50 protein-coding genes and 1 tRNA gene (1 of these 51 only partly in view) are annotated in these 56652 nt (G+C 66.5%); 29 read left to right on the plus strand and 22 right to left on the minus strand.

Translation table 11 applies throughout. The annotated features are described in order from the left end of the window. The first annotated feature begins 220 nt into the window (after positions 1-220). Positions 221-961 (plus strand): TlyA family RNA methyltransferase, encoded by a 741-nt coding sequence (locus tag ACFOD4_RS00245; RefSeq protein WP_379592386.1) that lies wholly within the window; start codon positions 221-223, stop codon positions 959-961. Between the two features lie 3 nt (positions 962-964). Here the strand turns inward: ACFOD4_RS00245 and ACFOD4_RS00250 are convergent, their stop codons facing one another. The 8 genes from ACFOD4_RS00250 to fabI form a co-directional block, all read right to left on the minus strand. Continuing rightward, positions 965-1111, minus strand: coding sequence for a peptide chain release factor 1 (locus ACFOD4_RS00250; RefSeq protein ID WP_379592388.1), 147 nt, complete (start codon positions 1109-1111; stop codon positions 965-967). Positions 1112-1246: 135 nt separating this feature from the next. Next, positions 1247-2458, minus strand: coding sequence for a hypothetical protein (locus tag ACFOD4_RS00255; protein ID WP_379592390.1), 1212 nt, complete (start codon positions 2456-2458; stop codon positions 1247-1249). 94 nt (positions 2459-2552) lie between these two features. Then, positions 2553-3659, minus strand: coding sequence for a chorismate synthase (aroC, locus tag ACFOD4_RS00260; protein ID WP_379592392.1), 1107 nt, complete (start codon positions 3657-3659; stop codon positions 2553-2555). An 86-nt stretch (positions 3660-3745) separates the two neighbouring features. Continuing rightward, a complete protein-coding gene (locus ACFOD4_RS00265; protein WP_379592394.1) occupies positions 3746-3958 on the minus strand; it encodes a hypothetical protein in 213 nt (70 codons plus the stop codon). A 77-nt stretch (positions 3959-4035) separates the two neighbouring features. Further along, positions 4036-4257, minus strand: coding sequence for a hypothetical protein (locus ACFOD4_RS00270; RefSeq protein WP_379592396.1), 222 nt, complete (start codon positions 4255-4257; stop codon positions 4036-4038). A gap of 46 nt (positions 4258-4303) precedes the next feature. After that, complete coding sequence (locus tag ACFOD4_RS00275; protein WP_379592398.1) at positions 4304-4492, minus strand: hypothetical protein; 189 nt, start codon at positions 4490-4492, stop codon at positions 4304-4306. Between the two features lie 19 nt (positions 4493-4511). Continuing rightward, complete coding sequence (locus ACFOD4_RS00280; protein ID WP_379592400.1) at positions 4512-4739, minus strand: hypothetical protein; 228 nt, start codon at positions 4737-4739, stop codon at positions 4512-4514. 108 nt (positions 4740-4847) lie between these two features. Further along, complete coding sequence (gene fabI / locus ACFOD4_RS00285) at positions 4848-5687, minus strand: enoyl-ACP reductase FabI (RefSeq protein WP_379592402.1); 840 nt, start codon at positions 5685-5687, stop codon at positions 4848-4850. Positions 5688-5834: 147 nt separating this feature from the next. Here fabI and pdxH point away from each other — a divergent pair, with 147 nt between their 5' ends. Together pdxH and ACFOD4_RS00295 are read left to right on the plus strand one after the other, a co-directional pair. Beyond that, positions 5835-6428, plus strand: coding sequence for a pyridoxamine 5'-phosphate oxidase (gene pdxH / locus ACFOD4_RS00290; RefSeq protein WP_379592404.1), 594 nt, complete (start codon positions 5835-5837; stop codon positions 6426-6428). Positions 6429-6590: 162 nt separating this feature from the next. Beyond that, entirely contained in the window at positions 6591-7466 is an 876-nt protein-coding gene (locus tag ACFOD4_RS00295; protein ID WP_379592406.1) for a universal stress protein, read from the plus strand. A 181-nt stretch (positions 7467-7647) separates the two neighbouring features. Here ACFOD4_RS00295 and hpf read toward each other — a convergent pair whose 3' ends face one another. The 7 genes from hpf to ACFOD4_RS00330 form a co-directional block, all read right to left on the minus strand. Continuing rightward, positions 7648-8286, minus strand: coding sequence for a ribosome hibernation-promoting factor, HPF/YfiA family (gene hpf, locus ACFOD4_RS00300; RefSeq protein ID WP_379592408.1), 639 nt, complete (start codon positions 8284-8286; stop codon positions 7648-7650). A 79-nt stretch (positions 8287-8365) separates the two neighbouring features. Further along, complete coding sequence (gene rpoN, locus ACFOD4_RS00305; protein ID WP_379592410.1) at positions 8366-9865, minus strand: RNA polymerase factor sigma-54; 1500 nt, start codon at positions 9863-9865, stop codon at positions 8366-8368. Between the two features lie 50 nt (positions 9866-9915). After that, positions 9916-10668: an LPS export ABC transporter ATP-binding protein gene (gene lptB, locus ACFOD4_RS00310; protein WP_379592413.1), complete on the minus strand. Its 753-nt coding sequence runs from the start codon at positions 10666-10668 to the stop codon at positions 9916-9918. Further along, entirely contained in the window at positions 10665-11606 is a 942-nt protein-coding gene (locus ACFOD4_RS00315) for an LptA/OstA family protein (protein WP_379592415.1), read from the minus strand. The genes lptB and ACFOD4_RS00315 overlap by 4 nt, the downstream gene beginning before the upstream one ends. Further along, a complete protein-coding gene (lptC, locus tag ACFOD4_RS00320; RefSeq protein ID WP_379592417.1) occupies positions 11603-12301 on the minus strand; it encodes an LPS export ABC transporter periplasmic protein LptC in 699 nt (232 codons plus the stop codon). Before lptC ends, ACFOD4_RS00315 begins: the two co-directional genes overlap by 4 nt. Before the next feature lie 162 nt (positions 12302-12463). Next, positions 12464-13117 carry a ribonuclease D gene (locus ACFOD4_RS00325; RefSeq protein ID WP_379592419.1) on the minus strand — a complete coding sequence of 218 codons (654 nt, stop codon included), beginning with the start codon at positions 13115-13117 and terminating at the stop codon, positions 12464-12466. 31 nt (positions 13118-13148) lie between these two features. After that, a tRNA-Leu gene (locus ACFOD4_RS00330) sits at positions 13149-13232 on the minus strand. A 413-nt stretch (positions 13233-13645) separates the two neighbouring features. On the opposite strand from ACFOD4_RS00330, the gene ACFOD4_RS00335 reads away from it, so the two are divergent. From ACFOD4_RS00335 to ACFOD4_RS00370, 8 genes are all read left to right on the plus strand, one after another. Beyond that, entirely contained in the window at positions 13646-14671 is a 1026-nt protein-coding gene (locus ACFOD4_RS00335) for an amino acid ABC transporter substrate-binding protein (protein WP_379592421.1), read from the plus strand. A 274-nt stretch (positions 14672-14945) separates the two neighbouring features. Next, on the plus strand, positions 14946-16085 hold the full coding sequence (locus ACFOD4_RS00340; RefSeq protein ID WP_379592423.1) for an ABC transporter ATP-binding protein: 1140 nt from the start codon (positions 14946-14948) through the stop codon (positions 16083-16085). Further along, complete coding sequence (locus tag ACFOD4_RS00345; protein WP_379592425.1) at positions 16078-16989, plus strand: carbohydrate ABC transporter permease; 912 nt, start codon at positions 16078-16080, stop codon at positions 16987-16989. Before ACFOD4_RS00340 ends, ACFOD4_RS00345 begins: the two co-directional genes overlap by 8 nt. Before the next feature lie 13 nt (positions 16990-17002). Next, the gene (locus tag ACFOD4_RS00350) at positions 17003-17818 is read left to right on the plus strand and encodes a carbohydrate ABC transporter permease (RefSeq protein WP_379592427.1); all 816 of its coding nucleotides are present in this window, start codon (positions 17003-17005) and stop codon (positions 17816-17818) included. A 5-nt stretch (positions 17819-17823) separates the two neighbouring features. Next, positions 17824-19107, plus strand: a complete 1284-nt coding sequence (locus tag ACFOD4_RS00355) for an ABC transporter substrate-binding protein (protein ID WP_379592429.1) — start codon at positions 17824-17826, stop codon at positions 19105-19107. A 3-nt stretch (positions 19108-19110) separates the two neighbouring features. Then, positions 19111-19950, plus strand: coding sequence for a metallophosphoesterase family protein (locus ACFOD4_RS00360; protein ID WP_379592431.1), 840 nt, complete (start codon positions 19111-19113; stop codon positions 19948-19950). A gap of 51 nt (positions 19951-20001) precedes the next feature. Next, on the plus strand, positions 20002-20787 hold the full coding sequence (locus ACFOD4_RS00365; protein WP_379592433.1) for an inositol monophosphatase family protein: 786 nt from the start codon (positions 20002-20004) through the stop codon (positions 20785-20787). Positions 20788-20990: 203 nt separating this feature from the next. After that, positions 20991-22154, plus strand: a complete 1164-nt coding sequence (locus ACFOD4_RS00370) for a mandelate racemase/muconate lactonizing enzyme family protein (RefSeq protein ID WP_379592435.1) — start codon at positions 20991-20993, stop codon at positions 22152-22154. Between the two features lie 2 nt (positions 22155-22156). On the opposite strand, the gene ACFOD4_RS00375 is transcribed toward ACFOD4_RS00370, so the two are convergent. Continuing rightward, a complete protein-coding gene (locus tag ACFOD4_RS00375) occupies positions 22157-23065 on the minus strand; it encodes a diacylglycerol/lipid kinase family protein (protein ID WP_379592437.1) in 909 nt (302 codons plus the stop codon). A 190-nt stretch (positions 23066-23255) separates the two neighbouring features. On the opposite strand from ACFOD4_RS00375, the gene ACFOD4_RS00380 reads away from it, so the two are divergent. The 4 genes from ACFOD4_RS00380 (at position 23256) to ACFOD4_RS00395 (ending at position 28244) form a co-directional block, all read left to right on the plus strand. Then, positions 23256-24080: a UDP-2,3-diacylglucosamine diphosphatase gene (locus ACFOD4_RS00380; RefSeq protein ID WP_379592635.1), complete on the plus strand. Its 825-nt coding sequence runs from the start codon at positions 23256-23258 to the stop codon at positions 24078-24080. A gap of 11 nt (positions 24081-24091) precedes the next feature. Next, positions 24092-25144, plus strand: a complete 1053-nt coding sequence (locus ACFOD4_RS00385) for a glycosyltransferase family 4 protein (RefSeq protein WP_379592439.1) — start codon at positions 24092-24094, stop codon at positions 25142-25144. A 41-nt stretch (positions 25145-25185) separates the two neighbouring features. Further along, positions 25186-25803: a class I SAM-dependent methyltransferase gene (locus ACFOD4_RS00390; protein WP_379592441.1), complete on the plus strand. Its 618-nt coding sequence runs from the start codon at positions 25186-25188 to the stop codon at positions 25801-25803. A gap of 224 nt (positions 25804-26027) precedes the next feature. Further along, positions 26028-28244, plus strand: a complete 2217-nt coding sequence (locus ACFOD4_RS00395) for a response regulator (protein ID WP_379592443.1) — start codon at positions 26028-26030, stop codon at positions 28242-28244. Positions 28245-28247: 3 nt separating this feature from the next. Here ACFOD4_RS00395 and ACFOD4_RS00400 read toward each other — a convergent pair whose 3' ends face one another. After that, complete coding sequence (locus ACFOD4_RS00400; protein ID WP_379592445.1) at positions 28248-30782, minus strand: cation:proton antiporter domain-containing protein; 2535 nt, start codon at positions 30780-30782, stop codon at positions 28248-28250. Here ACFOD4_RS00400 and ACFOD4_RS00405 point away from each other — a divergent pair. After that, positions 30781-31038 (plus strand): hypothetical protein, encoded by a 258-nt coding sequence (locus ACFOD4_RS00405; protein ID WP_379592447.1) that lies wholly within the window; start codon positions 30781-30783, stop codon positions 31036-31038. The genes ACFOD4_RS00400 and ACFOD4_RS00405 overlap by 2 nt on opposite strands. Positions 31039-31381: 343 nt before the next feature. Further along, positions 31382-31636, plus strand: coding sequence for a GlsB/YeaQ/YmgE family stress response membrane protein (locus ACFOD4_RS00410; RefSeq protein WP_379592449.1), 255 nt, complete (start codon positions 31382-31384; stop codon positions 31634-31636). 42 nt (positions 31637-31678) lie between these two features. Here the strand turns inward: ACFOD4_RS00410 and ACFOD4_RS00415 are convergent, their stop codons facing one another. Then, positions 31679-32677, minus strand: a complete 999-nt coding sequence (locus ACFOD4_RS00415) for an NADP-dependent oxidoreductase (protein ID WP_379592451.1) — start codon at positions 32675-32677, stop codon at positions 31679-31681. An 89-nt stretch (positions 32678-32766) separates the two neighbouring features. Between ACFOD4_RS00415 and mobB the strand changes: the two genes are divergently transcribed. The 3 genes from mobB (at position 32767) to ACFOD4_RS00430 (ending at position 34952) form a co-directional block, all read left to right on the plus strand. Further along, positions 32767-33282, plus strand: a complete 516-nt coding sequence (gene mobB, locus ACFOD4_RS00420) for a molybdopterin-guanine dinucleotide biosynthesis protein B (protein WP_379592453.1) — start codon at positions 32767-32769, stop codon at positions 33280-33282. Continuing rightward, on the plus strand, positions 33270-34535 hold the full coding sequence (locus ACFOD4_RS00425; protein ID WP_379592455.1) for a molybdopterin molybdotransferase MoeA: 1266 nt from the start codon (positions 33270-33272) through the stop codon (positions 34533-34535). Before mobB ends, ACFOD4_RS00425 begins: the two co-directional genes overlap by 13 nt. Positions 34536-34601: 66 nt before the next feature. Further along, entirely contained in the window at positions 34602-34952 is a 351-nt protein-coding gene (locus ACFOD4_RS00430; RefSeq protein WP_379592457.1) for an antibiotic biosynthesis monooxygenase family protein, read from the plus strand. A gap of 1006 nt (positions 34953-35958) precedes the next feature. Here ACFOD4_RS00430 and ACFOD4_RS00435 read toward each other — a convergent pair. Next, complete coding sequence (locus ACFOD4_RS00435) at positions 35959-37260, minus strand: MFS transporter (RefSeq protein ID WP_379592459.1); 1302 nt, start codon at positions 37258-37260, stop codon at positions 35959-35961. Positions 37261-37551: 291 nt separating this feature from the next. Then, entirely contained in the window at positions 37552-37827 is a 276-nt protein-coding gene (locus tag ACFOD4_RS00440) for a hypothetical protein (protein ID WP_379592461.1), read from the minus strand. A 526-nt stretch (positions 37828-38353) separates the two neighbouring features. On the opposite strand from ACFOD4_RS00440, the gene ACFOD4_RS00445 reads away from it, so the two are divergent. The 5 genes from ACFOD4_RS00445 (at position 38354) to ACFOD4_RS00465 (ending at position 43075) form a co-directional block, all read left to right on the plus strand. Next, the gene (locus ACFOD4_RS00445) at positions 38354-39427 is read left to right on the plus strand and encodes a tyrosine-type recombinase/integrase (RefSeq protein WP_379592463.1); all 1074 of its coding nucleotides are present in this window, start codon (positions 38354-38356) and stop codon (positions 39425-39427) included. A 2-nt stretch (positions 39428-39429) separates the two neighbouring features. After that, complete coding sequence (locus ACFOD4_RS00450) at positions 39430-39960, plus strand: hypothetical protein (RefSeq protein ID WP_379592465.1); 531 nt, start codon at positions 39430-39432, stop codon at positions 39958-39960. 76 nt (positions 39961-40036) lie between these two features. Beyond that, positions 40037-40399 carry a hypothetical protein gene (locus ACFOD4_RS00455; RefSeq protein WP_379592467.1) on the plus strand — a complete coding sequence of 121 codons (363 nt, stop codon included), beginning with the start codon at positions 40037-40039 and terminating at the stop codon, positions 40397-40399. Next, positions 40396-41115 carry a hypothetical protein gene (locus ACFOD4_RS00460; protein WP_379592469.1) on the plus strand — a complete coding sequence of 240 codons (720 nt, stop codon included), beginning with the start codon at positions 40396-40398 and terminating at the stop codon, positions 41113-41115. The genes ACFOD4_RS00455 and ACFOD4_RS00460 overlap by 4 nt, the downstream gene beginning before the upstream one ends. A gap of 61 nt (positions 41116-41176) precedes the next feature. Continuing rightward, complete coding sequence (locus ACFOD4_RS00465) at positions 41177-43075, plus strand: AAA family ATPase (RefSeq protein WP_379592471.1); 1899 nt, start codon at positions 41177-41179, stop codon at positions 43073-43075. Positions 43076-43858: 783 nt separating this feature from the next. Here ACFOD4_RS00465 and ACFOD4_RS00470 read toward each other — a convergent pair. Both ACFOD4_RS00470 and ACFOD4_RS00475 read right to left on the minus strand, forming a co-directional pair. Beyond that, positions 43859-44293 (minus strand): hypothetical protein, encoded by a 435-nt coding sequence (locus ACFOD4_RS00470; RefSeq protein WP_379592473.1) that lies wholly within the window; start codon positions 44291-44293, stop codon positions 43859-43861. A 269-nt stretch (positions 44294-44562) separates the two neighbouring features. Beyond that, positions 44563-44916, minus strand: coding sequence for a hypothetical protein (locus ACFOD4_RS00475; protein WP_379592475.1), 354 nt, complete (start codon positions 44914-44916; stop codon positions 44563-44565). 1169 nt (positions 44917-46085) lie between these two features. Between ACFOD4_RS00475 and ACFOD4_RS00480 the strand changes: the two genes are divergently transcribed. The 4 genes from ACFOD4_RS00480 to ACFOD4_RS00495 form a co-directional block, all read left to right on the plus strand. Then, positions 46086-46331: a helix-turn-helix domain-containing protein gene (locus ACFOD4_RS00480; protein ID WP_379592477.1), complete on the plus strand. Its 246-nt coding sequence runs from the start codon at positions 46086-46088 to the stop codon at positions 46329-46331. Between the two features lie 540 nt (positions 46332-46871). Then, positions 46872-49904, plus strand: a complete 3033-nt coding sequence (locus tag ACFOD4_RS00485; RefSeq protein ID WP_379592478.1) for a site-specific DNA-methyltransferase — start codon at positions 46872-46874, stop codon at positions 49902-49904. Between the two features lie 4 nt (positions 49905-49908). Next, a complete protein-coding gene (locus ACFOD4_RS00490; RefSeq protein ID WP_379592480.1) occupies positions 49909-53082 on the plus strand; it encodes a DEAD/DEAH box helicase in 3174 nt (1057 codons plus the stop codon). Between the two features lie 78 nt (positions 53083-53160). Continuing rightward, positions 53161-56652 carry the 5' portion of a hypothetical protein gene (locus ACFOD4_RS00495; protein ID WP_379592482.1) on the plus strand. Its footprint extends 300 nt past the window's final position, so 3492 of the gene's 3792 nt are visible here — the first part of the coding sequence; the start codon lies at positions 53161-53163; its stop codon lies off the right edge, out of view.

Here is a 56652-nt window from a genome sequence, read left to right on the forward strand (position 1 = left end):
TGCCCGACAGCTTCATCGACCACGACACCCCCAAGGCCCAGTACGACGCCGCCGGCCTGTCCGCCCGCAGCATCGTCGAAACCGCCCTCAACGCTCTGGGGCAGGGCAGGGGCAGCCTGCCCGCCCTGGCTTGATGGGGACCGGCACGCTGCCGGGGTGACGCTGTCACCCCTGGGGTCGTCCAGGGGTGCCGCCCCTGGCGTGACTTCGGAGTAAGAACATGCCCAAGCAGAGAGCTGATATGGCGCTGGTGGACCGCGGCTTGGTGGAGAGCCGTGCCAAGGCACAGGCCCTGATCATGGCCGGCAAGGTGTTCTCCAACACCAGACGGGTGGAGAAGCCCGGCCAACCGGTTGCCGAGGACACCCCATTGGAGGTCAAGGGCCAGGAGCACCCTTGGGTCAGCCGCGGCGGCATGAAGCTGTCCCATGCGCTGGAGCATTTCTCGCTGCAACCTGCAGGGCGGGTCGCGGTGGATGTTGGTGCATCCACGGGCGGCTTTACCGATGTTCTGCTGCACCACGGCGCGGCCAAGGTGTATGCCGTGGATGTGGGGCATGGGCAGCTTGCCTGGAAGCTGCGCAGCGACGATCGCGTCGTGGTGCTGGAGAAAACCAATGCACGCCGGCTGGACAGCTCGCAGATCCCGGAGCCGCCGGAGGTGGTGGTCTGCGATGCCAGCTTCATCGGCCTGGCCACCGTTCTGCCAGCAGCCCTGAACCTGGCCGCCCCGGGTGCATGGGCCGTGGCGTTGATCAAGCCACAATTCGAGGCCGGGCCGGAACTGGTCGGAAAAGGAGGGGTCGTGCGTGACCCGACGGTTCACCAGGCGGTTTGCGACAGGGTCACGGAATGGTGGAGCGGCCTTTTTGGCTGGTCGGTCCTGGGCGTGGAGCCCAGCCCGATCCTCGGGCCAGAGGGCAACCGGGAATTCCTGATTGCTGCCCGGCGCGAGGAGTAGCCTTCAGGCGGCGCGCGGCACGGCCACCTTGCCAGCCGTGGAGATTTCCTGGAGCAGCGACCACACACGATGCGGGTCCATCTGCACTTCAGGGTCGTTCAGCAGTCGGTCAAGCTCCAGAAGCTTGGCCTCCATGTCGCGCTCGGACATTCCGGATCTCGTCTGTTGCACGGTGTTGCGGAGTTCTTGCAACGCAACATGGTCAGAAAGGTGGCATTAAGGCGACGAAACATTTTTGTGACCCGCGAATGACGTGTGGGTCGATTGGAGCGCTGAAGCCGGCTCCTAAGCCAGCGACTGAACGGCCGGCTGCAGCGCCGCGCGTCCTGCGTCCGGGTGGCCCTGATTGCGGAAGCGGAGCTCGCCATGCTCGGCTGCATCCGGCACAGGCATGTCAAACAATTCCATCCGGGTGGCGCAGGAGGATGCAGTGATCCGGGCCGCGCCGGAGGTGGTGTAGAAGCGCCGCACCGCTCCTTCGAGTTCCAGTGACTCCCGCAGGCCGCGCCACTCGGCGCGATCCACATCTTCCAGAAACACAGCAACGATGCCGGCATGCTGGCCGGACAGCCGGGTTTCCGCGCAATGCTGCAGGCGGCGGGTCACAGCGGCAGCGATTCCATTTTCCCGGCCGGCTCGCGCCGCCATGACGAACACGCTGTCGCCCGCCGCCGTCGCAGTCACAGCCAGATGGGCATCGGGCCCGAACTGGCGCCGCAGCCGCTCGGAGAACCCCTCACCGGCAGCCTGAGCCCCAGCGAGCATCAGCGGATCGAGCTTCAGCACTGCTGCCCCTGAATTGTCCTGCCGCTTCTGATCGGCCAGCATGGTGCTGACCTGGCATTGCAGCGCGGCCAGCTCCTCCGGGCCCTGGATACCGCCGGGCAGGGACATCTTCAGCAGGTAACGGCCGGGATGCGCCGCCAGCCAGCTTTGCAGCTCGGGATTAACGCCATCCACCAGGGTGAACCAGTCGCCGCGGTGCAGATGGCGACCTTCCTCAGCCGACACGGTTTCACACACCAGCTCGGCGGTGATGCCGCCATACTCCAGCAGCAGGTCGTGCGGCGTTCCATCGGTCAGCCCGGTGAAGTGAACGGTGAAGCCCCGCGCCCGTTGCCGCATGGCTTCCCGCAGCATGTGGAACAGGGGGATCAGTGTGGCTTCTCCCACCAGACCTTCCAGCAGGCGCTGGCGCAGCCTTTCACGCGGCGGCTCGGGCAGGGTGTCGGCCAGCGCCACCGCCTCGCGCGCCAGGGCCAGGATGCGGCGTTCCGCTCGGTTGGGGCGCACCCCGTCCTGGGGGCGCGCCAGCCGCGTCAGGATCAGTTCCAGCGCGTGACGGCGCTGGGAGGCGCGGCCCCGCCAGGATGTCGGCGCGGCACGTTGCGCGATCTCGGCCATGCGCAGGCGCCATGGCGTTTCCCCCGCCAGTGCCAGGAATCCGGCGCAGTCGAAGCCCCCCTGACCCGTGGCGTCATTGTCAGCGCGCAACATCCACCTGGCCCTCCTTCAACGCACCGGGCTACCTTCCGGAGGGCGGAACGCTTGGTCAAGCGAAAGGGTCGGACGCGCTGAAGCCTGCTCACGATTAGTTGCGCGGCAGCCGGGCTGTGGCTGGCGCTTCAGGGTTCTGTGCTCGGTGCCGCAGCAGATGGTCTGCGAGCACGCAGGCCAGCATGGCCTCCCCAACGGGAACCGCCCGGATGCCGACACAGGGATCATGGCGCCCCTTGGTCAGCACCTCGACCTCGCCGCCCATCCGGTCGATGGACTGCCGCGGGGTCAGGATGGAGGACGTGGGCTTGACGGCGAAACGCGCAACCACCGGCTGCCCTGTCGAGATGCCACCCAGGATGCCGCCGGCATGGTTGGACAGGAAGCTCACCGTGCCGTCGGGGTTCATGCGCATCTCGTCGGCATTGGCTTCGCCATCCAGTGTGGCCCCGGTGAAGCCCTCTCCGATCTCGACACCCTTCACCGCATTGATGCTCATCAACGCGCCGGCAATGTCCGCATCAAGTTTGCCGTAAAGCGGCGCGCCAAGCCCCGGAGGCAGGCCTTCCGCCATCACTTCGATCACGGCGCCCAGGCTGCTTCCGGCCTTGCGCGTGGCAGCCAGCGTTTCTTCCCAGAGTGGCACGACGTTGGGATCGGGGCAGAAGAAGGGGTTCAGCTCCACCTCCGCCCAATCAAACCGGGTACGGTCAATGCCAAGGGGTCCCATCGCCACCATGGCGCCCCGGATTGTCACCGAGGCGCCGAGCACCTTGCGTGCAATGGCTCCGGCAGCAACCCGCACCGCCGTTTCGCGCGCGGAGGAGCGCCCCCCGCCGCGGTAATCCCTGACACCGTATTTCAGATGATAGGTCAGGTCGGCATGTCCGGGCCGAAATCGGTCCTTGATGTCTCCGTAGTCTCTGGAGCGCTGGTCCTGGTTCTCGATGATGAAGCTGATCGGCGTGCCGGTGGTCAGCCCCTCGAACACACCGGACAGCAGGCGGACCTCGTCCGGCTCCTGCCGCTGCGTGACGAACTTTGATTGTCCGGGGCGACGACGGTCAAGAAAGGGCTGAATGTCGCCCTCACCAAGCGCCAGGCCAGGCGGGCAGCCATCCACAACGCCGCCGATGGCCGGCCCGTGACTTTCGCCCCAACTGGTGACGCGGAACAGATGACCGAAGGAATTATGGGACATGAGGACCGCAATACCACAGGGATCGATCCCGTGGTTATGCGGAAGGTCGCGGCAAAGGCCAAGGGGGCCACTGCCGCCCGGGAATGCTACTCCTCCGACTGCGGTGTCTTGCGACGCCCGCCGGCGGGGAAAACATCGATCGGCCCACCCAGGTTCTGCGCCATTTCCACACCTTCACCAGGCTGGGTCTCGCCGGGCTGGATCGGCTGACGGATGGTCCCAGAGGCCGTCTCCTGCTGCTCCGCTTCCCCGGTATTGGACTTGCGGACTGTGCCGCCGTCTTTCGGTTGTTCAGCCATGTTGGAACCCTTTCTACTGCCGCGTCCCGGCCAAGTGGGCCGGAATGTCCCACCGCCGGAGCGGCGGGGAGGCGTACTTAGTGCTTGGTGTCGGGATCGTGGGTATGGTTGCGATCGCGCTCGCCGCCACCCCCGGAGACGCGGCTGTGATCTGGATTGGTCGAGGAGCCTGCCTCCGGCCCGCTATTGTCGCCGCCGCCCTTGCGGCCCGTGGCGGACGACTTGGACGGGTCCTGCTGATTCTGATGGCTGCTGCCGGGGCCGCCATGGCGGCCGGTATTCGCATTGTCCTGCGGCATGATGGCTTCCTGTTCCCTTTAGCACATCCAAGGGCTGCGGCCCGGCTCACCGGTCGTGCTGCAGGCCCTGATGCGTGGTGTTCTGCTTGATGGTTCCGCTTTGGCCCTGATTGGGCGTTTCATCGACCTGCTTGCCGGAACCCTGAGCTTCCTTCGCGGGCGGCGTGTTGCGATCGGCACCTGGTGTCGCTGCACGGTTGGCAGGCGGAACCGGCGGCATGTGAGCCTTGCTCATGAACTGTCTCCTCGGTTGCTCAGCGCATCTGATGCGCGGCACGGACGGCACGTTCCGTTTCTTCCACCTTTCCGGCGGCGGCATGGGCATCTTCGGGAAGAGCGCCATCCTGCAACGCTTCGGCTGCAGCCTCATCGCCGGCAGCGCCCGCCGAAGGTGCCCCACCGCCGGCGCGGGGATCCGGTGTCATCCCCTTGCCTCCGGGGGACAGGGGTGGCCTTCCGGGCTGCGTGTCGTGCTGGCTCATCTGCGCCTCCCTTCGGCACGGCCAGGATCGGCCGCGCGTAACGGAAGAACGGCATGCGCAGGAGGCGGTTGCGCTGCCGGAAAAGGGCAGCGTCGCCGCGGAAGGACGTCAGACCACCGAGATGTCGGGTGCGTCCACGGCCTTCATGCCGACAACATGGTAGCCGCAATCCACATGGTGCACCTCGCCGGTGACGCCGGCGCCGAGGTCGGACAACAGGTACAGCCCGGCGCCGCCCACATCCTCGATGGTGGAGTTGCGCTTCAACGGCGCGTTGTACTGGTTCCACTTCAGGATGTAGCGGAAATCGCCGATGCCGCTGGCCGCCAGGGTGCGGATCGGCCCGGCGGAAATGGCGTTCACCCGGATGCCCTGCCCACCGACATCGACCGCCATGTACCGGACGCTGGCCTCCAGCGCGGCTTTGGCCACGCCCATGACGTTGTAATGCGGCGTGACCCGCTCAGCGCCCAGATAGCTCAGCGTCAGCAGCGAGCCGCCATGGGGCATCAGCGCCGCCGCCCGGCGCGAAACCGAGACAAAGGAGAAGCAGGAGATGTCCAGCGCCTGGAGGAAGGCCTCACGCGGCGTGTCCATGTAGCGGCCGCGCAGGTATTCCTTGTTGGCGAAGCCGATGGCGTGAACCAGGAAATCGATCCTGCCCCAGCGTTTCTCCAGCGTCTCGAACACCGCGTCGATGCTGGCCTCGTCGGTCACGTCGCAGGGCAGCAGAATGTCGCTGCCGACGCTCTGCACCAGAGGCCGCACACGCTTCTCCAGCGCATCGCCCTGGTAGGTGAAGGCGATTTCGGCGCCGTGGGCGGCGAGCGCCTTGGCAATGCCCCAGGCAATGGAACGGTCATTCGCCACGCCCATGATCAGGCCGCGCTTGCCGTTCATCAGCGTGCCAGTAGGGACGGCGGCGGAATGGGGGGCGTCAGCTTCCATGGGTGGGCAGGACCGTTTCGCTCAGGGTTTAGGACAGGAACCGGGGCGGGGTATCCCCGTTGCAAGGGTCAGCCGGTGGTGGCACACCGCCTCGACCGGAGCAAGGGGCAGTGGCCCGCCCCGCTTCAACCCGCGGGGGAAGCCTGCATGACCGCTATCGACGAATCCGCCGGACCCTTCGCCCTGTTCCAGGCCTGGCTGGCCGAGGCGGAAGTCGGCGAGCCGAACGATCCCAACGCCATGACGCTGGCCACCGCGACACGGGACGGCACGCCTTCCGCCCGCATGGTGCTGCTGAAGGGCATGGACGACCGGGGCTTCGTTTTCTTCACCAACAAGGAAAGCCGCAAGGGGGGCGAACTGCTTCCCAACCCGCGCGCGGCGCTCCTGTTCCATTGGAAGTCGCTGCGGCGGCAAGTGCGTGTCGAGGGGGCGGTGGAAGAGGTAAGCGCCGCCGAGTCGGACGCCTATTACGCCACGCGTCCGCGGCTGTCGCGCCTGGGCGCCTGGGCCTCGCGGCAGTCCCGGCCGTTGGCCGGCCGGCAGGAGCTGGAAGCCGCACTGGCCGAGACCGAGGCACGCTTTCCCTCCGGGGATATTCCACGCCCCCCCCACTGGGGTGGCTTCCGCGTGCTGCCCGCCCGGTTCGAATTCTGGCAGGACATGCCGTTCCGGCTGCATGACCGTGTGGTGTTCGAGCCGGAAGGTGCCGGGTGGCGCAGCCTTCGTCTGTTTCCCTGATTTTATCCCCAACCGGCGCGCGAACCGCTAATCTGGGCGGGCCGGGCCGCGATGGAGGACCCGCAAGGGCGCAGGACGGCGCGGGCTTGGCCGTGCTAAAGTGCATGACGCCCTGATGACGGACCGTCGCAGCGGCGCGGACTGGATCGAGGAGATCATGTCATGGCCTATCGCCGTATCCTGCTGCCCCTGACGGGTACCGCCGCGGGCGAGGCAGCGCTGCACACCGCGCTGATGGTGGCGCGGACCTGGCACAGTCACGTGCATTGCCTTCATGTACGGGTCGATGCCCGCGACGTGGCGCCCCTGGCGGGCGAGGGCCTGTCGGGCGCCATGATCGAAGAGATGATGGCTGCCACCGAACGTGAAAGCGGCGAGCGCGCAGGCCGCGTGCGTGGCCTGTTTGAGCGCTTCGTGCAGGGGCGCGACGTCACCATCGCCCTTTCCGCCGAAACGGCGGCCAAGAGTGAAGGGCCGACGCTGTCCTTCGAATCCATCGCCGGCCGGGAGGAGGATGTGGTGGCGCAGCTCTCGCGCCTCTACGACATGGCCGTGGTGCCGCACCCGGAAGCGGAAGAGGATGTTTCCTCTTCCGACGCGCTGCACGCGGTGCTGTTCGACTCCGGCCGGCCGGTGCTGATCGCCCCGCGCGAGGCACCTGAAACCATCGGCAAACGCGTCTGTGTCGCCTGGAACGGCACGGCGGAGAGCGCTGCCGCCGTGGCTGCGGCGCTGCCCTACCTGCACCATGCCGAGGCAGTACGCATTCTGCACAGCGACGATTATCAGCGGCGCGGGCCCGCTGCCGACGGCATGAGGGCCTATCTGCGCTGGCACGGCATTGAGGCGGAGGCGGTGCCGTTCAAGCCGCAGACCCGCGAGGTCGGCGCCGGGCTGCTGGGCGCCGTGCGCGACTTCAACGCCGACCTGCTTTGCATGGGTGCCTACAGCCATTCCCGGCTGCGGCAGCTGATCCTGGGCGGGGTGACGCGGCATGTGTTGGAGAATGCCGACGTGCCCGTGTTGATGTGCCGCTGACAGGCTGACGGAAGAAGGGGGCGAGGGGCGTTGCCCCTCGAACTTAAGGTTGCGTTCCGGACCGGGCCGCCTACCTGCCCGCCGGATTTGTAAGCGCCTCAAACCTTGCCGGTCCGTTTCGGGAGGGTGTGGCCCTCCCGGAACGTGCGGGTTCAGCCTGAAGGCGGCGCGCCTTCTGACCTCAGCGGCCCTGCGGATCGATCCAGCCGACATTCCCATCTTGTCGGCGGTACACCACGTTGAGCTGCCCGCTATCCTGGTTGCGGAACATCATCACCGGCAGATGGCCGAGATCCATCCGCATCACTGCCTCGCTGACGCTGAGACGCGCAATCTCCGTTGGTGTCTCGGCGATGATGTGGTTCTCATCGTGCCCGTTGGCCTTGGGCTGGGGGCGATCTTCAATCAGCCCGTCCAGCAGGATGTCGGGGTCGATCGTCTCATCCGGCTCGTCCGGGGCCTGGGCCAGGATCACGGAGCGGGCGGTTTCGGCGGTGGCCGGCAGCCGGTCGCCGGCCTGAGCCCGGGAATGCTCGTTCATGCGGCGGCGATAGCGGCGCAGTCGCTTGGCGATATGCGACGCGGCCTCGTCAAAGGCGCGGTGGGCATCCGGCCCCTCGCCCTCGCCGCGCAGGCTCAGCCCTCGTCCGGCATGGATGTCGACAGTGCAGGCGAAGAATGCCCGGTTCTTGCTGAAGGTGACGTAAGCCTCCAGGGCGTGGTCGAAGTATTTCTTCGTCACGGTGTTGAGGCCTTCGGCCACATGGACCTTCAGGGCCTCGCCGGTTTCAACCTGCTTCCCTGCGACGACGATGTGCATGTGGAGTAACCCCTCCTTCTGATCGGGGAGGGGCCGTCCCGAGGGGACGGCGGAGCGGGCGGGTCGCGCCCGCGCCGGGTCAGGCCGGGACGGCCTTCTCCCGCTTACGTTGCACGGATGATGGGATGCGCAACGCTTCCCTGTATTTGGCCACCGTCCGACGGGCGATGTCCACCCCTTCCCTTCGCAAAGCTGCAACAATCGCATCATCGCTGAGGATGTCATCCGATGTCTCCGCCGCGACCATGCTGCGGATACGGTGTCTAATCGCCTCGGCGCTGAAAGTTTCTCCCGCGGTGCCGCCAATTGCCGTGGTGAAGAAATACTTCAGCTCGAAATTGCCTCTCGGCGTCGCGATGTACTTGTTGGCCGTGACCCGGCTGACGGTGGATTCATGCATTTCCACAGCCTCGGCCACGTCGCGCAGGATCAGGGGCCGCAGATGCGTCACGCCATGGCGGAAAAAGCCGTCCTGCCGGCGAACAATCTCGGCCGCGACCTTGAGAATAGTGTTGGCGCGCTGCTCCAGGCTCTTCACCAGCCAGTTGGCGGCCTGGAACTTTTCCGCCAGGAAGGCCCTCTCCTCCCGCGTGGCGCTGACCTGGGCGCGGGCATGGAAGCCGCGCTTGACCAGCAGCCGGGGCAGGGTTTCGGGATTGAGCTCCAGGATCCAGTCGGCCTCGGCTGCGCCGCCTACACCTGCCCAGACCGGTGCGGCACGCATCAGCACATCGGGCACCACGGCCATGGCAGGGGCGATGTCGTAGCCGGCGCCGGGCTTCGGGTCCAGGCGCTTCAGCTCCGCGACCATATCGGCCAGGTCCTCGGCATCGACGCCGCAGACGCGCATCAGGCCCCGCATGTCACGCCGCGCCAGCAGCTCAAGATTCGCCAGCAGCGCAACCATGGCCGGATCCAGCCGGTTGCGCTCGGCAAGCTGCACCGAAAGGCATTCCTGCAGGTCGCGGCAGAACAGTCCCGTGGGCTCGAAGCGCTGCATCCGGGCGCGGATCTCCCCGACCCGTGCGGCATCGCAGCCCATTGCGGCCGCAATGTCGCCATCGGCAGCAGCGAGCCGCCCGGCGGGATCAAGCAGCGCGATAAGCTGCGCCGCGATCAACCGGTCGCCAGGGTCGGGAAAGGTGAGGCGGACTTGCCCGGCCAGCTCCTCCTGCAAGGTGCGGGGCCGTTCAACCGCCAGCTCATCGATGCCTCGGCCATCCCCCTCGAAATCGGCCCGGCCGCCACGCCCTTCGCCAAAGCGGGGCTCGCCATCGTAGACGTTGGACCAATCCCCGATATCCAACGGCGCTTCGGTGTCCGCCGGCAGCGTCGCGGCACTGGCGCCGTCATAGCTGTCGAGGCGGGGCGGAGGCACGATCTCGCGCGGCGGGGGCACGGATGCTCCACCTTCCGGCTTCTCGTCCCGCTCCAGCAGCGGATTGCGCTCGAGCTCTTCCTCCACAAAGGCGGTAACCTCGAGATTGGAGGATTGCAGCAGCTTGATCGCCTGCCGCAGCTGCGGCGTCATCACCAGCGACTGGGTGAAACGCAGATCCAGGCGCGGTCCGATGGCCAAGACCGAACGCTCCGTTCAGGGAGGTGGGGCGGGGAGGGTGTTCCGCATGGCTACAGGCTGAACCTTTCGCCCAGATAAACCCGCCGCACGCCTTCATGCGCGACGATGTCCTCCGGCGTGCCTTCCATCAGGACCTGGCCGTCGTGCAGGATGTAGGCGCGGTCGATGATCTCCAGCGTTTCGCGCACATTGTGATCGGTGATCAGCACGCCGATACCGCGGTTCTTCAGATGCTTCACCAGGTCGCGGATCTCGCCCACGGCGATCGGGTCGATGCCGGCCAGGGGTTCGTCGAGCAGGATATAGGCCGGGTGGGTGGCCAAAGCCCGGGCGATCTCGCAGCGCCGCCGCTCGCCACCCGAGAGTGCAAGGGACGGGGAACGGCGCAGATGCGTCAGCCCAAACTCGGCCAGCAACTCGTCCAGCATCTGTTCCCGCCGCTCGCGCACCGGCTCCACCACTTCCAGGGCGGCGCGGATATTGTCTTCCAGCGACAGGCCACGAAAGATCGAGGCTTCCTGCGGCAGGTAGCCGAGGCCCATGCGGGCGCGGCGATACATGGGAAGCGAGGTGACTTCCTGCCCGTCCATGAAGACCTGCCCCTCATCGGGACGCACCAGACCGGTCATCATGTAGAAGGTCGTGGTCTTGCCCGCGCCGTTCGGCCCGAACAGGCCGACTGCCTCGCCGCGCCGCACGCTCAGCGAAACACCGCGCACAACGGGGCGCTTCTTGTACCGCTTGCCCAGCCCCTTCGCGACCAGTCCGCCCTCGCCCAGCACCACCTTCAGCCCCGCGCTCATCGCGCTGTTCCCGGGCGCGGTTGCCCCTGGGAAGGCTGCGCTTGGGAAGGCTGCGCTGCCTCCTGGCCCTGTTGCGGAATGATCAACCCCTGCACGCGCTGGCCGGGAGTGGAAACCAGGCGTGCCACGCCAGTGCGCATGTTCACGATGGCCTCCTGGCCGTTCAGCTGGTTGTCACCGCGGGTGATGCGGACACCGCCCAGCAGGCGCGCCATGCCGGTTGATTCGAGATAGACGCCACGGTCGCCGCGCACCACCTCGGATGGCGTCCGGATCTCAACATTGCCGAAGGCCTCGGTGCGCTCCAGCTGGCTGCCCTGCGCCGGTGCGCCGGCGGCGGCATTGCGCGGCGCGGGGGAGGCGCCCTGGTCGCGGAAATACCCGACCAGCGTGTCGGCAAAGATCTGCCGCTTGTCCTGCGTCACCACATGGGCGGCGCCGCGCGCCACGGCCATGCGCCGCTGCGGCCAGTATTCCAGGCTGTCGCGGGAGGTCAGCACCTCCTGCGGCGTAGTCAGCTTCAGCGCCCGTCCGGTCATCACCAGCACGGCCTGGTCCATGTCGTAGATGGCGCGGTCGCCCTCGGCATGGTCGGTGGCGCTGTCGATCTTGACGTTGCCCTCCGCCTCCAGGCGCCAGATCTCGCCGCCCGACATGGGCGTGTCTTCCGAGCCCTGGGAGGGGGCGGGCTGGCCGGCGCGAGGCCGATACCGGGCAACCAGCCGGTCGGCGGTGACCGTGACCCCGGCGCGAACCGCGCGCGCATTGCCGCGGGCGATCACCAGCTGCTCCTGCTGACGCCATTCGATGCCGTTGCTGGCGGTCACCTCCACCGGTCCACCCTGCGTCAGGTCGAGCGACTGGGCGGCAACCGGTGCGGGGCGTAGCGCCGCTGCCAGAAGCAGCGCCGCCACGGGGAGCAGACGGGTCACGATCATCGGCCACCCTCCAGCACGGCCTTGGCCTGGCCGGTGAAGACCACAACCTGCCCGCGATCCTGCAAACGGAACCCTTCGCTTACCAGCGTGCCGAAGGGGCCCTGGGCCGCCACGGCGCGGTTCCCTTCGGCGGCTCCGGCATTCAGGTCGATATGTGCAGCCTCGGTGCGCAGCGTGCTGCCATCCTCGTGCCACAGCGTCACGCGGCCGGCGAGGTCGAGCAGATTCTGGTCCCGCTTGTATTCGCCCGTTTCCGATTCCAGCATCACCCAAGCGCCGCTGGAGGTCACCATGTCGGCGCGCGGCCGGGTCAGGTCGATCAGGTTCTGCTGCTCCTGTTGCGTGGCCGAGCTGGCGGTCACGTTCACCGGCCGGCCCTGCTCGTCCAGACCCTGGTAGCGGGCGATGGAAAGGCGCATCGCCTCGGTGGTGGCCTGGGTCGCGCGGCGGAAGGCGAGGCGGCCCCGATCTTCCGCCCCTTCGAATTCCGGCCAAAGCGCGACCACGGCCAGCAGGGCCAGCGCGCCGATGGGCAGCACCCATCTGGCGATCAGCACCATCAGGCGACGCCGGGCCAGCGCGCCTTCGTTCATCACCAGGCGGGAGCGTGACGGGCGCAGCATGCGCGGCCGTGCGCCGGCCCGATCCGCGGCCGGGGCGTGCGGGATGTCCCGGGGCGGCAAGGGCGTGGTCATGCGGCGGCGCTCCGGGGCACCGGGACCGGGGGGTCACGGAACAGGCCGGCGGAAAAGGGGAAGGGCCTCACCAACCTTGTATGGGGCTGCACCCGGGTCGGGTCAACGCAGGAAGACATGCTCGCCTACCAAAAACCGTGCCAAGGTTTCGCCAGATTGTTCCTAGTGCGCGAAGATGTCCGGCTGGTCATAGCCCAGGAGGTCAAGTGCGCCCCGCGCGGGCAGGAAGCGGAAGCACGCCTCTGCCAGTTCCAGCCTCCCCTCGCGGATCAGCAGGGTTTCCAGCCGGGCCCAGAGTGCATGCAGATGCAGCACGTCCGACGCGGCATAGGCCAGTTGCTCGGGGGTCAGCTCCGGGGCGCCCCAGTCGCTGCTCTGCTGCTGCTTTGAAAGCTCCACGCCCAGCAATTCCCGGCACAATTCCTTCAGGCCGTGCCGCTCGGTAAAGGTCCGGACCAGCTTGGCGGCGATCTTGGTGCAGCGGACCGGTGCCACCTCCACCCCGAGCCCCGCACGGAGAATGGCCACGTCGAAACGCGCGAAGTGGAACAGCTTCACCACGTCCGGGCGCGTCAGCAGCCTCTTCAGGTGAGGGCAATCGCCACCCCGTCCCCCAAGTGAGGGCGGCAGGATCTGTACGCAATGCGCCGTGCCGTCGCCGGCGGAGAGCTGCACCAGACATAACCGATCGCGGCGCGGATCGAGGCCCATCGTCTCAGTATCGACGGCAACCACCGGGCCGAGGGCAAGATCCGCCGGCAAGTCATGCTTATGAAGTTTGATCACAGCGTTGGGGCTGAACAAGGTCTTGGCCATCGTCGCCCCGAACATGCAGGCGGGGGAGATATGCCCAGGAAAGGACTCGAACCTTCACGACCTTGCGGTCACTGGCACCTGAAGCCAGCGCGTCTACCAATTCCACCACCTGGGCAAGGAGGCGAACCGCCGAGCGGCGTGGACGGGCTTTTATGGGCGGCGGGTTCCGGCGTCAACATGGGTTTTGCAGATTCGCGACAAAACGGTGCAGGTCTTCTGACGGGAACATCGCGCGGGACCGCAGCACCGTCGCGAGAGAGTGTCTGCGCCCCCTTCCGACCTCTCCGCCGGTGGGAAGGACGGTGCCCGAACGCCACCTTGGCGGAAGAGCCCGGCCTCCTTGATGGAGTCCGGCCGATGATCAGCTCCTCTCGTCGCGGAAGGTGTGGCAGGGCGCTGATCCCTGGCTGTTGAACACCACGGCCTGACGAGGGCGATCCATTCCCATCCAGCGAAGCCGCCCGAGAAACCGAAGGACGGAATGCAGGGTTCCGCCTTTGCTGTACCTTCCACCGGGAGACCGCGCCCATGCGCCGCACCGCCTTGCTTGTCCTGTTCGGCCTCTCGGGCCTGGTCCTCGCGCCCGGCCTGTCTGCCCAGGCACCTTCCGCCGATACCCTGGCGACGGTGCAGAAGCGCGGCACACTGGCCTGTGGCGTGTCCACCGGTGTGGCCGGGCTGTCCCAGGCGGATTCACGGGGCGAATGGCGCGGCATCGACGCCGATTTCTGCCGGGCGGTGGCCGCGGCGGCGCTGGGCGACGCTTCGAAGGTGCGCTTCGTGCCGACCACGCCGCAGAATCGCTTCACCGCCCTGCAATCGGGCGAGATCGACCTGCTGTCGCGCGGCACCACCTACAGCTTTGGCCGCGACGTGGGCATCGGCCTCAGCTTCACCGGTGTGCTGGTGCATGACGGGCAAGGCTTCATGGTAAAGCGCGACCTTGGGGTGAATTCCGCCAAGGAGTTGAACGGCGCCAGCGTCTGCCTTCAGCCGGGCACCACCACGGAACTGAACCTCACCGATTGGTTCCGCGCCAATGGCATCAGCTTCACCCCCGTGCTGATCGAGAACTTCCAGGAAGCCACAACCGCCTTTCTGGCCGGCCGCTGCGATGTCTACACCACTGACCGGACAGGACTGGCCGCGATCCGGGCAGGGCGGGGCGCCGAGGCCGAGCAGTATGTCATCCTGCCCGAGGCAGTAAGCAGCGAGCCGCTGGGCCCGATGGTGCGCAAGGGTGACGAGCGCTGGGCCGATATTGTGAAATGGACCGGCCATGCGCTGGTAGCTGCGGAAGAGAACGGCGTGACCGCCGCCAATGCCCGCACCCGGGCCCAGGACGCCAATCCGGAGGTGCAGCGCCTGCTGGGAAGCACCGGCGATTTCGGCAGGACCCTGGGACTTCCCAATGACTGGGCCTTGAAGGCCATCGCGGCTGTTGGAAATTATGGCGAGGCGTGGGAGCGCAACATGACACCGGTTGGCGTGGACCGGGGCCGCAACCGGCTGGCACGGGATGGCGGGCTGATGTGGTCACCTCCTTTCCGTTGAGCATGTCGCCATCCGCCGCCAGCCGCAGCGCTGACAGCCTGCAGTCTCCATGAAGACCGGCTTCCGGCGCTTCTTCGTGGCCGGCCGGCACGGAGCTCAAGCACCCCGCGCTCGGCCGAAGGCACGATTACTGGCGTCGGGTATGGCATGTCTCAGTTGCAGCGACCTTCCGGACTGAGCCCGGCAACACCATAAAAGCTTCACGCAACTCGAACCCGAGCGTCACACGCCGCCTGTAGAGCCGCGCCCATCCGGACAGTGCGTGGAGTTGGGCTTGGCGGGCATCACCCTTCGATCGGTCATCAAAAGCTTCGGTGGCAACAGAATCCTGCACGGCGTGTCGCTGGATGTGGCGGCAGGCGAGTTCGTGGCGCTTGTCGGCCCCTCGGGCTGCGGCAAGACGACACTCATGCGCATCGTCGCGGGGATCGAGCAGGCGGATGCCGGCAGTCTGCACATCAACGGGCGCGAGGCTTCCGCCCTGCGTCCGGGCGAGCGCGACGTCGCCATGGTGTTTCAGTCCTATGCGCTCTATCCGCATCTGACGGTGGCCGAGAACATCGCCGTGCCACTGGCCATGCGGCGGCTCAACGCCTGGCAGCGCCTGCCGGTGCTGGGCGGCACGCTGCCGGGAACGCGCGGGGTACGGGGCGGCATCGCGGCGGAGGTGCGCTCGGCCGCCGAGGCGTTGGGCCTCGGCGCGCTGCTGGAGCGACGGCCGGCGCAGCTCTCGGGCGGTCAGCGGCAACGCGTGGCGCTGGCCCGTGCCATTGTCCGCCGTCCCGCCGCCTTTCTGATGGACGAGCCGCTCTCCAACCTTGATGCCAGCCTGCGCGTGCAGACGCGGCGCGAGATCGTGGACATTCACCGCCGTGCCGGCGCCGCCACCCTCTATGTCACGCATGACCAGTCAGAGGCCCTCACCATGGCGGACCGGGTGGCGGTGATGCAGGGCGGCCAGATCCTGCAGGTCGCCGCGCCGAGGGACATCTATGCCGATCCGCAGGATCTGCGCGTCGCCACCTTTATCGGCTCGCCGCGCATCAACCTGCTGCAGGCCGAGGCCGGCGCGGACGGCGTGCTGCGTGTCGGCGGCGTTGCGACGGCGCTGCGAACCGCAGCACGGGGCCGGCTGACGCTGGGCATCCGGCCGGAAGACCTGAGCTTGGCGCCGCAAGGCATCCCCGCCTGTGTTGAGGCGGTCGAGTTTCTGGGAGAATCATTGCTGCTGCATCTGCGCCGGGATGGCACCGGGCTGGTCCTGCGCCTGTCGCCGGACATGGCTGGTCGGGTGCCAGCCATCGGTACGGAGGTGCGCCTGGAGTTCGCGCCCCAGCGCGGATTGGTGTTCGGCTCCGACGGGGCGCGGGTCAAGGCGGCACTGGTTGCGCGAGCGGAGCCGGTCCTTGTCTGAGGCCGTGCTTCCCGCCGTGCGAAGCCGGGCACAGGCCAGCGAGACGCTGGCGGCCTGGGCCCTGACCTTGCCGGCCGCCATCGCCTACCTGCTGATGCTGCTGCTGCCGACCCTCGCCACCGCGCTGCTCGCATTCACCGATTTCGAGCTCGGCCTGCCCGGCTTCAACTGGATCGGCCTTGACAACTTCACCGAGATGCTGGGCGACCGCGGCTTCGCGCAGTCGCTGCGCAACACGCTGGTTTACGTCGGGCTGGTGGCACCGGGGTCCATTGCCGGCGCTCTCGCACTGGCACTTGCCATTGAAGCGGGATCGCGGGGACGCACCCTGTTCCGCGCCGTCTTCTTTCTGCCGGTGGTGTCGCTGACAGTTGCGATGGCCGCCGCGTGGCAATACCTGCTGCATCCCACGATCGGACCGCTGAACGCGTTGCTGCGGGAGATCGGCGTCAGCGGCCCGGCCTGGCTGTCCTCCTCCGACACGGTGCTGCTGTCGCTCGCCGGCATCGGCATCTGGGAAAATCTGGGCTTCAACCTGGTGCTGTTTCTGGCCGGCCTCACCGCCATCCCGCGCGAGCTCTACGCGGCGGCGGCAGTGGATGGCGTGCCCTCCGCCTGGGAGCGCTTTCGCCTCGTCACCTGGCCATTGCTGGGTCCGACCACGCTGTTCGTGCTGACCATCACCATGATCCGCTCGGTGCGCGTCTTCGACACAGTGGCGGTTCTGACCCAAGGAGGGCCGAACAAGGCCTCCGCCGTGCTGCTCTACACCATGTACGAAGAGGGCTTCACCTATTTCCGCATCGGCTATTCGGCGGCCATCACGCTGGTCTTCCTGGGCATCGTTCTCGCCTTGATGTGGCTGCAGACGCGGGTTCTCGACAAGCGGGTGCACTATGCCTGAGAACAAGCCACTGATGCGGGACCTTCCACGCCTGCTGTTCCTGGCCGCCGCCGGCCTGCTGATGCTGATGCCCTACATCTGGATGGCCGCCGCCAGCATGAAGCCGCTGGACGAGATCTTCCGCGCCAGCCTCACCCTGCTTCCGGAGCGCTTCTTCGGCGTCGAGAATTACGGCAAGGTGTTCGAGCGCCTGCCCGTGGGGCGCTACCTGCTGAACGGCGTGATCGTCTGCGGCGGCATCCTGGCCTTCCAGATCCTGTTCGCCGTGCCGGCCGGCTATGCGCTGGCCAAGCTGCGCTTCAAGGGGCGCGAGTTCGTCTTCGGCGCGGTGATGCTGGGCCTGCTGGTGCCGCCGCATGTGCCGGCGCTCCCGCTCTATGTCGCCTTCAGCCAGATGGGGCTGCTCAACACCTACACCGCGCTGATCGCGCCCTTCACCATCTCGGTCTTCGCCATCTTCCTGTTCAGGCAGTTCTTCAAGTCGCTGCCCGATGACCTGATCCACGCCGCGCGGCTGGACGGCATGAGCGAGATGGCCATCGTCTGGCGTGTTGTGCTGCCCAATGCCTGGCCCGCCGCCACGGCCTTCAGCATCTTCTCCGTCGTCGCTCACTGGAACGACCTGTTCTGGCCGCTGATCGTCGCCAATGGCGACAGCCACGCCACGCCGGCGCTCGGCGTCATGTTCTTCCGCTCCGCCGAGGCAGGCGATGATTTCGGCGCGCTGATGGCCGCCGCCATGATCATGACCGCGCCCCTCGTCATTGCCTTCCTTCTGGCGCAACGCCGCTTCGTCGAAGGCATCGCTTCCACCGGCCTCAAGGGTTGACCGATATGAACCTCTCCCGCCGCGCCATGATCCGTGTCTCCTGGGCGCTGCCTGCCACCCTTTCCATGCCCGCCATCGGCAGGGCACAGGGCGGCACGGAGATCACTGTCCACTACGCGCAGCCCTATATCTACCAAGGCAGCTACGACGCCATCCTGGCTGAATTCGCCAAGCGCGAGCCCGGCATCAGGGTGAAGACCGTGACCACGCCGAACTACGAGGAAGGCGCGCAGCTCCTGCTGCGGCAAGCGGCGACCAACCAGCTGCCCGACCTGTCCTACCAGGGCTTCAACCGCCTGCGCGTCTTCGCAGAGCGCGGCGTCGCGCAGGACCTGACGCCGATGCTGAAGGCGGAAGGCGACCCATCGAAGATGGGGTACGGCCCGAACCAGCTCGCCCTGGGGCATTTCGGTGGCATGCAGGCCGGTCTCGCCTACGCCGCCTCCAACCCGATCTGCTACTACAACGCCGATCTGGTGCGGCGTGCCGGTGGCGATCCGGACAACTTCCCGAAGGATTGGGACGGTGTGCTGGCCCTGTCGGCGAAGATCAAGGCGCTGGGCGACGGCCATGAAGGCATGTGGTTCACCTGGACCGGCGACGACTGGATGTTCTCCGCCCTGCTGTTCGGCCATGGCGGCCGCATGCTGAACGCCGACGAGAGCGATGTCGGCTTTGCCGGCGCCGAGGGGCTTGGCGCGCTGAAGCTGGTGGAGCGCATGGTCAAGGAAGGCGGCATGCCCAACCTGACCGCCGCTGCCGCGCGCCAAGCCTTCGCCGCCGGCAAGGTCGGCATGATCTTCCAGACCACCGCGCTGGTGCGGGGCACCGTTTCGGGCGTTGGCCGGAATTTCGAGCTTCGCACCACTGGAATGCCGGTGATCGATGCCGGGAAGGGCCGCCTGCCCACGGGCGGCGCCGCCGGCATGCTGACGGCCAAGGACCCGCTCAGGCGCGAGGCCGCCTACAAGTTCCTGCGCTTCTCCACGAGCCCCGAGGGGCAGGCGATGATGGTGACCAACACCGGCTATCTGCCCTGCAATCAGATCGCCATCGACGATCCGCAGTATCTGGCGGCCTTCTATGACGAGAACCCCCTCTTCGTGCCGTCGGTGAAGCAGATCCCGATCTCGATCCCCTGGTACGCCTTTCCGGGAACCAATTCGGTGCGCGTGACGCAGACCATGGTGGACAACCTCGCCCGCATCGTCGAGGGCCGCGCCACGGCCGAGCAGGTACAGCCCGAAATGGCCGCCGAAGTGCGCCGCCTGTTGCCGCGGAAGTCCTGATCCGTGGCGTTCCGCATCGCGCAGATCAGCGACACGCATCTCTCCCCGCAGCACCCGGAGTTCACCGCCAATTTCGATGTGCTGGCCGTGCATCTGCGCGCCTCGGCACCGGATCTCGTGGTCAACACCGGCGACCTTTCGGCGCATGGCGAGCTGGCGCGGGACGACCTTGTCTTCGCCCGCGAGAAGCACGAGGCGCTTGGCCTCGCGTGGGTGGCGATCCCCGGCAACCACGATGTCGGCAACGACCCGCAGCTGAACGGGCCGACGCCGGCCGATGCCGAGCGTCTTTCGCGCTGGCTCGGCATCATCGGGCGGGATCATTTCCGCCGCGACGTGCCGGGCTGGCGCCTGATCGGGCTGAACACCCTGATCACCGGCACCGACCTGCCGCAGAACGAGGACCAGTTCCAGTTCTTGCAGGAAAGCCTGGAGACGGCGGCGGGGCGGGCTATCGGCCTGTTCATCCACAAGCCTCTCTGCGAGGAAACGGTGGCCGAGGCGGATACCACATACTGGGCGGTGCAGCCGGAACCGCGGCGCCGCATCCTCAACCTGCTCGCACGGCACCCGGCCGCATTTATCGCTTCCGGGCATGTGCATCAGTGGCGCGACCGCGGCACGGTGGAAGGGCTCCGGCAGGTCTGGGCGCCGGCCGCGGCCTTCATGGTGGGCGACACCTGGCAGCACCCGGTGGGCGAGAAGCCGGTGGGCTATGTGGAGCACCTCCTGCACGAGGATGGCCGGCACGAGTGCCGGCTGGTGCGGCCCGAGGGCATGGTGCGGAACGACCTTGGCCTGATGCCCGGCATCTACCCGGCTATGCGGTCCATCGCCGCCTGACGCGTCGCGGCGCCGTTGCTACAACGGTGCCGCACGACGATGGACAAGACAATGGATCTGAGCGAGAGGCTGCGCGTTGCCGAGGCGCTGGCGCGGCAGGCGGCATCCCTGGCGCTGGGCCTGCGCCCTTCCGCCAACAGCGAGGCGATCACCCTCAAGGGCGCGCAGGACTGGCTGACGGAGGCGGACGGGGCGGTGGAGCGCTTTCTGTCCGACGAGCTGGCGAAGCACTTTCCCGAAGACGGCTTCCAGGGGGAGGAGGCCGGGATGCACCGGGAAGGCACGCTGCGCTGGGTCGTGGACCCGATCGACGGCACCTCCAACTTCGCCCATGGCGGGCAGCGCTGGTGCGTGTCGGTCGGGTTGATCACCGAGGGCCGTGCGGTGCTGGGTGCCGTGGTGTCGCCAGAGCTGAACCAGTGCTTTCTGGCCTCCGAGGGGTGCGGCGCCACGCTGAACGGAAAGCCCATCCGCGCAGCCGCGACCCGCGAGATGGGCCGCGCCATCGTGGAATGCGGCTGGTCGCCACGCGTGGCGAACCCCGATTACCACGCTCTGTGCCAGGCGGTGATGGGCGCCGGTGCCATGATGCGCTCCGGTGGCTCCGGAACGCTCGGGCTGTGCGATGTCGCCTGCGGCACGCTGGATGCCTATGTGGAGCGGCATATCAACCTGTGGGACGTCGCAGCGGCGCTTTGCGTGCTGTCTGAAGCCGGGGCGCGGGTCAGCCCCTTCATGGCCGATGGCGGCGCCGAGCGGGGCGGGCCCATCCTGGCGGCCGCTCCGGGCATCTCCGAGGCGCTGGCCGGCATCGCGGGCATGCGTCTCGCGGCCTGAGGGCACGAAAGGGGAGCGGCCCCTCCTGTCCGCTTGTCGCCAAGGGTCCAAGGCTTCGTGGAAGCCGGTCCGTGGAAGGGGATGCAGAAGAGGCCATGCCTTGCGGAAAAAGCCAGGGTGCAGTGCCCTCGGTGCTTTGCAGCCCGCACACACCGTCCTAGCCTGCTCGCCCGGCGCATCACCGGTGAGGGGGTCAGGACAGCATGAAAATCAGGCAGATCCGCATCTACACGGTGCAATCGGCGCGGCTGCATCCTGTGATCGTCGAGATCCTGACCGATGAGGGGATCACCGGCATCGGCGAGGCCGGCATCGCCTACGGCCTCGGCGCCACGGCGGCGGCCGGGATGCTGCGCGACATTGCCGAGCGGATGCTGATCGGCGCCGACCCCTTCCGCATCGAGGCGCTGTGGGCCGAGATGTACGATCACAGCTTCTGGGCCAAGGGCGGCGGCCCCATCGTCTTCTCCGCCATAAGCGCCATCGAGCAGGCACTCTGGGACATCAAGGGCCGTGCGCTGGGCGTCCCCGTCTACGAGCTGCTGGGCGGCAAGATGCGCGACGACGTGCGCGTCTACCTGAATGGCTGGGCGCAGGACCATCGCGAGGTCGCGCCCTTCCTGCGCTCCGCCGAGCAAGCCGTGGCGGAGGGCTACGATGCGCTCAAATGGTATCCCTTCGCCTATCGCGAGGCGCATCCAGGCGCGACCTCCCGGCATCCCTCCAGCCGGTCACTGGGGCGAGAGGCGATGTCGCTGGCGCTGGCGAAGATGCGGGGGCTGCGGAAGGCGGTGGGCCCGGAGATCGACCTCATGCTCGACCTTAGCGGCGGGTTGACCTGCGACGAAACCCTGCGGTTTTGCCGCAAGGTGGAGGACCTCGACATCTTCTTCATCGAGGAACCCTGCGACCCCTTCGACATCGGCACGCTGAAGAAGATCTCGGATGGCGTGCGCATCCCGGTCGCGGTGGGCGAGCGGCTCTACACCCGCTACGGCTTCCGCCCAGTTTTCGAGGCGCATGCAGCCGACATCGTACAGCCTGACCTGGCATTGTGCGGCGGCATCCTCGAGGGCAAGAAGATCGCCGCCATGGCCGAGGCCTATTCCATGCGGGTGCAACCGCATGTTTGCGGCAGCCCGGTCGCCACCGCCGTCGCGCTGCAGCTCGCTGCCTGCATCCCGAACTTCGCCATCCAGGAGATCTACACCTACTGGCAGGACATGCCGGGCTATGTGGAGTTCACCGACGACCCTCCGGAGCGCCGCATCCAAGGCGGGCGTCTGCGCATTCCCGATGCGCCGGGTCTCGGCATCAGCCTGCTTCCCGACAAGATCGCGCCCTTCCTGCACGCGACGGTGGGGTAGGATCAGGCCATTCCGGTCTGGCGCGGGGCTGCGGCGATACGCACCCGCAGTGGCCCGGCGGCGTCGCGCAGTTCCACGGGCAGGTTCCCCACCGGATCGCCATCGGCCTGCACCGGCACGGCGTCGCCGGCCAGGGCGACATGGCCGGCGCGCAGCAGCCTCAGCCCCGGTAGGCGCGGCAACAGGCCGAGCGGCAGCAGGGCGCCGGCCAGCATGGCTCGCGCCATTCCGCCTTGGATAAGCGCCACGTGGAAGCCCGGTTCCACCGGCCGTGCCTCCGGCGCCAGCATGTAGCGCCCGGCGTAGAACCGCCCCTTGCTGACCACCAGGGCGGAGGCCAGGAGCGGCTGGTTCCCGTCCAAGGTGGCGGCAATGGGCGGAAAGCCGTAGCGCGGCATTTCGCGCAGTGACTGCCAGACATAGGCGCCGCGCCCGATCGCCTTTTTCAGCCGCAGGTCGAGACCGTGCACCACGGCCGCGTCGAACCCGGCGCCGACCATCTGCACGAACAGCCTTTGCCGCCCGTCAGCGAAGCGGGCGATGCCGGGCCACAGCAGCGCCTCCTCTCCGCGCGTCAGGCACGCGGCGGCGGCCTCTGGCAGAAGCGGCAGGCCCAGCTCATGCGCCAGCACATTGGCCGTGCCGAGCGGCAGGATGCCCAGGGCGCTGTTATGCCCGGCCAGGCCGGCGGCAACCTCGGCAATGGTGCCATCGCCGCCGGCGGCGACGATGCAGGGGCGGCCCGACCGTGCCGCGTCGCGCGCTATGTGCTCGGCATGGCCGGGGGCGCGGGTTTCCGCCAGCTCGGCGCCGGGCAGCAGCCGCAGCGCGCGTTGCAGCTTCTGGCGTCGCCTGTTGCCGGCGGCAGGATTGAAGACGATCAGCGGCGCGACGGAGGACAGGGTGGTCATGCTGCGCGATGAACCTCAAGGATCCCCGCGTTATAAGCAGCTCTGCGGCGGCTTCATCGCCCGAGGCCGGCACCGTCGCCGAAGTTTCACGATAATCCGTCGCCTGTCAGGGAAACGTCACGCACTTCACACGCGCGCAACGTGTAGGAAACATGTGTCGCAGCAGCGGGAAGACCTTAGCGGGATGACCATGCACCAGAGCCGCTCCGCCTCTGTCCAGAAGCGCCGCTACCGCAGCATCTTCATATCCGACGCGCATCTCGGAACACGCGGGAGCCGAGCCGATTTCCTGGCGGATTTCCTGTCACGCACCGAGTGCGAGCAGATGTACCTCGTGGGCGACTTCGTGGATGGCTGGCGTTTGCGCAAGACCTGGTTCTGGGACGCTCATCATGATGAGGTGATCCGCCTCATTCTGCGTCAGGCGCGCAACGGGACTGATGTCACCTACATCCCCGGCAACCACGACGAGATCTTCCGCAACTGGCTCGGGCTCGAGATGGCCGGCGTCAAGCTGGCGCTGAAGGCAGAGCACACTTCTGCCGATGGCCGCCGCTTCCTGGTCATCCACGGCGACGAGTTCGACAGCGTGGTGCGCTACGCTCGCTTCATCGCCTATCTGGGCGACGGCGCCTACAACCTCGCGCTCTCGCTGAACCGCTACTTCAACCTGGTGCGGCGCAAGTTCGGCTATCCCTACTGGTCGCTGTCGCAGTGGCTGAAGCGGCAGGTCAAGGGGGCGGTGATGGCGATCGACCGCTTCGAATCGGCGCTGGCGCTGGAAGCCAAGCGCAACGGCTTCGATGGCGTGATCTGCGGCCACATTCACCATGCCGAGATGCGCGACATCGGAGGCGTGCTGTACATGAACGATGGCGACTGGGTGGAGTCCTGCACCGCCCTGGTCGAGCATCATGACGGGCGCTTCGAGCTGATCGACTGGGCGGCGGAGAACCGCCTCTCGCCATGGCCTGCGGTGCCCGCGCCGCCGCCGCGTGTGGCGTTGCCGGCCTGAGCGCCCCGTCCATGACGCCGGGCATTCCCGCGCGCCTGCTGATCGTTTCCGATGCCTGGCTGCCGCAGGTGAACGGCGTGGTGCGGACCCTGACGCAAGTGGTCAACCTGCTGCGGGAAGGCGGCGACACGGTGGAGGTGATCGGGCCTGACCGGTTCCGCAACATGGCCATGCCCGGCTACGCGGAGATCCGCCTCGCCCTGGCGCCGAAACGGCGGCTGGTTCAGCTGATTGACCAGTTCCATCCGGACGCAGTGCACATCGCGACAGAAGGGCCGCTGGGCTGGGCAGCGCGCGCACTCTGCCTCAAGCGGGGCTGGCGCTTCACCACCTCCTTCCACACTCGCTTCCCCGACTATCTCCACGCCCGTACGCGGGTGCCCCGGTCCTGGAGCTGGGCGGTGATGCGCCGCTTCCATGCGGCATCGGCCGCCGTGCTGGTGGCAACGCCCTCCCTGGCCGCCGAGATGAAGCAACGAGGCTTCGCCAATCTCACCTCCTGGTCGCGCGGCGTCGATACGGAGCGCTTCCACCCGCGCACTGCACCCGGGCCCGGTACCGACCACGAAGATCCCTTTGCCGGACTGCCCCGCCCGGTCTTCCTTTATGCCGGGCGAGTGGCGGTGGAGAAGAACATCGCGGCCTTTCTGGAACTCGACCTGCCCGGCAGCAAGGCGGTGGTGGGGGAGGGGCCGCAGCGCGCCGCGCTGCAGGCCCGCTATCCTACGGCGCGCTACACCGGGCGGCTCGACAACGGACATCTCGCGGCCGCCTATGCGGGTGCGGACGTTTTCGTGTTTCCTTCGCGCACAGACACTTTCGGGCTGGTGCTGCTGGAGGCCCTGGCCAGCGGCACGCCCGTCGCCGCCTTCCCCGTGACCGGCCCCATCGACGTGATCGCCCCCGCGCCGGAGAAGGTCGGTGCGCTGGACGAGGATCTGCGCATCGCTTGCCTCGGCGCGTTGGAGGCCGATCGCGCCGCTTGCCGGCGCCATGCCGAAACCTGGTCCTGGGCCGCCTGCGCCGCGCGGTTCCGCGATACCCTGACCCCGGCCCGTGCCTGAGGCAGGCGCCCGGCCGGCCCCCGGCCCCGAAGGAATGCACCGTGTCCGATCCCATCGCTGAACATCGCCCGCCCCTGGCCGGCCAAGCCGCCGGGGCACCCGGCCAGCCAGCACACGGCGAGTTCCTGCGCCAATGGCTCCGCAATCCCTTGCGGATGGGCAGCATCATTCCGTCTTCCGCCGCGCTGTGCAGCCGCATCGCGCGGCACACGCAGTGCGGCCCCGACGAGGTGGTGGTGGAACTCGGCGCCGGCACTGGCGTCGTGTCCCGTGCCCTGCTCGACCACGGCCTGCCGGCACGGCAGCTGGTGGTGATCGAGATCGAGGCCAACATGGCCGCTCATCTGCGCCGCACCCTTCCGGGCGCGACGGTGCTGGCCGGGGATGCCTTCGAACTGGCCGAGATCCTGCCACGCGCGCTGCATGGCCGGGTCGGCACCGCCATCTGCGGCGTGCCCCTGGTGCTGCTGCCTTTGGAGCGCCAGCGTCGGCTGGTGGAGGCGGTGCAGGCGGTGGCGCCCGGGCGCGGCTTTCTTCACTTCAGTTACTGCGTCACTTCCCCGCTGCCCTGGCGCAAACTGGGCCTCACGGCACGGCGCGAGGCCTGGACGCCGCTCAACTTTCCGCCCGCCAGCGTGTGGCGCTACACGCCCGGGTGAGGGGCAGTGCGGCAACTCGGATCATTATCAGCCATTGCCCAACCGCTGCCGGCCTCATAGCATCCGCCGGCTGGCAGGTTCCTTGCGGCGGCGGAGGGGTGCAGCGTGCGGGCGGCGGCCCGGCGCCCCGGAACGGCCGGTTGTCACGGTGGCCCGCAGGATGAGGGCCCCTTCGTGGCAAGCCCGCTCTGGAAGAAGGGCATGGCCGGCGCTTGATGGCCCTGTTGAAGAAACATCGCTCGACCCGGCGGCGTCCGGGCGCGGGGCTGGCTCTGGGAATGCTGGCCGTGATCGGTTGGCTGGCCTGCTCCAGCGTGGCCTGGATGCTGGCCGATCGGAATGCCGACCGGGTGGAAGCCAGTGCCAGGCTTGCTGCGCTGGCCCGTGCCGAGGTCGCGTCCGAGGCCATCGAGCAGAATCTGCTGCGCCTGCTGGAAGGTATCCGCAGCCTGGGCGAGCTGGCCCTGGCGCGGCAGGAACTGCGACAGGCGGGCGCGATCTCCGCGCTGGATGTGGTGGAGACGCAGCTCAGGGGCGTGGCGGAGAATGGCCGCCTCGGCGTGTTGCAGATCGCGGTGGTCGCCAATGACGGCTGGCTCGCCTGGTCTTCGGAACCCGGGTGGAAGACCGTGTGGCTCGGTGACCGGGAACATTTCACCGTGCATCGCGAGCAGCCCCTGGGCCTGTTCGTCAGCGCTCCGCTGGTGGGGCGGGTGTCACAGCAATGGAGTCTGCAGTTCACCCGTCCGATGATCGACAAGACGGGTGCCCAGGCCGGCATCCTGGTTGTCTCGGTAGATCCGATCCAGCTTTCGCGCGATCTCACAGCGCTCAGCTTCGGCTCGCATAGCGCGGCGCTGATCCTGCGGCGGGACGGCACGGTACTGGCGCATGGGCGCGACGCGTCGCAGCAGCTGGGCGATGTGCTGCCGCCCGGCGATCCCCTGATGCAGGCACTGGCCACGGGACGCGCCGGCGGGCTGATCATGCCGGCCTCTGCCGGCGAGCGCGAAAAGCTCACCGGGTTCAGCAACCTGGCGGAGGCTCCCCTGGCCGTCGCCGTGTCGCTTGACACTGCCGAGGAGATCCAGGGCACGGCCTTTGTTCGCCCGTCCCTGCGGGCGACGGCGCTGGCCTTCTCGGTGCTGCTGCTGGCAGCGCTGGCGCTGACGATGCTCTGGCTCGACCGCCGGCGCACACTCTACGACCTGGAAATGGCCCGGCGGGAACGGGAAGCGGCACAGCAGCGCCTGGTCCAGGCCCAGCGCATGGAGGCGCTCGGACGGCTGGCCGGCGGGGTCGCGCATGACTTCAACAATGTGCTGCAGGCGATCTTGGGCGGCGCCAAGCTGCTGGCCAAGCGGCCGGGGGACGAGGCCGGGGTGCGGCGGCTGTCGCGCATGCTGCTGGAAGCTTCGGAACGCGGCGCGGCCGTCACCCGACGGCTGCTGGCCTTCGCGCGCCGTGTTGAGTTGAAGGCGGCCCCGGTGCCGCTGGAGCCGATGCTGCAGGGACTGCGGGAGGTGCTGACGCACACGCTGGGCCGCGAGGTGGAGATCGTGCTGGACATGCCGCCGGGATTGCCGCCCGCCTTCGCGGATGGTGCCCAGCTGGAAACGGTGCTGATCAACCTGGCGATCAATGCCCGCGATGCGATGCTGCCGATGCCCGAGCGGCGCCTGACCTTCCGACTGCGCCTTGCCGCGGAACACCCGCCGCAGGAGCCGGGAAGGCAGGCCACGCCGCCCCCGGGCCTTCCTGGAGGCTCTGGCGGCTACCTCACAGTGGAAGTGACCGATACCGGAACCGGCATGGATGCCGTCACCCTGGCCCAGGCCATGGAACCCTTCTTCACCACCAAGGCAAAGGGGAAAGGCACCGGACTCGGCCTCGCCATGGCCAAGGGCTTTGCGGAACAGTCGGGCGGCGCGTTGGCGCTGCACAGCAGGCCCGGCGAGGGCACGGTGGTCACGCTCTGGCTGCCTGTTGCGCCCGAGGGCGCGCAGGCCGAGCCAGCGGCCGTACCGTCCCCGGTGCCGGTCGGAAGCGGCCATGTGCTGCTGGTCGATGATGAGGAACAGGTCCGCCAAGTCCTGGGCGCCACGTTGCGCGACCAGGGCTACCAGGTGGTCGAGGCGGCTGATGGACCGGCAGCGGTCATGCACCTCGATGGCGGCGGCGCGTGCGACGCCCTGGTAAGTGACCTGGCCATGCCGGGAATGGATGGGCTGGCGGTGGTGCGGGCGGCGCGGCAGCGGCGACCCGGCCTCCCCGCGCTGCTGATCACCGGCTATGCCGGCGATGCCGGCGCTGCGGCGCTGGAGGAAGCGGCGGGCGCCGGCGCGCTCCAGCTGCTGCACAAGCCGATCGATCCCGAGGCGCTGGCGGTGCGGCTGGCCGCCCTGCTGCAGGATGGTGGAACAACAGGCACGGCACGGTAGGGCTCAGGCGCTTGCAACGGCGGCCGGGGCGGGCGCCGCTTCCGGCGCCACCGCCGGGGACGGGCGGCGGGCCTCGGCAATGCGCTCGATCCGCACCGCCAGTTCCGGCGCCTCGGCCAGCAGGCGGCGGAAGGCGCTGGCTTCCAGCTCCAGCAGGTAGCAGAATCCGGCAGCCCGTGCCCGGCCGCGGCGGCGCTGCTGGCCGGCGAGCAGTTCGGATTCGCCGAGCACATCGCCATGGCCGAGCGTGAGCTCGCCGGCCCCGCCTTGCAGCACCACCTCGCCACGGCTGATGAAGAAGACCGAACGTGCGGAGTGGCGCGAGCGGTAGATCCACTCGCCCGGCACGGCGAAGCGGATGGTGACGCTCATCGCCAGGTCATGCAGCAGCGCATCCTGCAGTCCGGCGAAGATCGGCAGCTCCTCGATCCGCTTGTCGAGTCCCGACTGGATGTTGAACTGCAGCGGCCGCGAGATCTGGGCCCGCAGCGTCTCCAGCCCACGCAGCAGCTCGTCATGCAGCTCCTCACCCACCAGCGATTCGCGCCGCAGCGTGGCGTATTCCTCTATCTCCATCCGCAGACCGATCTGGCGGAGGATGCGCGTCTCCAGCGCCTCGGCATAGCCCGGATACTGCACGCGCAGCGTTTCCATCGCCTCGCTCAGCAGGTCCTCGCGGCGGCCGATGATGTCGCCCACCACCTCGGTGACGCGCTGGCCCAGGACCGGCTCCATGCGGCGCCGCATGAAGCGGGACATGGAGGCGGACACCAGATGCGACAGCAGCAACATCTCGAAGCGCTCGGCCATGCAGTGCATCAGCGGCGTGTCGATGCGGAAGCGGCGGTGCAGCCACTGGGCCAGATGGAAGCGCATTCCCGGCTGCAGCCGCTTCCGGGCCGCCTGGATGTAGCCGTAGCGGCCCTCGGCGCGGGCACCGTCGATCATGCTCTCGGCGGTCCAGAGCAAGGTTTCCATGACCCTGCGCGACAGGCCCTGATCCTGGAACATCTCCAGCAGCAGAGAGCGTTCCTGACTGGCAAAGGTGATCAGGCCCAGCACCACGCGGTCGCGGTCGCCGATGGCGGTGTCGAAGGTGTTGGCAGCCGTTTCGACCTTCACCCGCCGGTCATACATCTCGATCACATGGGCGGTGGCGGGAGGAGAGAAGCCCAGCTCGCCTGCGGTGCGGCGAAGCCTGTCGCGCACCTCCCCCAGCCCGATGGCGACCACTTGGTTGCGCAGCGCCTGGTCGGTGGCTGAGAGCCGGTCCAGTTTCAGGGCATGCACCAGGAAGCGCAGGGTGGTGCCGTTCACCAGCAGGGTGGACAGCACATAGCCGGTGGCGACGATGGCGACGAACTGCTGAATATGCGTCGGCACGGCCGCGTTCTCGGTGACCGCCAGCGCCAGCGCCAGGGTGATGGCGCCGCGTAGTCCGCCCCACAGCATGGTCACCTTGAAGGGGATCGGCACACGCTGCGACAGCCGCGCATGGCGCAAGAGCGGCATAACGCCGAACAGCACGGCGGCACGCGCCGCCATGGCCGCCAGGATCACCACGCCGATCAGCAGCAGGTCGCGCATCTGCATGCCGAGCAGCAGCCGCGGCACCAGCATCGAGGCCAGGATGAACACCATGGAACTGCCCCAGAAAGAGAGCTGGTCCCAGATGTCCTGCAGGAACTGCCAGGAACGCGGGCGGAAGGTGGAGGGACCCACCGCACTGACCGTGAGCCCGGCCGCTGCCGCCGCCACCACGCCCGAGACATGCAGCATGTGGTCGCAGACAATAAAGGCGACATAGGGTAGGGCGAGGGTCAGCGTGACCTCGGCGGTGCGGTTTCCACCCATCAGCGGCACGGCGAACAGCATGGCCCGCGCCATCAGGAATCCCACCGCCAGCCCGCCGGCGAAAGAGGTGACGAAAGAAAAGGCGACATCCAGCGGCGCGGCCCCATGCTGCCCGGTAAGCTGGCCGAGGAAGATGGTGAAAATCGAGATGGCGGCGGCGTCGTTCAGCAGGCTCTCGCCTTCCACCAGGCGGGTCAGGCGGCTGTCGGCGCCGATGTCGCGGAAGATGCCTACCACGGCCGAGGGATCGGTGGTCGCGACAATGGCGCCCAGCATCAGGCAGGCGGTCAGCGACACGCCGGAAAGCGGCTGCAACGCGAAGCCGATCGCCGCCGTGGTGGCGAAGACCGCCACCACAGCCATCACCAGCACCGGTGCCCAGTCCCGCGCCAGGCGCCGCACATCGATCGACAGCGCGCCGTGGAACACCAGCAGCGGCAGGAAGATGAACAGAAAGGCCTGTGCGTTGACCGGAAAGCGCAACAGGGTGCCGGCCGCCTCGTCGATGGCCTTGGTGTGGCTGGTGTCGATCAGCACGGTCGCACCGCCGCCCAGCAGCACGCCCACCACCGCCAGCAGCACGGTGGAGGACAGCATCAGCCTTCGTGCCAGAGGCTGAATGGCACTGACCACGATCAGCAGCAGGGCAATGGCGAGCAGGGTGTTGGGGAGGCTGGTCAGCATGGATCCGGACTTCTGGCGCCAGGCCCTTGGGGGCCGGGTGCGGGCAGGGGTGGCAGGGCGTGACTTGCCGGATGGGATTCGAAGGATCTGGCGCCAGCCCGGCGTGCTGCCGGAGCGATCGCGCATCGACACGGCCTGGATCGCCATTCCTTTGGCCAGTGGCGCTGCTGCTGTGCATGATCACGCCCTGCCGCAGGATTGCCGTTCCGTGACGGAAGGTTCATCCGCGCTGCCTCATGCCGCGGCAGATCCTTGATGGTGAAGCCGCACAGGTCGCCACCGCGCAAGAGCGATCGTCATCCGGACCTTGAAGGATGATGTGCTGCCTTCCGGTTGAAGATCCCGCTCCCGCTTGTGCCGCCGGGCAAAAACCTCGGTTCCTTGCGGCAAATCGACTTCCGCGAGCGCAACCGCGAGCGTCACGGGCCGTTGCAGACGCGCCAGGGCGCCCTCACGCCCAGGCACAACGACGATAACGCGAAGGCGGCGCCGCGGCGTCGCCCCGCTGGCGGACATCCGACCGAATGGCGGGGGCCCGGTGCCCCCGTCCTTCTCGCAACGGCAACTGGGCGGCCACGCCCCCTGGCGGAGACAGCCTCATGGGCATCATCATTACGATCATCATCGGCTTCCTCGCGGGGCTGGTCGCGAAATTCCTGATGCCGGGCAAGGATCCTGGCGGCTTCATCATCACCACCCTGCTGGGCATCGTGGGCGCCGTGGTCGCCACCTATCTCGGCCAGGCAGTCGGGTGGTACCGGGCCGGAGAAGGCGCCGGCTTCATCGGCGCCGTACTCGGTGCCATCATCATCCTTGTGATCTATCGCATGGTTGCCGGGCGCCGCGCCGTCTGACCGGCGGTGCCGAGGGAGGGCTGCGGCCCTCCCGTCCCGGCTTCAGATTGCCACCACCAGCTTGCCGAAGTTGCGTCCTTCCAGCAGCCCGACAAAGGCTGCCGGCGCATTCTCGAGCCCCTGCGCCACGTCTTCCCGGAACTGCAGCTTTCCTTCGCGCAGCAGCACCGCTCCGTTCCGCATCCATTCCTGCCCGGCGCGCGGATGGTCGTTGACCAAGAAGCCCTGCAATGTCAGCCGCTTGCGCACCAACGCCATCAGGTTTGGACCGGGCGGCGGAGGCGACTGGTTGTATTCCGCCACCATGCCGCAGAAGGCGATGCGGCCGAACTCGCGCATGCGAGGGAAAACCGACTTCTGCACAGACCCGCCGACATTCTCGAAGTAGCAGTCGATGCCATTGGGACAGGCCGCGTCCAGAGCCGCTTCAAGCCCTTCCCGGTGGTCGAGACATGCATCGAAGCCCAGCTCCTCGGTCACGTAGCGACATTTCTCGGCGCCGCCCGCAATGCCCACCACGCGGGCGCCCATCCGTCGAGCCACCTGGCCGGCCACGGCGCCCACTGCGCCCGAGGCCGCTGCCACCACAAAGGTTTCGCCCGGCTTCGGCCGCAGGACCTCGGTGACGCCGATCCAGGCTGTCCGGCCGGGCATACCCAGCACCCCCAGATAGGCCGAGGGCGATACTCCCGATCCGGCGGGGAGCTTCACAAGGGTCGAGCCATGCGCCGCCGACCAGCCCTGCCAGCCGCGCGCGCCGCTTACCCAGTCGCCGGGAGCGAAGTTCGGATGCTGGCTCTGCACCACCTCGCCGACGCACTCGCCTTCCATCACCCCGCCCAGCGGCACCGGCGGCGCATAGGAGACGGCATCGCTCATCCGCCCACGCATGTAGGGATCCAGCGAGAGGAAGCGGTGGCGCACCAGCACCTCTCCATGCCGCGGCTCGGGGATGGGGGATTGGACCAGCTCGAAATGCTCAGGCCCGGGACGACCTTCCGGTCGGGATTTCAGCAGGATCTGCAGGTTGGCCTCGGCCATGCGGCGGCTCCTCTTGCAAAGGGTTTCGAGGCCACAGGTGGGGCGCACGGCGGCTTGCGGCCAGGGGCAACAATCCCTAATGCCTTCCGATGCGCCTGATCGGATTGGCCGGCTGGAGCGGTGCCGGCAAGACCACACTGCTTGCACGCCTGATCCCTTGTCTCACCGCGCGGGGCCTTGTCGTCTCGACCCTGAAGCACGCGCACCACGATTTCGACCTCGACCAGCCGGGCAAGGACAGCCACACCCACCGGCAGGCAGGAGCCCACCAGGTGCTGATCTCCTCCGCCCGGCGCTGGGCGCTGATGAGCGAGCTGCGTGGCGCACCCGAGCCGCCGCTGGATGTCCTGCTGCGCCGGCTGGACCCGGTGGATCTGGTGCTGGTGGAAGGCTTCAAGCGAGATCCGATTCCCAAGCTGGAGATCCACCGTGCTGCCAACGGCAAATCCTGGCTGCATCCCGGAGACCCCCTGATCCGGGCCATTGCCAGCGACGTGCCGCCCCCTGTGGGCTGGAATGGCGGCCATGCTGCGCTCGACGATGTGGAGGCGGTGGCGGCGCTGATCCTGCGCCATGCCGCGGAAGGCCTGCCATGGGTGCGCTAAGCGGCGACTGCTTTGCCCATGGAGGCGGCCTGCTGACCCTGCCGGAGGCGGCCGCTCTTGCGGTACGCGCCGTCCACCCGCTCGATGGGCAGGAGAGGGTGCCGCTACAGGCCGCGCGTGGACGCGTCTTGGCGGAAGCGCTGCAGGCATCGCACTCGCTGCCGCCCTTCACCAACAGCGCCGTGGACGGCTACGCCTTCCGTCATGCCGATCTGCCGGGCGAGGGGGCGGCGCGGCTGCTTCTTGGCGGCCGGGTCATGGCAGGCCAGGCGGGGGCCGGTCGCCTCGGCCCTCGCGAGGCCTTCCGCGTCTTGACCGGAGCTCCCCTGCCGGAAGGCGCCGACACCGTGTTGATGCAGGAGGATGCACGGATCGAGGCCGGTTCCTTGCTGATGCCACCGGGCCTGGCCCTGGCGATCCAGCCAGGGGCCAACCGGCGCCTGGCGGGCGAGGATGTTGTGTCCGGCGCCTTGGCGCTGCAGCAGGGGCTGAGGCTGAATCCGGCGCATCTCGGCCTGGCGGCCGCGCTGGGGCAGGGCAGCCTTCCGGTGCGGCGGCGGCCGCGCATCGGCGTGTTCAGCACCGGCGAGGAACTGGTCCCGCCAAACGGCATGCCAGGGCCCGCGCAACGCTTCGACAGCAACCGCCCGATGCTGTTGGCCCTGCTGGCCGGCCTGCCGGTGGAGCCGTCCGATCTGGGCATCCTGCCGGATGACGCCGCGGCGATGGCCGCTGCTCTGTCCGACGCCGCGGCCACACAGGATCTGCTGCTGACTTCCGGCGGCGTCAGCGGCAGCGAGGCGGACCATGTGCGCGACGCCATCGCGCGCAGCGGCACCGTGTCGCACTGGCGCCTGGCGGTGAAGCCAGGGCGCCCTGTGGCCATGGGTGTGGCGCATGGCATCCCGGTGGTGGGCCTGCCGGGCAACCCGGTGGCAGCCATGGTGGCCTTTTTGCACCTGGCGCGGCCGGTTATCCTGAGGCTCTGCGGCGCCCGGCCGGAGGAGTTGCTGCGCATTCCCGCCCGATCCGGCTTTGCCCATGACAAAAGGCCGGGCCGGCGCGAATTCCTGCGCGTGGCGCTGGCGCCGCAGCCGGACGGGATACCGCTGGCCACCGCTTTTCCGCGGCAGGGTTCCGCCTCGCTCGCCTCCCTCGTGGCGAGCGATGCCTTCGCGGAGCTGCCGGAGGATCTGGCCGCGGTGGCGCCGGGCGACGTGATCTCCGTGCTGCCTTTTGCCGGATTGTTCTGAGGGCGGGGTGCCGCAATCGCGGCGGAACCCCATCTTGGCGGCATCACCCCAGGGAGTTCCCGCCGCATGTTCATCGCCATGAACCGCTTCCAGGTCACGTCCGGGGCGGAAGCCGAGTTCGAGCAGCTCTGGATGTCGCGCGAATCGCATCTGCACAAGGTCGGGGGCTTTGTGGAGTTCCATCTGTTGCGCGGCCCGGCGCGGGAGGATCATACGCTCTACGCCTCGCACACGATCTGGCGCAGCAAGGCGGATTTCGAGGCCTGGACTACCTCCGAAGCGTTTCGGGCCGCGCATCGCAGTGCCGGAGGCAGCCGGAACCTGTATCTCGGCCCCCCACAGTTTGAAGGCTTTGAAGTCCTCCAGTCGGTGACCTTGCCCGGTGCCGAGCCGCTTGTGACGGCAGCCGGAAGCTGAGGCGGACCCCACAGCCAAGGAAATCACCTGTTGGCCTCCGCTTTCGAGGAAGCCCCCAAAACAGCGCCTCATAGCGAAGCCCGCAATTTCTGAGACGGGGACGGCCTTGCAAGAAGGAACGGTGGATCGCAGACGCCGTTCGCTGATGTGCCGCCTTTGTTCCTCACATCGATGGTGGCGGCACCGTGAAGGACGGCTTTTAAAACGAAGTCGACCGGTTCCACGTTATCCACGCATCATGTCGCAAAGCCGCATTCGAGCGGCGTTCAACGAAGGGAGGCTTGGGATGACACCATGGCGCTTTCCGCTTCTCGTCGTTCTTGCGTGCCTGGGGGGCTGCTCTTCAGGCTACTCCGAAGGCTCCGGGCGCTTGGGCGGACCGGCATACGGATACGGCCACCCGGGGTACGGGTATGGGTACGGTCCGTACGACGGGGGCTTTTATCGATCGAACCGTGCCTATCGACGTGATCGTGCTGATCAGCCGCCCCCACGTGCCATGCAGGTACCACCGCCGGCTCCTCCGCCCGCATCAATGCGTCCGCCACCGCCACCATCCAGACCAAGCTTCTCGACCGTGCCCGAGCAGGGAGATGTAGGTTCTGCAGGATCGTGAAGCGCTTCTGATATCTTCGGCATGTTGGAGGCAGGTGACGCCGGGACATGATCACTGTCCCAGCAGCCGGGGGCAGCCGGACTTCGCAGGATTTTCCGAGTTGATCGCCCCAGAGCCTGTGCAGCCGGAATCGGGTGGCACCTGGCTGTGACGGGGGGGACTGTGCCCTGGCTTCGGTCAGGCACATGCAACCGCAGTGCCTGGATGGACCAGCCATACCTTCAGAACCGGTCCACCCTTGAAATGGAGGCACGGGCATAGCGTGGGAGCTGAAAGGGGAGAGGCTGCCAGAGGCGAGGACGGTGCCGCATGGGGCTCTGAAGGCGGCAACGGAAATTGGGTAGGGAATGCCGGGCTCAAAGCCTGCCCGGCCCCATCGCCGAAACCCTGTCAGCAGCGTTCAAGGTCTGGCGCCTGAACAGGAGCCTTTGCACGCGCGGCCTGTGCGGTCTCCGGCATCAACAGCAAGTAGCCGAGGAAGCCCAGTGCGGCGATGCTGCCCAACGTCAGGAACGCCGCGGAATAGCTCGCACTAACAATCACCGTACCGGCCAGTGTGGCACTCAGCGCGGCGCCGACACCCTGCGCGGTGGCCACCGCGCCCTGGCTGACATTGAAGCGGCCAGTGCCACGCGTCAGGTCGGCAACAACGACCGGAAAGAGCGCACCGAAAATGCCGGCGCCAACCCCATCCAGCAACTGAACGCCGATCAGCCAGGCTGGATGATCCGACAGGGTGTAAAGCGCGCCGCGCAGCGCCAGGATGCCGAAGGCCATGAGGAAGATGGGCTTCCTGCCCCAGAGATCGGCTTTGGCTCCCACCAGGATCGCCACCGGCACCATCACGCACTGGGCGGCAACGATGCAGCCGGCGATCAGCGATGTCGCATAGTCCCGGCCGACAACAAGGGTCAGCTTCTGTCCCACGGTTGGCAGCATCGCCGCGTTGGCGAGGTGAAAGCAGGCCATCAGCCCGGCGAAGATCAGCAACGGCCGGCAAGTCAGGAGCGTCTGCCAGCCGGAAGGTTCCTCATGGGTCTTGCTGGACGTCCCGGTTTCCAGGCCGCGCGCGACGTCATCGTTGATGGCGGTGGCCGGGATCATCAGCATGGCACCGATGCTGGCCACGGCCAGCAGGGCCATGATCCAGAACACCACCACGGGGCCGAACAGGAAAGCCGTGCCGGCGGCCAGGGCTGCCGAAGCCGCGTTGCCGGCATGGTTGAAGGCCTCGTTCCGGCCGATGCGGCGAGAGAAGCCGCGGGGGCCCACCACGCCCAAGGTGATGGCAGCAAGCGCCGGCGGAAAGATGGCCGCGGCGATGCCGGCGAGGGATTGTGTGGCGGCCACGGCGTAGAAGTCGCTGATGAATGGCAGGGTCACGCTGCTCAGCGTAACGGCCACAGCAGCGGCGATGATGATGGCACGTTTACGCCGACTCCGGTCGATCAGTGCTCCGGCGGGTGTCTGAGCCAGGAGACCAGCGATGGCGGAGATGGTGATGACCAACCCGATGGTGGCTTCGTTCCAGCCCTGCTCAGGGCCGCGCACCGCGAGCAGATAGATGGCGAGGTACGGACCCAGGCCATCTCGCACGTCGGCGAGGAAAAAGTTGAGGGCATCAAGCCCGCGGCCGATCTGTCTGGGAGGGTGAGCCGTTGAACAGCTTCTGCGCAAGGACGTGCCAGACATTTCGCCACCATTATGGAGATCGATGGCGACAACGCCTGCTGGGCACTTCCGTTGATGAAGATCGGCTACCGGACGCAATTCGCAAACGGCGAAGAGGCGGGGAGGCAGGGCACTGCGACGACACGGCCATGGCGACCTTCCAGGAACGCCTTCGGCCCCGGTCGATCAAGAGGCAACCATTTGCAAGACCCGCCTGTGGTCAGTGGAAGCTAGGCAGGTTCTTTATGTTCCGGCTGTCCAGGGCTTCCATGATGCGGAAACAGCGCAGTTTCGAGCTACTATGTGTGTAAGTCAGCCGCCTGTTCGTGGCGCACCGGTCTCTGGCACGATCTCTGGTGCGGCGTTGTCTTTGACTTTGATGTTGACCGGTCCCCCCGGCCCTGGATCTCCGGCAATCCTGTTGTTGTTATCACCGGGCTTCAGATGATAACTCGCTGGATCTAGCCCTGCATTTCCGGGATCGGTTTGGTCTTGCTTGAAGTGATGCGGGCCAACACTGGTAGGACGTCCAGTTGCCGGGCCGCGACCCCAGTTTTTATAGCCTTCAAGGCTTGGCGGTAACTTCATGCGTGACCCCTTGGCATTATGCCCGCCGGAAGGAGTTCACGACGGGTATTGAGTGTGGGGTGATCGAGCGCTCAAACAAGCGGACACTGCCCGATGTAATGTTTCAGCAAGCGCAGCGGCGCCGAAGTGCCGCCTGAGGCAAGCCAAGCCGGGTCCAGGCGCATCGTCACCTCCTTCAGCCCCCTTGAAAACGCCCGCCAAACCGGGAAGAAGGAAACGTCCTGGCACCACGGGTCGGATGCGTTCGCCTCCCGCGGTGGAGGGGCGGCGTTGAACAGGAAGAATAGCATTTCCTTTCAACACCTTGCCGGGTTAGCACAGCGGTAGTGCAGCGGTTTTGTAAACCGTTGCGCGGCTTGAAAAACCCGTGCCAGACTAAAGCCTTAGGAGTGGGAGACCGCAACCTGGGACATAGACGGGACAGTGGGGAGGGGTTCGGCGCTGGTGCAAGCCAGCAGACCGTCGCTGCCTGCGGTTACCGCGCCGGGTTGGGCGGCCCCAGCACATCTGTGTTGGGGAAGATTCCATGGCGACGATTGTGTCTCGCAAGGCTGCGGGCAAGACCACCTATCAGGCCAAGGTTCGGCTGGACGGGCATCCACCGGTAAGCCGGACGTTTCCCAGCAAGGCGGCTGCGCGCGCCTGGGCCGGTGAGGTCGAGGCCGAGATGCGCAACGGCCGCTATGCAGCAGGCTCCGGGCACACCCTGGCCGAAGCCATTGCCAGCTATCGCACCGAGCGCCTACCCGAGCTACGGGATCAGGCGACTACGCAGATCCACCTGGCCTGGTGGTGTCGTCGACTCGGCACCAAACGTCTGCGGGACCTCTCGCTGATGGCGATCAGCGACGCCCTGGCCGAACTGGCGCGGCAGCCGAAGACGCCCCGGAGCACCGGCCAGCTCCCGGAACTGCGCAGCCCGGCGACGATCAACCGCTACAAGGCCACGCTCTCCGCCGTGCTCCACTGGGCGCAGCAGCGTGGCTGGATCGCCGGCAATCCCGCCCGGCTCGTGGCCATGCGTGCCGAGAACAATGAGCGGGCACGGTTTCTCACCGGCGAGGAGCGGGTTGCGCTGCTGATCAGCTGCAAGCAGTCGGCCAGCGCCGCCCTGTACCCCGCCGTCGTGACCCTGCTCGCGACCGGGGCGCGCCTGATGGAGGTGATGCGTCTGCGCTGGGCCGATGTCGATCTGGAGACCGGCGCTATCACCATCCGCGTCTCGAAGAATGGCGATGCCCGTCGGGTGCCGCTGACCGGGGAAACGGTGGCCGTGTTGCGCGCTTGGCGCGACCGCGACGCCGTGGCGCGGCTTCCCCCGCTTCTGGTCTTCCCGTCCGAGGGGGCGCCTACGCAACCAGCGGACCTGCGACGCTCCTGGCAGACGGCTTTGCGGCGGGCCGGCATCAGGGATTTCCGTCGTCACGATCTCCGTCACTCGGCGGCCTCAGCCCTGGCATCCGCGGGCGCCTCACTGCTGACGATTGGCGCCATCCTGGGGCACCGCAGTGCTGCTGCCACGCGGCGGTACGCTCACCTCGCGGAGGGTGATCTGCGGGAGGCGATCGAACGCGCTGCCACCAAGCACAAGGTATCCTGACCATGGGCCGTGCTCGTCAAACGCCGCCGCTTCCATTTACGACCGTGATCAGCGCTGATCCGGTGGCAGGGGCAAGGCTTGCTTTTCACCTGCACCGCTTGAAAGCCGAAAGGCGGGGACGACCAGGGCGGTCGGTGCGGTTCGACAGATTTGCAGCTGCGCTGTTGGCAGCAGAGCAACATCCCCCCACAGCAACGGGCACCAAACGTCGAAAGCCCTGTCGGGGTTCCCCCATTACGCCGCAGCGGGAGATCAAAGCTGTAGAACTGCTGCAGCAGATCCTTCAGCCAACCGGCCGGGTCGTGGTCGTCCTTAAACGGAAGCTATCTGCTACACAGCGGCAGAGAACGCTGGAGCGAGCGCTGGTTGACGGTCTTCAGGCCGGCAACACAGGGAACATGCTAAGTGCGGCGGATGCGCTGCATCGGCTGCAGATCAAAGCAGCGGCCCCGCCGCGCGGAGAATTCCTGACGATCGCCAACGCGACTCGGATCATCGAACAGGTCAGACGCTTGGCCAAGGCGGCCGGTTAAATACGAGTGCATTAAATTCAGCTCCGCGTCGGGCGCCTGTGATTGCCTGTGAGTCCCTTCAACAAGGACGAGCACCATGAGCACACCCGCCGAGCACAGCACCGCCCCCCCGATGCCCTGGAAGCGCTGCTGGCGCACCATCCGGTTCATGGCGGCCCGGTCGGAGGGCGCCTTTTCGGAGGCCGCCATCCGCGCGGTCATCTACCGCGCCAAGCCCCACTACAACAGCAAGGGCGAATGGGTCGAGGGCAACGGCTTGGCGCCCCACATCTGCCAGCCCGGCGGCAAGGGCGGCAAGATCCTGATCGACGAGCACGGCTGGGACGCGTGGTTGGAGCGCTGGATTGGCAACCCGCCCGACGCGCCATCCTCCGGCCGGGCCAACCGGAAGCGAGCGCTTGCCCCCACAGTTTCAGGCCAAGCCGGAGTGGTCGCGTGATCGGCGGCGAGTTTCCCAGTCACATCCAGCCGACTGCGTTCGAACAGCGTGGCTTGGCAGAGCGAGTGCGCGCTGACGCGATCCTGTCAGGGCTGCCCGCCTCGACCCGGTGTGCAGGAGCTCCGGCGCCTTTGACAGCGCCGGCTTGGCAGGATGTCGAAGCGGGGCTGCGGTGGACCCTGGAGACGGTGGGTCCAACCACGATCGTCGCGATCAAACCAGACGGGCCCACAGCAGGGATGTATCTCGACCATGTAACTCTTCCCGATGTGGTGCCGTGGGCGACTACGAGAAACAATGCCGAATGGAATCTCTACTTCCATGTGAACCAGCCGAGGTCCGGCTTGGCGAAGAAGGCCGCAAAAGCGGACATAGTCGCCATCCGCGCCGCAGCCTTCCTTGACATCGACGCCAAGGGCGGCCGCAACATGGAGGAGGCACTCGCTGCCATCACGGCGCTGCCGCTACCACCTCCCTCGGTGATCATTGCGAGCGGCGGCGGCTATCAGCCCATCTGGCTCCTGGCCGCCCCGATGCCGCCCGAACTGGAGGTGGTGGCGCGCGTCGAGTCGCTCGGACGGCGTCTCGAGCCGCTGGCGGGCAGCGACCATGTCAGCCACATCGACCGACTTCTGCGCCTTCCTTTCACGATGAACCACCCCAACGCCGCCAAGCGGGCCGCCGGGCGCGGTGTTTCTTTCTCTGGTTTGCTGTGATCGAGGGGCACTTTCTATGAAGCGTTATGCACTCGCGGACCTCGAGGCGGCCTTTCCAGCCGTGTCCTCCACCGCCCCACACTGTTTTGACAAGGTCGTGCGGCTGCCCGGCAGGCGGGCGGCGATCTTCGATCGCCCGGGGTTTCCCGACATGAATGCGGCGGCCTGGGCGAACTTGCCCATGCGTCGCTTCGATGATCTTCCTTCAGCGGAAATGAACCAGCTTCTGGCCGCTCTACTCGGCCATCCACCCATCGCGGCCCTGGCCTTCGAGGAACGCAAAACATGGTTGGAGATAATTTTCGCGCTCGCCGACGCCGAGCGGTGTGGGGCGATGACGGCGCGGGAGCTGGCGCTGCGTTGGTCAGCGTCCGCGCCAGAGAAGTTCAATCAGGCCCATTTCGACAGGGACTGGGCGTCGTTTCGGCCGGGCGGCGTCACCATGGGCACCCTGCTGCGGATCGCAATGCAGACAGGCTTCGACCTCAGCCCCTGGTTCGAGCCCCCTGGCTCTCGAACAACGTCCATCCCGCCGGCTCCTGCCGCGGCGAGTGCAGCCGTCACCGCCTTCTTTGGCCGGGTGCCCTTTGCCGCCGCTGATTTAACGCGGCCGCCTTGGCTGATCGAGCGCTTCGCCGTTCGGGGCGACGTTGCGGTGGTCGCGGGGCCAGGCGGGAGTGCCAAGACGGTGACGCTGGTGGATCTGCTGGTCTGTGTCGCCGCGGGCCGGCAGTCGTGGGGCGGACACCGCATCCGGCCGCGGCCCGATGGCAAGCCCCACCGGGTGGCGATCGTCAGCGCCGAGGAGGATCGAGGCCGGATCGCCCTGCTGATTGCCGCCGCCTGCGAAGCCCAGGCGCTGGACGGAGGGGAGCGGGCGGCCGTAAGCAAAAACCTCCTGTTGCACGATGCGCGGCAGTCCGGTCTCCGCGTCGGCGCGCCGCGTCCGAGCATGCGCGAGGACATGGCGCCGGAAGCGGATGACCCAGCCTGTGCGGCCTTGCGGGATGGCCTGCTGGCCGAAGGCATCACGCTGGTGGTTCTCGACACGCTGGCGGCGCTGCTCGCGCTGCCGAATGAAAACGACAATAGCGCCGCGACTACCCTGATGCGCCGGATCGGAAAAATCGCCGCGGAGGCGGGGTGCGCCGTGATCCTGCTGCATCACACACCGAAGCTCTCGAAGGAGGGCGCGGCCGCACAACGTGGCGAGGCCACGGCCGTCCGCGGTGGCGGCGCCATCGTCAACTCAGCCCGGATCGTCTGGACCATCACGGGGTTGCCCGCGAGCGAAGCCGGCCTCTTCGCCATGAACGGCGTGGCGCCGAACGCGATCCGGCGGCTGGATCCGGTGAAGCTGAACGATGCCGCGCCGCCCGCTCCCAGCTTCTTCGAAGTGGAGGGCATGTCCGTTCAGGTTCATGACGGCAGCCGTGAGAGTGTCCGCGCCATTCGCTTCATATCACCGCCCCAGGTCGGGGCAGTCCCCGACGCACTGCGCCATGTCGCGATGAAAGCCCTCGATGCGGGTGTGATGGTCCACGGGGCGAAGGTGGCGCTGAGTCCGGGAAGCGGCCCCCGTAATGCGGTGGACCACATCGCGCGCGCGCTGTGCGCCGCAAACGCACAACTCAGCCAGGATCATGCCAAGATCGTGGCGCGTCAGGTCCTGGGTGATCTCAAAGACCGCCTTGGCTGCGTGACCGTGACGGACGTGCTGGTACCCAAGATCTCTGCCAGCGGCACACCAAACGGGTTCGACAAGCGCAAGGGCTTGGAGACCCAATGGCAGCTAGCGCCCTGGACCAATCCAAACCATGCTTGCGCCCCGCCGTCCCAAGCCGTCCTGGCAGCACCGGCGTCCTGCGCGGCTGACAACAACCCGGCTTCCGCGGTCACCCCTGCGGTACTTCCGCCGGTGCCGCAGCCAACAGCCAGCAATGCGGATGGTCCGGCGTGAGAGACGTAGGCCTCGCGCGCCTCGCACCGGCCTCGCACTCCGTCTCCGAGGCGCCGGCGAGTGTGTGAGCGCGCGAGGGCGAAGCCCTCGCCTCGCACTTCTGGGGGGTATGGGGGGACGTGCGAGGCTGGGCACCTGTGCCCGGGCAACATTCGCAACTGTAGTGGGAGGAATAGTCATGCCGGTACGGACTCGCCGAGCCATTCAGCCGCCGCGTGGCGCGATGCAACTGCCAGCTCTTCAGGCCTTCGCGCATTTCGCGACCCCTTACCGAACAGGTCCCTGGATCGAATGGCTTGCCGGACCAGAGGATGCACGGGTCGCGGCTTTGCCGAACAAAGCGTGTCTGGTCGCCCGCCCGGGCGCAAAAGGCGTGTTCGTCTGGCTGATCACGCCCGACGGCACGTCGTGGATCCTGATGACGCGCAGACGGGTTTCCGAGCTCGCCCCGGCTCGTCCTGTGGTCTATAATCCGAATGATCCAGTCCGCATGCGGTGCGTGTTCGGCCGCATGGCCGAGCGAGCCGGCGCCGCGACGCAGAGTCTTTCCCCATCTGACCCTAATCGCTTCGCAATGCCTTGTCCCGGATCGTCCTTCTGGCGGCAATGGGCTGGCGTGGATGAGCGTCGGTATCTCAGCCGTGTAAGGCAACCCCCTCGGCACCATTCTAGCAATGCCGATGCAGCGCCCAGGCCCGCGTGAAACCAGAACGCTCAGACGAGAGGGCGGTTGGGACTGGACAGGGCCAACCCGTGCCAGTTCCACCCTCGGGGCCAGCCGCCTTAATCCTTGAGCGGCTCCGTCGAAAAGGCATCAATCACGGGCGCGATGCGCTCAACTCTGTTGCCCAGGTAGATGTTCACGCTGAACGGCGGCCGGTTCCCTTCCGTGCCCGCCTGCGGCGGAGCGTAGCCAGTCACGCCGCCGAGCTTGGCCCGCACTTCGGTCGCCCGGAGCTGCTGGGCCGACAGGGACGCGACAGCGAGGCGCTGGTCATCGTCCTCCGCAGCGGCGGCCGTACGCTCGAGGCGCTCGTGGACCCGTCTGAGGTCCTCCACGATGCTTGCGAGGGTGACGAAGGCCATCGGATCGCCGGCTTCCGCCGCGGTGATGACCTGGGCGCGCCGGAGTGCCGCGTCCTGGCCCTTGGCGGCCATGGCCGCGACCGCCTGTGCCGGTGCGAGGAGGTGATTGCGTCGGTGGCGACTGACCGCCATCCGGCCGATCCCATTGCCGAGGCGGCGGGAGATCGCCTGATCAGTGGACCCGCTTCCGACCATCTCGGCACAAAGGCGAGTAGCCTTGCGGCAGGAGCAAATCTTACACGGGGCAGCCATTTGGATCTCCGCTCAGAGTAGAGGGAGAATCGCACGGAATGCACTAATGGCTAAAGCAGCAAGAAGGTGTGAAAGTAGATTTGCGCCAGTTAATGTGGCAAGTGCAAGGATAGCGCAGCTCAGTTCAAGCCAGCCACCTCTCCAACTGACTAGCGAGATGCGATGGCGCGGGGTACGGGCTCATAAAGCCTTTTGAAGGTGAGTTCGGACAATCTTTCGAGTTTGCCGTCTGGATGCTTTACAATCCAATCGCCGTCACGGATCGAGAGGATGTCGCGCTCCCAACCGCGTCCGAACATCGCTGGCAAGACTTGGTCTAGGTTGTGACTATGCTCTTGAGCCCAGCTTTCAGCTCTGTTGCGGTCTGCATGGAAGAAGTGAACGATGAGAGCCTCGGCGTCGGTCACGGCCCAGCCATCTTCCAGACCTGGTGCATACTGGATGGCCTGCACTGTAGGAGTCTTAAGCCGGAAATCTTGCAGTTGCGCTTCCCAGTCCTTCATCATTGTCCTCCGCGTCTGTTGGAAGCAGCTCTTGGCAGCCGCCAGTCGATCTCAAAGCCTGAAGGTAAGAAGGTACTCCAGTTCCACGCTTGGTAGTGAAAACTAGCGGTGTGGGAATCTTTCACGCGCGTGGGCGTTGACCAGCAAGCCTCCCGCGGCTTCACAGCTTCCGCCTTTTGGGCGGCGAGGTTGTCGAGAAGCAGGCGATACGCGCCCGCCACACAAGGTGCGGGCTCTTCTGGGCACAACGCACACCTTCAAGCCGCTCTCGGCCGGAGCCGAAGCTCGATGCATTTCCTGATGCCTCCAGACCCACCGGCCTCGGTCACCATTGGAATCATCAACCTAGATGAAACCGATGAAGCCATCACCGACTTGGCTTCCGTCTTCCGCTTCGTGAGACTCTCCTGACCTCCTCACTAGTTTCCTGAACTGCGGCGCCAGGACCCTTAGGATGATTCAACGCATGACCAATGAATACCATCAGGGTATGATAGTATCTCATTGACGTTCCTGCGGGCTCCAGGCTCATCCGTTCTTCCGCTAGAAGACACAATATTTCAAGATAACCTTTCAATATTGGGTCGGCCATTTTCATAAAGTCTCTTTTTGCGTTATTTTTTCCGCGATCGTCAACTAAATCAGCATTTTTTGTTAGCCAAATACTAAACTCTTCTTCATTATGTTTAGCTGACCGCCCCTGATCATGACCATTGAGCGCTAACCTCACCATCGAATCGGCCCGTTCGCGGCTTCTTCGCCTTTTTCTGCTAGGCAACGCCGGCAGTGTTGTAGATGCAGACCTTCGTAGAACTGACTTTCTCCTCGGTGCAGAAGGCTGACTTTTCAGGTTGGATTCGGAACAGCCTGGAGGCGGCTTATGCGTCACTACGGTAGTGCTCCTCTCTTGACCTAGGCTTGGCCTAAAGGATTTCACGGCCATGACCTTGGCATTGAGGCAGCAGGTCCGGGTGCCGTGATCATGTGTTCATGTTGCGGAGGGCTTAGGGATAACGCGGCTTCATGCTGCAGCCGTTACGCAGGATTCTCAGGGTAACCTGTCGCCCTGCTGAATTTTTATCTGTCGCCGCTCCAATTATCCTATTTTGGGTTTAAATCAAGACCTTCTTATCCGGGTCAGCCGCGTCCCATGGATCGGCTAAACCGGCATGCCTCGCTCAAGCCGATCGCCTCGGCATCTACGTTTGATAGAGATTCTCAAGGCGGGCCGGTTGTCGGCTGACCTGACACAACATGAAGCGGCGGCGAAGCTACGAAGGCCGCAGTCTTTCGTCGCAAAATACGAGTCAGGGGAGCGTCGCCTCGACGTTGTGGAACTGATCGAGGTCTGTGAGGTGATAGGCCTGGACCCGCAGGATCTGGTTGCGGAGCTGACTGCCGTCGGTCAGGGATGACCCACGCTCGGGAGATTGCGGCCCAGAGATATTGGCGCGGCCGATGCGGCCGGCCAGGCTGCGGTTGTACCATTTCAGAGCAGCGATTTTTCTTCAAACCTGGAGGACAGGATTGGGCGCCCAGCGTCCGAATTCCTTCGCCTGCTCCAGTCGGTCTTCCATCTCCATTCTCCGTTTGCTCATCGGCACCGCTATACGCGGCTTTCTGCCGTGTTTTTGCGGATAGGGCTGATACTGCGCGGTCGGAACGACCGTCGTTTCTGTCTCCCCAGGCCGATTCTCTCTCCGAGGCTCGGGATCTGGCCGATCGAGTCTACAAGCCCCAACACCAGGAAAATGGCCGATCTCCCGGCTCGCGCCTGGCTTGTGGTTGGGGCTGAGACCGCGTGAGCGCTTATCGCCCGGCTCCAGCTGTTCACCGCAAGCCCCGAGCCTCTCCAGAGAAAAGGCGCAAAACCGGGGTAGCTCGACGCTCGCAACCACTGCGCAATCCGCTCTTTTTTCTCTATTCTCCCGCTAGAGTTGCAGGGAGAATCGGGAATGGCGGGTCGGCGGCGGGCACAGCCCTCAGAACAACAGGGCGCGCTCCCGGTCGAGGACTATCGCCATGCTGGCGCCACCCGGCCGAACAACCCGCCCGCCGCCATCGCTGCCGAGGGCCGGACACCTCCAGCGCCGCGGACCAGCTACGCTTATTCCCCGCGCCTGGACCCTGCACTGCGAGCCGATCCCTCTGGCCGGGCGGATGCCCTGCCGCCACTGCTGGAGAAGGCGACGCGAGAGAAGCTAACCGCGGAGGAGGTCGCCTTGCTGGCCGAGGCGCTGCGGCGGCACGAGCCCTGGCTGGAATGGGCCGGCAAACGGGAGACGCCGGGCTTCGCGGTGGACTCGGTGGCGCTGCACATCCATGAGCGCGTGAGCACCCAGGCCATCCTTCGGGCCGCGGCGCGGCAGGATGTGACGCGCGACCTGTTTGCCGACCCGACGCTGTCCTATGCGCAGGCGGTCAAGTTTTACCAGCACGACGTCGATTGGGCGAACCGGCTGATCCTGGGCGACAGCCTGCAGGTGATGGCCAGCTTGGCGCAGCGGGAGAACCTCGCCGGCAAGGTCCAGATGATCTACCTGGACCCACCCTACGGCATCCGCTTCGGCAGCAATTTTCAGCCGGAGACGGTCAAGCGGACAGTGTCGGACCACGCGGCGGACCTGACCCGCGAGCCGGAGATGGTCCGCGCCTACCGCGATACTTGGCGGCTCGGCGTGCATTCCTACCTCACCTATCTGCGGGACCGGTTAACCGCCGCGCACGCGCTGCTGTCGGACACCGGCAGTATCTTTGTGCAAATCAGCGACGAGAATGTTCATCGGGTTCGGGCTTTGATGGACGAGGTTTTCGGAGCTGAGAATTTCGTCTCGATGATTTCATTTCAGACTACGTCAGGCTTTGCTCAAGCGGGCGGTCTTGCCCGAATGGGCGACTACCTCCTCTGGTATGGTCGAATGCGAAAGCGGACACGAATCAGGACGCTCTATGAACGCCAGAACGTGGACGCGGGCAGCCTGGCTGCTGGTTGGCTGATCACCCGCGAGGGCGAGTATCGGGGCGTGAGTTCCGACGAAGAAAGCGGTCGGAAGCCCCTGCCCGAGGGCGCGTTGCTCTATAATCCTGATAACCTTCAATCTCAGGGTGCAGCCTCAAATCCCCAGCCGTTCGAGTTTGAGGGCAAGCAATACGAGCCCAACTCAAACAACCATTGGAAGCCCAACTATCCGGCGGGCCTAACACGGCTGGCGCAATCGGGCCGTCTTCACGTTGCAAAGGACAGCATCCGATACCGACGATACGCGAATGATTTCCCGCTGAAGGCGCGCGGAAATCTCTGGACAGATACACTTACGGGCAGCTTCACCGACTCAAAGCTCTTCGCCGTGATGACGAACCCGAAGGTGATAGAGCGGTGCATGCTGCTGACGACCAACCCTGGGGATCTGGTGCTCGACCCAACCTGCGGTTCGGGAACTTCTGCTTTCGTAGCTGAGGAATGGGGGCGGCGCTGGATTACGATAGACACTTCGCGCGTTGCTGTTGCCGTCTGCCGGCAACGTCTCATGACGGCTCGGTTCGAGCACTACCGCCTCGCGAACGAGGCAAAGGGTCTTGCGGGAGGCTTCGTCTGCAAGACCGAACCTCACATCACTCTGGGCGCAATCGCTCGCAACGATTCGCTCGACGCTATCTTTGCGAAGCACCAGCCTATCCTCGACACGCGCCTGTCGGCCTTAAACGCCGCCCTGGAGAACGCAGGCAAAGACTTACCGACCCGCCTCGCTGGAAAGCTTGCGGCCAAGCAGAGGGCTGAGGGCAAGCGCGCCATCACAGAGGGCGACCGTCGGCGCTGGCTGCTACCCAAGGTTGGCGAAGGCTTCCAGCATTGGACCGTACCCTTCGACACAGACCCCGGCTACCCGGAGGACTTCGCTCAAGCCATCACAGCGTATCGCGCAGCGTGGCGCGCAAAGCAGGACGAGGTGGACAAGGCAATCGCTGATGCCGCGGAGCAGGAAGAACTTGTCGATCAGCCCGAGAAGGTAAACGGTATCACGCGGGTAGCCGGCCCCTTCACTGTCGAAGCCGTGCAGCCCGCCGAGACCAGTCTCGATGAGGCTGCGCATGCAAGCCCTATAGACGGCGCACCCGAGACGCTGGATGATACCTTCGCCGCCGATGGTGCCGATGCGGCAACAGCCGATCCGCAGAATGCCGAAGCTTATCTCGACCAGATGCTTCGACTCCTCAGGCAGGACGGTGTCCGATTCCTGGACAACAAGGAAAAGCACTTCACCCGACTGGAACCGCTCGGCGCGCGGTCGCAAGCCATCCATGCCGAGGGCCGATGGGTGTTGAAGGGCGAGACGGACGATGATCCCGAAGGCCGCGCTACCGTCGCCGTCGCTTTCGGCCCGCAATACGGGCCAGTGACGGCGCAGCAGGTCGAGCAGCTTCTCTCCGCTGCGTCGCGGCGCGGCTATGAGGAGTTGGTGATCGCCGGCTTCACCTTCGACGGCGCTGCTCAGGCGATCATCGACGAGGATCCGAACCCCCGCGTGCGCGTTCACATGGCGTTCATCAGGCCAGACGTGAGTAGCGGAATGTCGGGGCTGCTGAAGGACACACCCGCGGCACAATTGTTCACTGTCTTCGGAAAGCCGCGCTCGAAGCTGGAAACGGCTGGCAAGGACGAGTGGCGCGTGGTGATGGAAGGAGTCGATATCTACGATCCACTGACGGCCACGATCACGCCGACGCGCGCCGACAAGGTGGCCGCCTGGTTCATGGACAGCGACTATGACGGCCGCAGCTTCTGCATCACCCAGGCCTTCTTCCCGGACAAGGGCGCCTGGTCGAAGCTGAGCGCTGCGCTCAAGGGCGTGGTGGATGAGGAAGCCCTCACCGCCCTCTCCGGCACAGTCAGCCTGCCCTTTCCGAAGGGCGAGCATGCCTGCGTCGCGGTGAAGGTGATCGACCCGCGCGGGAACGAGGTGATGCGCCTGCATCGGCTGGAGGGCTGAGGCGATGGCCAAAGCCTCTCCGCAGCAACAGGACATCCCGATCCAACCGGTCGAACGGCCCATCCTCTGCTCGCCCTACAACGAGCCAGATCAGCACTGGAAGTACGACACCGTCACCGGCGCCGCGCACAAGGAACCGGGCCGTCGCACCGCCTCCTACTGGTACAAGACCGAGCGGACCGGCAGCGCGCAGATGTCGCTGCTGGCGCAGGAGCAGCAGGACGACCTGCCGCTGCCTAACCTGCTGCGCGACGATGTGCGCCGGTGGCGGGAGGCCGACTACCGCGGCGCCACGCTCGCCACCCGCGAGTTGCTCCGCCACTGGAGCCGTGAGGATCGCGAGCGCCGCCTGTTCTTCGGCCAGCGTGAGGCAGTCGAGACCATCATCTACCTGGCGGAGATGCGCTTCACCGGCCGCACCAGCCGCCTGCGCTTCGCACCGAAGGTAACGGAGGAGGATCTCGGGCGCCTGCTGAGCGGCGTGCGACCGGGGCCGGCCTTCCAACTGGCGCAGGGCGCGGAGTTCTTCCCCACCCTGGTTGACAAGCCCGCCGACCCGTCGCTGAAGCCACTGCGCCGCCTGTGCACCAAGCTCGCGACCGGCAGCGGCAAGACGCTGGTCGCAGCCATGGTGATCACATGGGCCTTCGTGAACCGCGGCATCAGCCCGGAGAGCAGGGAATACCCGGACGTCGCCCTGCTCTGCGCGCCGAACCTGACAGTGAAGGAGCGGCTGGGCGTGCTGAAGCCCGACGCACCGGACAATTACTATGACGCTTTCGATCTCGTGCCGACGAAATGGCGGCCGCTGCTCCAGCGCGGGACCGTCATTGTCGAGAACTGGCACCGCTTCGCGCCGGAAAGCCCGCACAAGGACGGTGACAAGACCTATGCCGTCGTCGACAAGGGCGAGGAAACCCCCGCGGATTTCCTGCGCCGCATCCTGGGCAGCGCGTCTGACCGGCTGCCGATCCTGGTCATCAACGACGAGGGTCACCATTGCTGGCGGCCGGCTCCCGGTGTGGCGGCCGGCTCTGGGCTGACCGGCGACGACAAGGCGGCATTCGAGGATGAAGCGCAGGAGGCGACCGTCTGGGTTGACGGGCTCGATCGGCTGAACGCGGCCGGTGGTGAAGCGCCAGGAATCGCCATGGTGGTGGACCTTTCCGCCACGCCCTTCCGCATCAAGGGCAGCGGGTATCCCGAGGGCCAGCCCTTCCCCTGGATCGTCTCCGACTTCGGACTCGTGGATGCGATCGAGAGCGGCATCACAAAGATCCCCCGACTGCCCGTTCAGGACACGACGGGGCGGCCTGACCCGCGATACTTCCGCCTATGGGAGGCGATCCGTGACGGGCTGCAACCTGGCGAGAAGCTACCTGGGCGCTCCGGCAAGCCGAAGCCGGATGTAGTCTGGCGCGAGGCACAAGGCGCGCTGGTCCAGATCATGGGCCAGTGGAAGGAGCGTTTCGAGCGTATCCGGGCGGCCCAGCCCGGCGCGGACCGGACGCCGCCCTGCGTGATCGTCGTCTGCGACAACACCGACATCGCCGAGGAATTCTACCGCCGCATCAGCGGCGAGCAGGTGATCGAGACGGTCACCGAGGCCGAGGTGCAGGAAGTTCTCGAAGAGGAAGAGGGCGAGGACGAGGCGCCTACCACCAAGCGCGGGAAGAAGCCCAAGCCGCGCACCGTCTACGGGCAGGGCGAGGTCTTCCCCGAACTGTTCAGTAACACGGCAGAGCGGAAGGTCACCATCCGCATCGACAGCAAGCTGCTGGCGCAGGCCGAGGCCGGCGGCACGGGCAAGGGCAAGAAGAAGGCCGATGCGGCTGAGGAGCTGCGGCGCATTGTGGCCACCGTCGGCAAAGCTGGCGAGCCCGGCGAGCATGTTCGCTGCGTCGTCTCGGTGGCCATGCTGACGGAAGGCTGGGACGCCAACACAGTCACGCAGATCCTCGGGCTGCGCGCCTTCACAAGCCAGCTGCTGTGCGAGCAGGTCGTGGGCCGCGGTCTGCGGCGGATGGACTACAAGCCGGACCCCGCAACCGGGCTGCTGACCGAGGAATACTGCGATGTCTACGGCGTGCCCTTCTCCGTCATCCCGTTCCGCGGGAGGCCGGTGAACAAGCCCGAGCCGGACGACACGCCGCCCAACCTGGTGAAGGCGCTGCCCGAGAGGGCCGCGATGGAGATCCGCTTCCCGGTGGTGGAGGGTTATGCCTTCGCGCTGCGCCGCAACCTGATTCGCTGCGATGTCGGCGCGATGGAGCCGCTGCGCATCGAGCCGAACCGCGAGCCCACCGGCACTTTCGTGCGGCCGCAGGTGGGAGTGCAGGTCGGCGGCGGCATGGCGGAGACGCAGTCGCCCTTCGGCTTCCACCAGCAGGACCGTGAGGCCTATTACGCCTCGGTCCACCTCCAGACGATCCTGTTCCAGGCGGCACAGCGCATCGTCGAGGAGCTGACGCAGGCGGGTACGTCCGGTACCGAGGGGCGCAAGCGGCGCGTGTTCGCGCTGCAATCACGCCACGCGCTGTTCCCGCAAGTGTTCCGCGTGGTCGAGGAATACGTGCGCCGGAAGGTAAACTTCAACGGCGCACCGGAGCCCGAGCTTGGCCTCGAGAAATATGCGCGACAGGTGGTGGAGCGGGTGCGCGACGCCATCCAGCCGGACGCCTCATCGGGCGAGCCGCCGCTGCTGCCCTTGCTGAACCGCACACAGGAAATCGGCAGCACCACGGGTGTGGAGTTCCGCACGAAGCGGCCGGTCTTTGCGACGATGGCGAGCCACATCGGGCATGTCGTCGCCGACACCGCCGCGTGGGAACAAAGTGCTGCGTTCCGTTTGGAGCAGGCCGCACAGCAGGGGCTGATCCGCTTCTATGCGCGGAATGAGGGGATGGACCTCAGCATCCCGTATGAGTTCCTCGGGGTCGATCACGGCTACGAGCCCGACTTCCTCGTGCGTATGGCCATGCCGGATGGAGAGCCGGACCTGACGCTTGTGCTTGAAGTGAAGGGCTTTGAGGACAACCAGACGACTGCCAAGCACGAAGGCGCGCGGCGTTGGGTGCGGGCGGTGAACAACTGGGGGAAGCTCGGGCGCTGGGCGTTCCATGTATGCCGGAACCCGCAGATGCTGGAGCGGGAGTTGGCGTATCTCGTGCAGCAGTAGGGAAGTGAGTCTGCCGCGTGATTCGGATTTTTTCTCCCGCATAGTCGCCGGAAATGCAGCTGCGGGTCAGGAGATCTAATGGACTGGATTGACAAGAATCACCTGGACACATTTGCTGCAAGGAAGGACGCGCGGGATCTTCTCCCAGCCCTGATCTACGACCTTATCCTCGCCACATCTGAGACTCCCGTAGACGCGCGGTTTCTATCAGGAGAAGCGGGCCAGGTACGCGGCTTCGATGGCGTGCTTACGTCTAGGGGTGCCGATCCGTTCGTCCCGGCCAGACACTCGGTATGGGAATTCGGCTGCGAGCCAGACTTCAAGTCTAAGGCTGCGAAGGATCTAACTAAGCGGAGTAAGACCCTCGACGCCGCGCAACGCGCGCAGACGACCTTCGTGTTTGTCACGCCCCGCACCTACGATGTTCCTCGGGTGAGGCTCGATCAGTGGGAAACTGAACTCGCCAAAGGTAAGGGCTGGAAGGACGTGCGCGTTGTCGATGGCGGCAAGCTGAAGCACTGGCTCGGCCTCGCGCCAGGCGTCGCGGCGCACTGGGCTTCCGGATTCTTCGGCGCGTACCCACCCGGTGTCGCGTCGACCGACGAGTTGTGGCGCGAGTATGCGAGCGGCTGCTCCCTTACCATCACCGAGCAACTCCTCCTGGCAGGGCGCGCCGAGCAGGCTGCGTCCATCGTTCAGCGCCTTGCCACATTGCAGCCCGACCGAATTGAGATAGCCGCCGATTCGGCCGAAGAGGCGTTGGCGTTCGCAATTGCTGCCCTTCGATCGGCTAAGCCGGAAGTTCGGGCCGTCCTGCGTGCGCGCGCTCTTGGTCTCAGAACGCCAGACGCAGTAACGGACCTGGTACGTCGTGGCGATCTCGCGACTGGCCTCATTTTCTTCCCAACGAATCTTGCTGCGACGCGAGCTGGTCTACTCGTGCAGCACGGCCCGACGATTATCGCATCGGGGCGCGCGCAGGGCCGTGGCGGCAGCTACGTCCAGCTCACGCGCCCCCCGCGGCACGTATTCGCCGAAGCGCTGTCATTGGGCGGCAGTGCTGATCGCCTGCTTGCTGCGCAGCTCGCCGCCGGATGCGGGAGCAGCGTCACTGTGCTTACGCGAGTGCGGCCTGGCGGCACGCCCAATCGGCCAGCCTGGGCCGGCAATGCACAAGGAACTGGGCTCATCGCCGCGCTACTTGCCGGGGCCTGGGACGCCTCAATCGAAGGGGACCGATCTGTCCTAACGACGCTCTCAGATGCTTCTTCCTATGAGGAATTTGAGGCGCGCATTCAGCACCTTCTCGCAATGGACGACCCACCGCTTGAGCGCGCTGGCACCGTGTGGAAGGTCCGCGCACCCATGGACGCTTTCGTGTTGCTCGGCGCGCTCGCCGACGGCCTGCACCTCGGCCGCTTCAGGGCAAGCTGCTGCGACGTGCTCGGCGAGCGCGATACGAACCTCGAACTTGACGATGATGCTCTTCTCATGGCTGGACGAGGACTGAACCGGTCCGACTGGCTCAGGGAGGGGATGGCAATGACCCTCCTACTAGCGGCTACGATGCACGAGCCTGCGGCTTTTGGCGCCAGCCTAGCCGCCGTTGGCGGGCCGGAGGCCTGGGTGGGTGGAATAGTGGGATCGCTTCCCGGCCTTGCCACGGACGCCGCGCTCCTGGCGAGTCTACGGGGCGCGCTGCCGCTCCTCGCAGAGGCTGCACCGGCCCCTTTCGTCGCGGCGGTCGCTCGTCTTCTTGAAGGTGGCGCGGGGACCGTCGCTCCGCTCTTCCGTGAGCGCACCGCTTTTATCGCGCCCGACGCGCGGCATACCTACCTACTCTGGGCGCTGGAGGTACTCGCCTGGGATCCGGACCTCCTGCCGCGCGTGGCGATCCTACTGGCCCGACTCGCGGCGTTCGACCCAGGCGGTAAGCTCGGAAACAGGCCGATCAACAGCCTGCGCGAAATTCTGTTGCCGTGGCTACCGCACACTGATGCGCCTGTGGCGAAACGCCTTGCAGTGATGCAGGCGGTCGTGCGCACGGACGACAAGGTGGGCTGGGATCTTTCCCTTCGCCTTCTGCCCGAGATGCACTCCAGCAGCTCGCCCACGTCCCGCCCGGAGATCAGGGAAGCCGGGGCGAGTGAGGCTGGGGCGCCGACGACCGAGACGATTGCTGTGCATCGCGCCGCCGCTCAGGCGGCGCTGCGCCTCGTCGGGACGAATCGATCCCGATGGCTTGAACTCATTCCGCGACTGCCCGATCTCCCGCAGGAGGAGCACGAGGAAGCCGTGTCAATCCTGGACACAGCTCTCGCAGCGCTGCCTTCGGTGGATCGCCAGCAGGTCTGGGACTGCCTCCGAGCAACCACCGCGAGGCACGCCGGCTTCCAGGACACCGCCTGGGCCCTGCGCGGGGCGCCACTTGAGCGGCTCGTGTCTCTGGTTCAGAAGTGGGAGCCCGAGGACGTCGTCGCCCGCACACTTCCCCTATTTGCGGAAAGCCTGCCCGAACTAGTTATCGCGCCCGGAGAGTCGCCGCTCACGCGCGAGCGGTTGGAAGAACTGCGAGCGGGGGCCGTGCGTGACCTTCTCACGGCGGAGGGAGATGCCGGCGTGCTCCGGCTCGCCGACGAATTGACCAATACGTGGGATCTCGTCCGGCTTACAGGTAACGCTCTGCCCACAGCAGAGGCGATTCTCGAGTTCTGCCTTAACGCCCTCGCGCGCGGAACGCCTAGCGCCACTGGACTTGCTGGTGGCCTCTCAAGTGTCGGAGAGCAGCGTTTTGGTGACGAATGGAGAACGCTCCTGCGCACTGAGCAGAGCGTACTTTCATCGCCACACCTCGCTGTCCTGCTTCAGGGTCTACCAGACGACGAAGCGGCTTGGGATTTCATCGCGTCACTCGGCAAAGATGTCGAGGATGCGTACTGGAATCGGAAGTCTCCGTGGTTTTTGCCTGACAGCAATCCTGCCCTCGTCGAGCGCGCGGTCCAGAAACTGCTGAATGTCGGAAGGGCCATTCCCGCGCTCCTAGCTCAAGGCCGCAGCCTGCCCATTTCTTCTGATCTGACCCTCAAAGCCCTCGACGGGGCTATCCCGGAGATTAATGCCTCAGTCGAATCCATTGGCGCCAGCTTCGTGTACGCAGTCGAGCAGGTCTTTGGGCATCTGAGGGCGCGCAGCGACGTCGATCGCGCTGACATCGCCAGACGCGAGTTTGCGTACTTATCTCTCCTGACGAACGCGGGAAAGCCGAAGCAGCGGCTAGTTCTCTTCGAGACAATGGCTGGGAACCCCGAACTTTTCGTCTCCCTGATTTGCACGGTGTTCTTGCCTACATCGGGTAGACGTCCGGAGCCCAACGAGGCGCTTCGCCAGCAAGCTCGTGCCGCGTTCCGAGCCTTAGAATCCTTCCGCGAATTGCCGGGCCGCACCGGCACCGAAGTGGACGCGTCCGCTTTGCGAGTTTGGGTGATGGAGGCGTTGCAACTTACGATCGAAGCGGACCGGGCGAAGATAGGAGCGCAGTATATCGGCAAGGTTTTGGCGCATGCGCCACAT

It is taken from the genome of Teichococcus globiformis, assembly GCF_042646265.1.
GTDB lineage: Bacteria > Pseudomonadota > Alphaproteobacteria > Acetobacterales > Acetobacteraceae > Pseudoroseomonas > Pseudoroseomonas globiformis.

Bases quoted from the DNA above. Each gene is read 5' to 3' on its own strand.
- ACFOD4_RS00245 (WP_379592386.1), top strand. From the start codon at position 221: ATGCCCAAGCAGAGAGCTGATATGGCGCTGGTGGACCGCGGCTTGGTG.
- ACFOD4_RS00250 (WP_379592388.1), bottom strand. From the start codon at position 1,111: ATGTCCGAGCGCGACATGGAGGCCAAGCTTCTGGAGCTTGACCGACTG.
- ACFOD4_RS00255 (WP_379592390.1), bottom strand. From the start codon at position 2,458: ATGTTGCGCGCTGACAATGACGCCACGGGTCAGGGGGGCTTCGACTGC.
- aroC (WP_379592392.1), bottom strand. From the start codon at position 3,659: ATGTCCCATAATTCCTTCGGTCATCTGTTCCGCGTCACCAGTTGGGGC.
- ACFOD4_RS00265 (WP_379592394.1), bottom strand. From the start codon at position 3,958: ATGGCTGAACAACCGAAAGACGGCGGCACAGTCCGCAAGTCCAATACC.
- ACFOD4_RS00270 (WP_379592396.1), bottom strand. From the start codon at position 4,257: ATGCCGCAGGACAATGCGAATACCGGCCGCCATGGCGGCCCCGGCAGC.
- ACFOD4_RS00275 (WP_379592398.1), bottom strand. From the start codon at position 4,492: ATGAGCAAGGCTCACATGCCGCCGGTTCCGCCTGCCAACCGTGCAGCG.
- ACFOD4_RS00280 (WP_379592400.1), bottom strand. From the start codon at position 4,739: ATGAGCCAGCACGACACGCAGCCCGGAAGGCCACCCCTGTCCCCCGGA.
- fabI (WP_379592402.1), bottom strand. From the start codon at position 5,687: ATGGAAGCTGACGCCCCCCATTCCGCCGCCGTCCCTACTGGCACGCTG.
- pdxH (WP_379592404.1), top strand. From the start codon at position 5,835: ATGACCGCTATCGACGAATCCGCCGGACCCTTCGCCCTGTTCCAGGCC.
- ACFOD4_RS00295 (WP_379592406.1), top strand. From the start codon at position 6,591: ATGGCCTATCGCCGTATCCTGCTGCCCCTGACGGGTACCGCCGCGGGC.
- hpf (WP_379592408.1), bottom strand. From the start codon at position 8,286: ATGCACATCGTCGTCGCAGGGAAGCAGGTTGAAACCGGCGAGGCCCTG.
- lptB (WP_379592413.1), bottom strand. From the start codon at position 10,668: ATGAGCGCGGGGCTGAAGGTGGTGCTGGGCGAGGGCGGACTGGTCGCG.
- ACFOD4_RS00315 (WP_379592415.1), bottom strand. From the start codon at position 11,606: ATGATCGTGACCCGTCTGCTCCCCGTGGCGGCGCTGCTTCTGGCAGCG.
- lptC (WP_379592417.1), bottom strand. From the start codon at position 12,301: ATGACCACGCCCTTGCCGCCCCGGGACATCCCGCACGCCCCGGCCGCG.
- ACFOD4_RS00325 (WP_379592419.1), bottom strand. From the start codon at position 13,117: ATGGCCAAGACCTTGTTCAGCCCCAACGCTGTGATCAAACTTCATAAG.
- ACFOD4_RS00335 (WP_379592421.1), top strand. From the start codon at position 13,646: ATGCGCCGCACCGCCTTGCTTGTCCTGTTCGGCCTCTCGGGCCTGGTC.
- ACFOD4_RS00350 (WP_379592427.1), top strand. From the start codon at position 17,003: ATGCGGGACCTTCCACGCCTGCTGTTCCTGGCCGCCGCCGGCCTGCTG.
- ACFOD4_RS00355 (WP_379592429.1), top strand. From the start codon at position 17,824: ATGAACCTCTCCCGCCGCGCCATGATCCGTGTCTCCTGGGCGCTGCCT.
- ACFOD4_RS00365 (WP_379592433.1), top strand. From the start codon at position 20,002: ATGGATCTGAGCGAGAGGCTGCGCGTTGCCGAGGCGCTGGCGCGGCAG.
- ACFOD4_RS00370 (WP_379592435.1), top strand. From the start codon at position 20,991: ATGAAAATCAGGCAGATCCGCATCTACACGGTGCAATCGGCGCGGCTG.
- ACFOD4_RS00375 (WP_379592437.1), bottom strand. From the start codon at position 23,065: ATGACCACCCTGTCCTCCGTCGCGCCGCTGATCGTCTTCAATCCTGCC.
- ACFOD4_RS00380 (WP_379592635.1), top strand. From the start codon at position 23,256: ATGCACCAGAGCCGCTCCGCCTCTGTCCAGAAGCGCCGCTACCGCAGC.
- ACFOD4_RS00385 (WP_379592439.1), top strand. From the start codon at position 24,092: ATGACGCCGGGCATTCCCGCGCGCCTGCTGATCGTTTCCGATGCCTGG.
- ACFOD4_RS00405 (WP_379592447.1), top strand. From the start codon at position 30,781: ATGGATCCGGACTTCTGGCGCCAGGCCCTTGGGGGCCGGGTGCGGGCA.
- ACFOD4_RS00400 (WP_379592445.1), bottom strand. From the start codon at position 30,782: ATGCTGACCAGCCTCCCCAACACCCTGCTCGCCATTGCCCTGCTGCTG.
- ACFOD4_RS00410 (WP_379592449.1), top strand. From the start codon at position 31,382: ATGGGCATCATCATTACGATCATCATCGGCTTCCTCGCGGGGCTGGTC.
- ACFOD4_RS00415 (WP_379592451.1), bottom strand. From the start codon at position 32,677: ATGGCCGAGGCCAACCTGCAGATCCTGCTGAAATCCCGACCGGAAGGT.
- mobB (WP_379592453.1), top strand. From the start codon at position 32,767: ATGCGCCTGATCGGATTGGCCGGCTGGAGCGGTGCCGGCAAGACCACA.
- ACFOD4_RS00425 (WP_379592455.1), top strand. From the start codon at position 33,270: ATGGGTGCGCTAAGCGGCGACTGCTTTGCCCATGGAGGCGGCCTGCTG.
- ACFOD4_RS00430 (WP_379592457.1), top strand. From the start codon at position 34,602: ATGTTCATCGCCATGAACCGCTTCCAGGTCACGTCCGGGGCGGAAGCC.
- ACFOD4_RS00435 (WP_379592459.1), bottom strand. From the start codon at position 37,260: ATGTCTGGCACGTCCTTGCGCAGAAGCTGTTCAACGGCTCACCCTCCC.
- ACFOD4_RS00440 (WP_379592461.1), bottom strand. From the start codon at position 37,827: ATGAAGTTACCGCCAAGCCTTGAAGGCTATAAAAACTGGGGTCGCGGC.
- ACFOD4_RS00445 (WP_379592463.1), top strand. From the start codon at position 38,354: ATGGCGACGATTGTGTCTCGCAAGGCTGCGGGCAAGACCACCTATCAG.
- ACFOD4_RS00450 (WP_379592465.1), top strand. From the start codon at position 39,430: ATGGGCCGTGCTCGTCAAACGCCGCCGCTTCCATTTACGACCGTGATC.
- ACFOD4_RS00455 (WP_379592467.1), top strand. From the start codon at position 40,037: ATGAGCACACCCGCCGAGCACAGCACCGCCCCCCCGATGCCCTGGAAG.
- ACFOD4_RS00470 (WP_379592473.1), bottom strand. From the start codon at position 44,293: ATGGCGGTCAGTCGCCACCGACGCAATCACCTCCTCGCACCGGCACAG.
- ACFOD4_RS00475 (WP_379592475.1), bottom strand. From the start codon at position 44,916: ATGAAGGACTGGGAAGCGCAACTGCAAGATTTCCGGCTTAAGACTCCT.
- ACFOD4_RS00480 (WP_379592477.1), top strand. From the start codon at position 46,086: ATGCCTCGCTCAAGCCGATCGCCTCGGCATCTACGTTTGATAGAGATT.
- ACFOD4_RS00485 (WP_379592478.1), top strand. From the start codon at position 46,872: ATGGCGGGTCGGCGGCGGGCACAGCCCTCAGAACAACAGGGCGCGCTC.
- ACFOD4_RS00490 (WP_379592480.1), top strand. From the start codon at position 49,909: ATGGCCAAAGCCTCTCCGCAGCAACAGGACATCCCGATCCAACCGGTC.